This is a genomic window from Alcanivorax xiamenensis, assembly GCF_009846745.1.
Taxonomy (GTDB): Bacteria; Pseudomonadota; Gammaproteobacteria; order Pseudomonadales; family Alcanivoracaceae; genus Alloalcanivorax; species Alloalcanivorax xiamenensis.
In genome coordinates this window covers 115,344-173,014 of the sequence record NZ_AQPF01000004.1, presented here as the reverse complement: position 1 = coordinate 173,014, position 57,671 = coordinate 115,344, and the positions used below count along the sequence as shown (strand labels likewise).

52 protein-coding genes (2 of these 52 cut by a window edge) are annotated in these 57,671 nt (G+C 61.4%); 22 read left to right on the top strand and 30 right to left on the bottom strand.

Annotated elements, in window-relative coordinates:
* The 4 genes in view from A6D6_RS04840 to A6D6_RS04825 are tightly spaced (each overlapping or abutting the next) and all read left to right on the top strand, a layout consistent with a single transcriptional unit that may run on beyond the window.
* A protein-coding gene (locus A6D6_RS04840; protein ID WP_133490267.1) for a MotA/TolQ/ExbB proton channel family protein crosses the window boundary here: on the top strand, window positions 1-653 show its 3' portion. The gene continues 34 nt to the left of window position 1, outside the view; only the last 653 of its 687 coding nucleotides appear in the window; its start codon lies beyond the left edge, outside the window; it ends in the stop codon at window positions 651-653.
* Complete coding sequence (locus A6D6_RS04835; RefSeq protein WP_133490266.1) at window positions 643-1,026, top strand: ExbD/TolR family protein; 384 nt, start codon at window positions 643-645, stop codon at window positions 1,024-1,026. The genes A6D6_RS04840 and A6D6_RS04835 overlap by 11 nt, the downstream gene beginning before the upstream one ends.
* Complete coding sequence (locus A6D6_RS04830) at window positions 1,023-1,523, top strand: ExbD/TolR family protein (protein WP_133490265.1); 501 nt, start codon at window positions 1,023-1,025, stop codon at window positions 1,521-1,523. The genes A6D6_RS04835 and A6D6_RS04830 overlap by 4 nt, the downstream gene beginning before the upstream one ends.
* The gene (locus tag A6D6_RS04825; RefSeq protein ID WP_159660093.1) at window positions 1,520-2,326 is read left to right on the top strand and encodes an energy transducer TonB; all 807 of its coding nucleotides are present in this window, start codon (window positions 1,520-1,522) and stop codon (window positions 2,324-2,326) included. The genes A6D6_RS04830 and A6D6_RS04825 overlap by 4 nt, the downstream gene beginning before the upstream one ends.
* Before the next feature lie 162 nt (window positions 2,327-2,488).
* On the opposite strand, the gene A6D6_RS04820 is transcribed toward A6D6_RS04825, so the two are convergent.
* From A6D6_RS04820 to A6D6_RS04810, 3 genes are all read right to left on the bottom strand, one after another.
* Window positions 2,489-3,100, bottom strand: a complete 612-nt coding sequence (locus A6D6_RS04820; protein ID WP_133490263.1) for a flavin prenyltransferase UbiX — start codon at window positions 3,098-3,100, stop codon at window positions 2,489-2,491.
* A gap of 15 nt (window positions 3,101-3,115) precedes the next feature.
* Window positions 3,116-4,477, bottom strand: coding sequence for a UDP-N-acetylmuramate:L-alanyl-gamma-D-glutamyl-meso-diaminopimelate ligase (mpl, locus tag A6D6_RS04815; protein ID WP_159660092.1), 1,362 nt, complete (start codon window positions 4,475-4,477; stop codon window positions 3,116-3,118).
* A 122-nt stretch (window positions 4,478-4,599) separates the two neighbouring features.
* Window positions 4,600-6,855, bottom strand: a complete 2,256-nt coding sequence (locus A6D6_RS04810; RefSeq protein ID WP_159660091.1) for a TonB-dependent siderophore receptor — start codon at window positions 6,853-6,855, stop codon at window positions 4,600-4,602.
* Between the two features lie 235 nt (window positions 6,856-7,090).
* On the opposite strand from A6D6_RS04810, the gene A6D6_RS04805 reads away from it, so the two are divergent.
* Window positions 7,091-7,549 carry a MaoC family dehydratase gene (locus A6D6_RS04805; RefSeq protein WP_133490260.1) on the top strand — a complete coding sequence of 153 codons (459 nt, stop codon included), beginning with the start codon at window positions 7,091-7,093 and terminating at the stop codon, window positions 7,547-7,549.
* 225 nt (window positions 7,550-7,774) lie between these two features.
* On the opposite strand, the gene A6D6_RS04800 is transcribed toward A6D6_RS04805, so the two are convergent.
* The 9 genes from A6D6_RS04800 to urtA form a co-directional block, all read right to left on the bottom strand.
* Window positions 7,775-8,107 (bottom strand): zinc ribbon domain-containing protein, encoded by a 333-nt coding sequence (locus A6D6_RS04800; RefSeq protein ID WP_133490259.1) that lies wholly within the window; start codon window positions 8,105-8,107, stop codon window positions 7,775-7,777.
* A 12-nt stretch (window positions 8,108-8,119) separates the two neighbouring features.
* Window positions 8,120-9,349, bottom strand: a complete 1,230-nt coding sequence (fmdA, locus tag A6D6_RS04795; protein WP_133490258.1) for a formamidase — start codon at window positions 9,347-9,349, stop codon at window positions 8,120-8,122.
* Window positions 9,350-9,480: 131 nt separating this feature from the next.
* Window positions 9,481-10,551, bottom strand: a complete 1,071-nt coding sequence (locus A6D6_RS04790) for an AAA family ATPase (RefSeq protein WP_159660090.1) — start codon at window positions 10,549-10,551, stop codon at window positions 9,481-9,483.
* Window positions 10,552-10,557: 6 nt separating this feature from the next.
* Window positions 10,558-11,604 (bottom strand): aliphatic amidase, encoded by a 1,047-nt coding sequence (locus tag A6D6_RS04785; protein ID WP_133490256.1) that lies wholly within the window; start codon window positions 11,602-11,604, stop codon window positions 10,558-10,560.
* A gap of 17 nt (window positions 11,605-11,621) precedes the next feature.
* Complete coding sequence (gene urtE, locus A6D6_RS04780; protein WP_133490255.1) at window positions 11,622-12,311, bottom strand: urea ABC transporter ATP-binding subunit UrtE; 690 nt, start codon at window positions 12,309-12,311, stop codon at window positions 11,622-11,624.
* Between the two features lie 2 nt (window positions 12,312-12,313).
* Window positions 12,314-13,060: an urea ABC transporter ATP-binding protein UrtD gene (gene urtD / locus A6D6_RS04775; RefSeq protein ID WP_159660089.1), complete on the bottom strand. Its 747-nt coding sequence runs from the start codon at window positions 13,058-13,060 to the stop codon at window positions 12,314-12,316.
* Window positions 13,057-14,208 (bottom strand): urea ABC transporter permease subunit UrtC, encoded by a 1,152-nt coding sequence (urtC, locus tag A6D6_RS04770; RefSeq protein ID WP_159660088.1) that lies wholly within the window; start codon window positions 14,206-14,208, stop codon window positions 13,057-13,059. Before urtC ends, urtD begins: the two co-directional genes overlap by 4 nt.
* Before the next feature lie 9 nt (window positions 14,209-14,217).
* Window positions 14,218-15,144: an urea ABC transporter permease subunit UrtB gene (urtB, locus tag A6D6_RS04765; RefSeq protein WP_133490252.1), complete on the bottom strand. Its 927-nt coding sequence runs from the start codon at window positions 15,142-15,144 to the stop codon at window positions 14,218-14,220.
* Between the two features lie 66 nt (window positions 15,145-15,210).
* Window positions 15,211-16,452 carry an urea ABC transporter substrate-binding protein gene (urtA, locus tag A6D6_RS04760; protein ID WP_133490251.1) on the bottom strand — a complete coding sequence of 414 codons (1,242 nt, stop codon included), beginning with the start codon at window positions 16,450-16,452 and terminating at the stop codon, window positions 15,211-15,213.
* 312 nt (window positions 16,453-16,764) lie between these two features.
* Between urtA and A6D6_RS04755 the strand changes: the two genes are divergently transcribed.
* Together A6D6_RS04755 and A6D6_RS04750 are read left to right on the top strand one after the other, a co-directional pair.
* A complete protein-coding gene (locus A6D6_RS04755; protein ID WP_159660087.1) occupies window positions 16,765-20,106 on the top strand; it encodes a hybrid sensor histidine kinase/response regulator in 3,342 nt (1,113 codons plus the stop codon).
* On the top strand, window positions 20,103-21,008 hold the full coding sequence (locus tag A6D6_RS04750; RefSeq protein ID WP_159660086.1) for a response regulator transcription factor: 906 nt from the start codon (window positions 20,103-20,105) through the stop codon (window positions 21,006-21,008). The genes A6D6_RS04755 and A6D6_RS04750 overlap by 4 nt, the downstream gene beginning before the upstream one ends.
* 127 nt (window positions 21,009-21,135) lie before the next feature.
* Here A6D6_RS04750 and A6D6_RS04745 read toward each other — a convergent pair whose 3' ends face one another.
* Window positions 21,136-21,654, bottom strand: a complete 519-nt coding sequence (locus A6D6_RS04745; protein ID WP_159660085.1) for a hypothetical protein — start codon at window positions 21,652-21,654, stop codon at window positions 21,136-21,138.
* A 140-nt stretch (window positions 21,655-21,794) separates the two neighbouring features.
* On the opposite strand from A6D6_RS04745, the gene A6D6_RS04740 reads away from it, so the two are divergent.
* The 3 genes from A6D6_RS04740 to A6D6_RS04730 all read left to right on the top strand — a co-directional run bounded on the left by A6D6_RS04740 (window position 21,795) and on the right by A6D6_RS04730 (window position 26,883).
* Window positions 21,795-23,057, top strand: coding sequence for a 6-phosphofructokinase (locus A6D6_RS04740; protein WP_159660084.1), 1,263 nt, complete (start codon window positions 21,795-21,797; stop codon window positions 23,055-23,057).
* Between the two features lie 258 nt (window positions 23,058-23,315).
* The gene (locus A6D6_RS04735; protein ID WP_159660083.1) at window positions 23,316-25,505 is read left to right on the top strand and encodes a TonB-dependent receptor; all 2,190 of its coding nucleotides are present in this window, start codon (window positions 23,316-23,318) and stop codon (window positions 25,503-25,505) included.
* 58 nt (window positions 25,506-25,563) lie between these two features.
* Window positions 25,564-26,883, top strand: a complete 1,320-nt coding sequence (locus tag A6D6_RS04730) for a PepSY-associated TM helix domain-containing protein (protein WP_236563990.1) — start codon at window positions 25,564-25,566, stop codon at window positions 26,881-26,883.
* A gap of 87 nt (window positions 26,884-26,970) precedes the next feature.
* On the opposite strand, the gene nhaD is transcribed toward A6D6_RS04730, so the two are convergent.
* Window positions 26,971-28,452 carry a sodium:proton antiporter NhaD gene (gene nhaD, locus A6D6_RS04725; RefSeq protein ID WP_133491991.1) on the bottom strand — a complete coding sequence of 494 codons (1,482 nt, stop codon included), beginning with the start codon at window positions 28,450-28,452 and terminating at the stop codon, window positions 26,971-26,973.
* A gap of 144 nt (window positions 28,453-28,596) precedes the next feature.
* On the opposite strand from nhaD, the gene A6D6_RS04720 reads away from it, so the two are divergent.
* Genes A6D6_RS04720 through A6D6_RS04710 form a run of 3 tightly spaced genes read left to right on the top strand, consistent with a single transcriptional unit; the run spans window position 28,597 to window position 30,167 of the window.
* The gene (locus A6D6_RS04720; RefSeq protein WP_133491990.1) at window positions 28,597-29,229 is read left to right on the top strand and encodes a DUF2459 domain-containing protein; all 633 of its coding nucleotides are present in this window, start codon (window positions 28,597-28,599) and stop codon (window positions 29,227-29,229) included.
* 44 nt (window positions 29,230-29,273) lie between these two features.
* Complete coding sequence (locus A6D6_RS04715) at window positions 29,274-29,603, top strand: ArsR/SmtB family transcription factor (RefSeq protein WP_159660082.1); 330 nt, start codon at window positions 29,274-29,276, stop codon at window positions 29,601-29,603.
* Window positions 29,604-29,642: 39 nt separating this feature from the next.
* Window positions 29,643-30,167, top strand: a complete 525-nt coding sequence (locus tag A6D6_RS04710) for an SRPBCC family protein (RefSeq protein ID WP_133491988.1) — start codon at window positions 29,643-29,645, stop codon at window positions 30,165-30,167.
* Window positions 30,168-30,306: 139 nt separating this feature from the next.
* On the opposite strand, the gene A6D6_RS04705 is transcribed toward A6D6_RS04710, so the two are convergent.
* The 8 genes from A6D6_RS04705 to A6D6_RS04670 form a co-directional block, all read right to left on the bottom strand.
* Window positions 30,307-31,692, bottom strand: coding sequence for a class-II fumarase/aspartase family protein (locus tag A6D6_RS04705; RefSeq protein ID WP_159660081.1), 1,386 nt, complete (start codon window positions 31,690-31,692; stop codon window positions 30,307-30,309).
* Window positions 31,693-31,714: 22 nt separating this feature from the next.
* Window positions 31,715-32,533 carry an alpha/beta fold hydrolase gene (locus A6D6_RS04700; protein WP_159660080.1) on the bottom strand — a complete coding sequence of 273 codons (819 nt, stop codon included), beginning with the start codon at window positions 32,531-32,533 and terminating at the stop codon, window positions 31,715-31,717.
* A gap of 28 nt (window positions 32,534-32,561) precedes the next feature.
* On the bottom strand, window positions 32,562-33,662 hold the full coding sequence (locus tag A6D6_RS04695; protein ID WP_159660079.1) for an alpha/beta hydrolase family protein: 1,101 nt from the start codon (window positions 33,660-33,662) through the stop codon (window positions 32,562-32,564).
* Entirely contained in the window at window positions 33,659-35,740 is a 2,082-nt protein-coding gene (locus tag A6D6_RS04690) for an ABC transporter ATP-binding protein (RefSeq protein ID WP_159660078.1), read from the bottom strand. Before A6D6_RS04690 ends, A6D6_RS04695 begins: the two co-directional genes overlap by 4 nt.
* Window position 35,741: 1 nt before the next feature.
* On the bottom strand, window positions 35,742-36,671 hold the full coding sequence (locus tag A6D6_RS04685; RefSeq protein ID WP_236563988.1) for an ABC transporter permease: 930 nt from the start codon (window positions 36,669-36,671) through the stop codon (window positions 35,742-35,744).
* A 2-nt stretch (window positions 36,672-36,673) separates the two neighbouring features.
* Window positions 36,674-37,591, bottom strand: coding sequence for an ABC transporter permease (locus A6D6_RS04680; RefSeq protein WP_159660076.1), 918 nt, complete (start codon window positions 37,589-37,591; stop codon window positions 36,674-36,676).
* A 2-nt stretch (window positions 37,592-37,593) separates the two neighbouring features.
* Window positions 37,594-39,126: an ABC transporter substrate-binding protein gene (locus tag A6D6_RS04675; RefSeq protein ID WP_159660075.1), complete on the bottom strand. Its 1,533-nt coding sequence runs from the start codon at window positions 39,124-39,126 to the stop codon at window positions 37,594-37,596.
* 139 nt (window positions 39,127-39,265) lie between these two features.
* Window positions 39,266-40,180, bottom strand: coding sequence for a LysR family transcriptional regulator (locus A6D6_RS04670; RefSeq protein ID WP_159660074.1), 915 nt, complete (start codon window positions 40,178-40,180; stop codon window positions 39,266-39,268).
* Window positions 40,181-40,427: 247 nt separating this feature from the next.
* Between A6D6_RS04670 and A6D6_RS04665 the strand changes: the two genes are divergently transcribed.
* Window positions 40,428-41,702 (top strand): porin, encoded by a 1,275-nt coding sequence (locus tag A6D6_RS04665; protein WP_159660073.1) that lies wholly within the window; start codon window positions 40,428-40,430, stop codon window positions 41,700-41,702.
* A 41-nt stretch (window positions 41,703-41,743) separates the two neighbouring features.
* On the opposite strand, the gene A6D6_RS04660 is transcribed toward A6D6_RS04665, so the two are convergent.
* The 3 genes from A6D6_RS04660 to upp are packed head-to-tail and all read right to left on the bottom strand — an operon-like array spanning window position 41,744 to window position 44,409.
* Entirely contained in the window at window positions 41,744-42,442 is a 699-nt protein-coding gene (locus A6D6_RS04660; protein WP_133491987.1) for a helix-turn-helix transcriptional regulator, read from the bottom strand.
* A 4-nt stretch (window positions 42,443-42,446) separates the two neighbouring features.
* On the bottom strand, window positions 42,447-43,760 hold the full coding sequence (locus A6D6_RS04655) for a uracil-xanthine permease family protein (RefSeq protein ID WP_159660072.1): 1,314 nt from the start codon (window positions 43,758-43,760) through the stop codon (window positions 42,447-42,449).
* Window positions 43,761-43,782: 22 nt separating this feature from the next.
* Window positions 43,783-44,409, bottom strand: a complete 627-nt coding sequence (gene upp, locus A6D6_RS04650) for a uracil phosphoribosyltransferase (RefSeq protein WP_133491985.1) — start codon at window positions 44,407-44,409, stop codon at window positions 43,783-43,785.
* A gap of 239 nt (window positions 44,410-44,648) precedes the next feature.
* Here upp and ppa point away from each other — a divergent pair, with 239 nt between their 5' ends.
* Window positions 44,649-45,179, top strand: a complete 531-nt coding sequence (ppa, locus tag A6D6_RS04645; RefSeq protein ID WP_133491984.1) for an inorganic diphosphatase — start codon at window positions 44,649-44,651, stop codon at window positions 45,177-45,179.
* 57 nt (window positions 45,180-45,236) lie between these two features.
* Here the strand turns inward: ppa and A6D6_RS04640 are convergent, their stop codons facing one another.
* Window positions 45,237-46,268 (bottom strand): AraC family transcriptional regulator, encoded by a 1,032-nt coding sequence (locus A6D6_RS04640; protein ID WP_159660071.1) that lies wholly within the window; start codon window positions 46,266-46,268, stop codon window positions 45,237-45,239.
* A gap of 144 nt (window positions 46,269-46,412) precedes the next feature.
* On the opposite strand from A6D6_RS04640, the gene A6D6_RS04635 reads away from it, so the two are divergent.
* A complete protein-coding gene (locus tag A6D6_RS04635) occupies window positions 46,413-47,216 on the top strand; it encodes a metal-dependent hydrolase (RefSeq protein WP_236563987.1) in 804 nt (267 codons plus the stop codon).
* A 185-nt stretch (window positions 47,217-47,401) separates the two neighbouring features.
* On the opposite strand, the gene A6D6_RS04630 is transcribed toward A6D6_RS04635, so the two are convergent.
* Window positions 47,402-48,550 carry a methyltransferase family protein gene (locus A6D6_RS04630; protein WP_159660069.1) on the bottom strand — a complete coding sequence of 383 codons (1,149 nt, stop codon included), beginning with the start codon at window positions 48,548-48,550 and terminating at the stop codon, window positions 47,402-47,404.
* A gap of 202 nt (window positions 48,551-48,752) precedes the next feature.
* Between A6D6_RS04630 and cmoA the strand changes: the two genes are divergently transcribed.
* On the top strand, window positions 48,753-49,499 hold the full coding sequence (gene cmoA / locus A6D6_RS04625; RefSeq protein ID WP_159660068.1) for a carboxy-S-adenosyl-L-methionine synthase CmoA: 747 nt from the start codon (window positions 48,753-48,755) through the stop codon (window positions 49,497-49,499).
* 212 nt (window positions 49,500-49,711) lie between these two features.
* On the opposite strand, the gene A6D6_RS04620 is transcribed toward cmoA, so the two are convergent.
* Window positions 49,712-50,704: a DUF2333 family protein gene (locus A6D6_RS04620; RefSeq protein ID WP_159660067.1), complete on the bottom strand. Its 993-nt coding sequence runs from the start codon at window positions 50,702-50,704 to the stop codon at window positions 49,712-49,714.
* A 391-nt stretch (window positions 50,705-51,095) separates the two neighbouring features.
* Here A6D6_RS04620 and dsbD point away from each other — a divergent pair, with 391 nt between their 5' ends.
* The 4 genes from dsbD (at window position 51,096) to accC (ending at window position 55,593) form a co-directional block, all read left to right on the top strand.
* Entirely contained in the window at window positions 51,096-53,012 is a 1,917-nt protein-coding gene (gene dsbD, locus A6D6_RS04615; RefSeq protein WP_201303700.1) for a protein-disulfide reductase DsbD, read from the top strand.
* 289 nt (window positions 53,013-53,301) lie between these two features.
* A complete protein-coding gene (gene aroQ, locus A6D6_RS04610; RefSeq protein WP_159660066.1) occupies window positions 53,302-53,754 on the top strand; it encodes a type II 3-dehydroquinate dehydratase in 453 nt (150 codons plus the stop codon).
* Between the two features lie 34 nt (window positions 53,755-53,788).
* Window positions 53,789-54,235: an acetyl-CoA carboxylase biotin carboxyl carrier protein gene (gene accB, locus A6D6_RS04605; RefSeq protein WP_133491976.1), complete on the top strand. Its 447-nt coding sequence runs from the start codon at window positions 53,789-53,791 to the stop codon at window positions 54,233-54,235.
* Between the two features lie 11 nt (window positions 54,236-54,246).
* Window positions 54,247-55,593: an acetyl-CoA carboxylase biotin carboxylase subunit gene (accC, locus tag A6D6_RS04600; protein ID WP_133491975.1), complete on the top strand. Its 1,347-nt coding sequence runs from the start codon at window positions 54,247-54,249 to the stop codon at window positions 55,591-55,593.
* A gap of 191 nt (window positions 55,594-55,784) precedes the next feature.
* Here accC and A6D6_RS04595 read toward each other — a convergent pair whose 3' ends face one another.
* A complete protein-coding gene (locus A6D6_RS04595) occupies window positions 55,785-56,447 on the bottom strand; it encodes a BUD32 family EKC/KEOPS complex subunit (protein ID WP_159660065.1) in 663 nt (220 codons plus the stop codon).
* A 76-nt stretch (window positions 56,448-56,523) separates the two neighbouring features.
* Complete coding sequence (locus A6D6_RS04590) at window positions 56,524-57,093, bottom strand: isoprenylcysteine carboxylmethyltransferase family protein (RefSeq protein WP_133491973.1); 570 nt, start codon at window positions 57,091-57,093, stop codon at window positions 56,524-56,526.
* A 156-nt stretch (window positions 57,094-57,249) separates the two neighbouring features.
* Between A6D6_RS04590 and prmA the strand changes: the two genes are divergently transcribed.
* Window positions 57,250-57,671: the start of a 50S ribosomal protein L11 methyltransferase gene (prmA, locus tag A6D6_RS04585; protein ID WP_133491972.1), read on the top strand. Its footprint extends 463 nt past the window's final position; only the first 422 of its 885 coding nucleotides appear in the window; the start codon lies at window positions 57,250-57,252; the stop codon falls past the right edge of the window.

Genomic DNA, 57,671 nt, shown 5'->3' with positions numbered 1-57,671 from the left:
GGTTCGTTTCCGGTGGTATCACCATGTGGGTGCTTGGTCTGATGTCCGTGATCGGCCTGGCGACGCTGATTTCCAAGATACTGCAGTTCGCTCGTGTGCGCCCCAAGGCAAGCCGTCAGGCGGACGCGCTGCTGGCGAGCCTGGAGCGCGGAGAGGTTCCGGCCCAGCAAAAGCCGGGCCGCACGCCCATCGATCAGGTGGTGCTGACCTCCTGGAATCAGCGTGATATGGACGAGCAGAGCTGGGAAGAAGACAGCCTGCGTCGTGCCCGTGAGTCCCTTGACGAACTGCGCGGCGGACTGCGGATTCTCGAAGTAATCAGCGCCTTGGCGCCGCTGCTGGGGCTGCTCGGTACCGTCTTCGGCATGATCAGCGCCTTCCAGGCTCTGGAACAGGCCGGCTCCCAGGTGGATCCTGCGATTCTCTCCGGCGGTATCTGGGAAGCGCTGCTGACCACCGCCGCCGGTCTGACCGTGGCGATCCCGGCTCTGGCCGCCTTCCACTGGGCGGACCGCAACATTGAGGTGTGCCGGGAAAAACTGCAGGACCGGCTGTCCCAGTTGAAAGTGCAGCGCCGCCGCCTTGACCAGGACAGCGCGCCGACCCAGGACAGCGTTCCCAGCAGCGAGGCCCGCATCGCCCATGTATCTTGAGCCCGAACGTCACCGTTCGCCGGCTATCAGTCTCACACCACTCATCGATGTGGTTTTTATTCTGCTGGTGTTCTTCATGCTGGCCACCCGCTTCGGGGCCTGGAAGGACTTGCCGGTGAGCGTGGTGCCCAGCGAAGCCGTGGAACGGCAGGACGACAAAACCTGGCTGGAGTTGCACGTCAACGCGGAAGGCAAAGTGGACTGGAACGGCGAGGCCTTGTCCCTCGAACAACTGAAGGAACGCCTGGCCGGTCATGATGAAGCCGTCCTGATCACCGGCGACCCGGATGCGCCTTTGCAGGCCGCCCTTGCCGCCGTTGACGTGGCCCGGGCCGCCGGCCTCAAGGAAGTGCAGCTGGAGCTGCTGCCATGAACCTGGAAGACAACAGCCCGCGCCGGCCGCCGCTGGAACCGGTCCTGCCGCTGATCAACGTGGTGTTTCTGCTGCTGATCTTCTTCATGGTGGCTGGCCAGCTGGCACCGCGTCCCACCGTGGATGTGACCGCGCCGAACAGCGCCGAGGCCGCCACCGAGGAAGACCCCGGCCAGTTGATGTTGATCCTGGACAAACAGGGCGTGTTGTTCCATGACGGTGAGCCGGTGGCCGAGACGAGTCTCGCCACGCTGATCGCGGAACACCAGGCAAAACGGGAAAAGGAAGCGGCCGATAAAGCGGCCCAAAGCGACTCCGAAGAAAGCCCGGCGGCATCCGCCGCCGATGAGGATGGACAAGGGACCACGTTACCGCTGGTGCGGCTGCTCGCCGATGCCGGTGTGCCACTCAGCGTATTGCGTGAAAACCTGGGCAAACTGCGGGACCTGGGTGTGGAAGAAGTTCGTTTGGTAACCCAGAGCGAGAACACTCCGTGAGGCGAAGTATACGACTGATCATTAGTTGGGCCCTCGCGATCCTGGTTCACGGCAGCCTGCTGGTGACGGTGAATTCACTTACCCTGGCCGGCGGTCGCGTGGGCATTCAGGGCGGCCAGCAGGCCATGACATTGTCGCTGGCGCCCAACCCGGCGCCGCCGGCACCGGCACCGCAGGTGGCTCAGGCGGCCCCCAAACCGCAGCCGAAGCCCGAACCAAAACCTGAGCCCAAACCCGAACCCAAACCAAAGCCTAAACCAAAGCCCAAGCCGGAGCCTAAACCCGAACCCAAGCCGGAGCCCAAGCCCGAACCCGAGCCGAAGCCCGCCCCCAAACCGGAGCCAAAACCCGAGCCGGAACCCGCCACTGAACCACGGGCCGAACCCGCCGGTTCCTCCGAAGCGGAACCGGACGCTGAGCCCACCGAACAGGTGGCGGGCGGCGCGCCCCAACCCAAGGGCCAGAAAGGCATCGCCGGGGAAATCGGCAAGGGCGTACACAGCAGCGGCGACAATGACAACGCGCTGAACCGTTATCTCGGCAAGGTGCGCGATACCATCGAGTACAACAAGGTTTACCCGGCCCGGGCACGCATGCGCCGACAGCAGGGTGAGGTGGAGGTCAGCTTCCGGGTCAACGCTCAGGGCCGCGCGGAAAATGTGGAGCTGGTTGGCAGTTCCAACAGCCGGATTCTCGATCAGCAGTCTCTGGAACTGGTGCGCCGGCTACGCTTCCCGCCGCCTCCGGCACAGTTGGGCAGTGATCCGGTGGCGGTGCGGATTCCGATCAACTATACGCTGTAAGGGCGGGGGACCACTGCTGTCCAACATTGTGGAACGGGCCGTGTGCATGCACGCTCGATTCGCTGGCAAGCCAGCTTCCCACGGAGGGGCCACGAAGCCGCTGTGGGAAGCTGGCTTGACAGCCAATACTGCGCGACTTCAGGTCCCCAAGGCTCCACCGCCCTATTCCCCTTTCTCCCCCCAGCGCGCCACCAGTGTCTGCGACACCCCCAAGTGATCCAGCAGGCGCGCCACCACGAAATCCACCAGATCCTCCACCCGTTGCGGGCGATGGTAGAAGCCCGGCGCCGCCGGCAGGATGGTCACCCCCAGCCGCGCCAGCTTCAGCATGTTTTCCAAATGCAAAGCGGATAATGGCGCTTCCCGGGGCACCAGGATCAGGTGGCGGCGTTCCTTGATGGCCACGTCAGCGGCCCGTTCGATCAAATTATCGCTGGCGCCATTGGCAATGGCCGACAGCGTGCCGGTGGAACAGGGACACACCACCATGGCCGCCGGCGCGCCACTGCCGGAGGCCACCGGCGCGGTCCACTGCTCCAGGCCACAGACCACCAGACGGCCCTTGTCGGTACCGCTCCAGTCCCGCAACGCGGTCTCGGCGGCGCCGGTACCCGCGGGCAGCTTGAGATCGGTCTCGGTACCAATCACCACCCGCGCCGCCTTCGACAGCAAGACGTATACCTCGCAGTCCGCTTCCAGCAGACATTGCAGCAAGCGCAGCCCGTATGGGGCTCCGGAAGCACCGGTGAACGCCAGAGTGACCCGTTGTCGCATCGCGCTCTCTCCCATTCAGGCCCGTGCCGCGCCGAGGGCTTCCAGCAGCTTGCCGTGGATGCCGCCAAAACCACCGTTGCTCATCACCACCAGATGGCATGGGCCGCGTTCACCAGCGGCCACCGCCGCCACCAGCGCCTCAAGATCCTGCTCCACCCGCGCCGGCACCGGCGACCGCGCCACCACCTCATCCAGGGACCAATCCAGACCCGGCGGCTGATACCAGATCACCTGGTCGGCGGCGGCGGTGCTTTGCGCCAGGGTATCGCGATGGCGGCCCAGGCGCATGGTATTGGAACGCGGTTCGATGATCGCCACGATACGCTGCCTACCAACCTTGCGGCGGAGCCCGTCCAGGGTAGTGGCGATGGCCGTGGGATGATGAGCGAAATCGTCGTAAACGTACACACCCGCTATCTCGCCACGCAGTTCCATTCGGCGCTTCACGCCCTGGAACGCGCTCAACGCTTCCGCTCCCTGGGCCAGGGTCACGCCCACATGCCGTGCCGCCAGCAGCGCCGCCATGCCGTTGTTGACGCTGTGGCGGCCAGTTTGCGACCAGTTCACCCGGCCCACCGTCTCACCCTTTTCCAGCACCTCGAAGGCGGAGCCGTCCTCCGCCAATAGACGATAGCCGGGATCGGCGCCCTCGCCGAAGCGCTCCAGTTCGCTCCAGCACCCTTTTTCCAGAGTCTCCTCCAGAGCGGGCTCTCCTTGCGGCAGAATAATCCTGCCCTGAGACGGAATGGTGCGGATCAGATGGTGGAACTGGGTCTGGATCGCGGCCAGATCAGCGAAGATATCGGCGTGGTCGAACTCCAGATTATTGAGAATGGCGGTGCGCGGCCGGTAATGAACGAACTTGCTGCGCTTGTCGAAAAACGCGGTGTCGTACTCGTCCGCCTCGACCACGAAGAACGGGCTCTCGCCCAGACGGGCGGAAACACCAAAGTTGGCCGGCACGCCGCCAATCAGGTAACCGGGATTCAGTCCCGCGTGTTCGAGAATCCAGGCCAGCATGCTGCTGGTGGTGGTCTTGCCGTGGGTGCCGGCCACCGCCAGTACCCAGCGGCCGGGCAACACCACTTCCGCCAGCATCTGCGCCCCGGAGGTGTACGGCAAACCACGATCCAGCACCGCCTCCACCGCAGGATTGCCACGGCTCAAGGCATTGCCGATCACCACCAGATCCGGGGCCGGCTCCAGTTGCGAAGGGTCATAGCCCTCGGTGAGGTCGATACCGGCGGCGGCTAACTGGTCACTCATCGGTGGGTAGACGTTCTGATCGGCGCCGGTGACCCGGTGTCCCTGGGCCCGGGCCAGCTGCGCCAGCGACCCCATGAAAGTACCGCAAATACCCAGAATGTGAATGTGCATCGAGTTCCTCTCGCCGACTCCCCGACCATCGCGGGGCAAACCCCCGCACCATAGCGATAACCGGCGGTCAGGTGAAGAGCCGGGGTCCTGCTCAACGGGCGATGGCCGGTCGCCGGCGGCTGCTACCAGGCATAGCTCACGCTCGCGATGACATTACGGCGATCACCATACCAGCAGTAGTAAGCGCTGGAGCAGGTGGCGATGTATTCCTTGTCGGCCAGATTCTTGGCCGCCACCTGGAATTTCCAGTCCTGCCACTGATAGCTCACCGTGGCATCCCAAAGCGTGAACGATGGCACACGATGCTCACGGGTATTATCGTTATCGCCATAGGTCTCTCCCACGTAACGCACGCCAGTGCCCACGGCGAGGCCTTTCATCGGCCCTCCCAGGAAACTGTACTTGGCCCAGGCCGAAGCCAACGTCCTGGCCACCTGCTCCGGGCGATTGCCCTCCTGGGCCTTATTGGCGTTCTCCTTGATTTCCGGATCCATGAAGGTGGCGTTGGCGATCACGCTGAGACTCGGCGTGATATTGGCAACCGCTTCCAGTTCCACCCCTTTGTTCTCGACCTCGCCAATTTGCTGCAAGGTCTGCGCGGCGCCCGTGGCCATATTTTCCTTGGTGGCCTGGAACAACGCCATGTTGAAATAACCATCAAAACCGCGCGGCTGATACTTGAGGCCCAATTCGACATTGTCACCGGATTCCGGTTTGGCCTCGTTAGTGCCCTCCCTGGCGATTTCAATCCGCACTGGCAGGAAATACCGGGAATAGTTAGCGTAGGCGGTTACTCCATGATCGAACAGGTACGCCAGGCCGGTACTGGTGGTCCACTCCTCATTCCGTGTACTCTGCCGCGCGGAAAGCGTTTTGTTTTTGTACTCCTGTTTGGCGTGGTCATAACGGACGCCGAACAGGAAGACGAAGCGATCATTGAACTTCATCTGATCCTGCAGATAAGCACCGGCCTGATAGAAATCGATGTCTCTTTCTTGCCGCTCGGCTTCGGTCAGGGGGTCACACAACCCGGTCACGGGATCACAGTTTGTCACTGGTGTCAGTGAGCCGGCGCCTCGGTAGCTGGGATTGTAAGGATTGAGAGTCGCCGGAACGTAGCCTCCCAGAGCCGATTCATAATAGCCCATGACCGGGTCACCATAGGTTTTCCCATTGATGGACAAACTCTGGTAATCCAGTCCCACCAACAGCGTGTGGTCGATATCGTTGAAGCTCCATTTGTGGATCAAGCGGTTATCCACATTGAAACCATCGGCCTCCCCCTCTTCATCGGAAAGCCCGCGCAGCACCTGGCTGTCTGAAGTTGGAAGATAACCCAACGAATACATCTGCCGCAGATCCATCTTCATATGTTGATAGCGGGTATATTGCTGGAATTTGGTACTGTCGCTGAAACGATGCTCCAATTGGTAGCCGATGGAGGATTGTTCACGTTCAAACTTTTCATAGTCAGGGTTGCCGATGGCCACATCATCGCCAATCTCACCGTTCGGATTCGGCCTGATCACTCCGCTGGTGGGCAAGAATTGGAGATAGGGATCGGAATCGTCTTTTTGATAGGACGCCAACAGCGTCAGGTCGGTATTGTCTCCCAGTGCGGCCGTGAAAGATGGCGCGATGAGCGTGCGCTCAGCATCCACGTCGTCCACCCGGGTTTCACTGTCACGCCTTAACGCTACCAGGCGGTAGGCATGCCCGTCTCCAACCGGTCCGGTGACATCCACGGACAGTTGCTTACGGTCGTAGCTACCGTACTCCAAACCCACGTAGCCACTAGAGTAGGAACGCGGACGCTTGCTGACGGTATTGACGGCACCGCCAGGAGGGTTCTGTCCGTACAAGGCGGACGGCGCGCCACGCAGAATTTCCACCCGTTCCAGGCCAAAGGGATCAATCTGCCAGCTGTAGAAGCCATACGAATAGACCCGGGTGCCATCGCGGTACAAACCGTTGTTGGCCTGATCAAACCCGCGAATAACAAACCAGTCCTGCTTGTTATCTTCACCGAAATAGTTCGCCTGAATGCTGGGCGTGTATTGCAAAGCGTCGGCGATGCTGATCGAGGCACGGTCTTCCATTTGCTCACGCGTGACGATAGAGATGGCACGCGGAGTCTCGCTCACCGGGGTATTGATTTTAGTCGCGGTGAGACTGCGTTGCCCCACATAACCAAAGTCCTCTTGCCCCAAGGCGCCGTCAGCCCGCGCCCCAACCTCCACCGTATCCAGTTGTCGGGTGGAGGAGCCGTCCTGAGCCCAGGCATGGCCAGTGAGCATGGCGGCGGCCACCGCCCAAGTCATTGGGTGGCGGGTGCCCCAGCCCCATCGTTGTTGTGTGTTACCGGATCGGCTAGCCATAAAATCTCCTGGCGGATAACTGGCAAGATAATAGGAATGATTCGCATTATACAAAGATTACATATTCCCGCCAGATCCCATTCCAATCCGCCTGACTATGGATCAGCACACCGACAATACTTTAAGCCGGTTAATGGATTACCATGGAACGTGGCCGCCCCTCTCTTCCTCGCGGAAGCGGTGGCCGCTTTCTTTCACTACGAATACGTTTTTCGTTATTGTCTTGGGAGACATCATGCTGACAATTAAAAGTCCCGAAGAACTGCAAACTTGGGAAGGCAAGGAACTCGGCGTTTCCGAGTGGGAAACCATCAGCCAGGAGCGCATCAACCAGTTCGCCGAAGCCACCGGTGACCATCAGTGGATCCACGTGGACGTGGAACGGGCCAACAAGGAATCCCCCATGGGCGGCCCCATAGCTCACGGTTACCTGACGCTGTCCTTGATCCCCATGTTCAAGGATCAGATCTACGCCATCGAAGGCGTCAAGGCCGGCATCAATTACGGCCTCAACGGCTGCCGCTTCCTCGCCCCGGTCCCCGCCGGCGCCCGCGTCCGCGCCCGCTTCGTGATGAAATCCGTCACTCAGAAAGGCGAAGGCCGCTACCTGCTCTGCAACGAAGTCACCATCGAACTGGAAGGCAGCGACAAACCGGCCTGCGTGGCGGAAAGCCTGGGGATGGTGCTTTTTTGAGTTGACAGTTGATAGTGGACAGTTGACAGCGAAAGGCTAAAACCGAGCATTGCGGTTATGCAAAAATGGATTGCCAATTAGCAATCTCGCCGTTGTTACTGATTGTCCTTCCTGAAGGTTTATAAAACCTATGAGGCCGCGCCCAAAGCCTGGGCGCGGCCTCTTTGCTTTTGCTCTGCTTTTTTTCGCTGTCAACTGTCCACTATCAACTGTCAACTGCTCTTCTCAGTGGCTGATCATCCACGGCCGTGCGGAAGGGAACATTTTCTTGCCGTCGGCGGTGTAGAACACTTTCGGCGAGGGTTTGGCGTGATGGCAGCAGCCCTGTTCCTTTTCGCTGTGGTCGTTGCCGCGTCGGGGTTCGTGGGCGGCGCGTTCGTTGCGTTCCATGGCCTGACGACGGGCCGGTGCCATGTCGAGCACTTCCGGCGGCACCATGATCACCCGGGGAGCCAGTTCATCGCATTGTGGACAGGCCCGGGCGATGCCGGATTCCGTCACCGCCACCAGGGCATGAAACAGTCCATGGTTCGCGCATTTGTAATCGTATAACGGCATCACTGCCCTCCCCTATTTATCTTTCGCCAGCGGTACGTCCATGGAACCGGCCACGCTGTGTTGCGGGCCATCGACTCCCGGTTTGAGATCGAAATCGAAGATATCAGTGGGCAGCCATAAGGTGGCGCAGGCGTTGGGCACGTCCACCACGCCGCTGATGTGGCCCTGCACCGGCGCGCATCCCAACAGCGAATAGGCCTGGGCACCGGAATAACCGAATTTCTTCAGGTACTCGATGGCGTTGAGGCAAGCCTGGCGATACGCAATATGCACGTCCAGGTAGTGTTGCTTGCCCTCCTCGTCCACGGAAATACCTTCGAAGATCAGATAGTCATCGTACTTCGGCGCCATCGGGCTGGGTTTGAAGATCGGGTTCTTGATCGCGTATTTTTCCATGCCGCCTTTGATCAGATTCACACGCATGTGAATCCAACCGGCCATTTCAATGGCGCCGCAGAAGGTGATCTCGCCATCCCCCTGGCTGAAGTGAAGATCCCCCACGGACAATCCCGCGTCCTTCACATACACCGGAAAATAAATTTGCGAGCCACGGGAAAGATCCTTGATATCGCAGTTACCGCCATGCTCCCTCGGCGGCACCGTCCGCGCGCCTTCCGCGGCGGCGGCATTGCGGGCGTCACCGTTCAGCTTGCCCATGTGCGCGGTATCCGCGAACGGCAGGTTAACCAGACCGGGCACCCGGTCCGGATCGGTATCATAAAGTTCTTTTTCCCGCTTGTTCCATTCGTCCAGCATGCTCTTGGACGGCAGGCAGCCAATCAATCCCGGGTGGATCAGACCGGCGAATTCCACGCCGGGAATGTGGCGGGATTTGGTGAACATGCCATTGAAGTCCCAGATGGTTTTCTGCGCTTCCGGAAAGTGCTCGGTCAGAAAGCCGCCACCATTCTGTTTGGAAAAGAAGCCGTTGAAACCCCACTGGCTTTCCTGGAAAGTGCCGATGTCGAGAATGTCCACCACCAGCAGATCTCCGGGCTCGGCGCCTTCCACACCCACCGGGCCGGACAGGAAATGCACCTGAGTCAGGTCCACGTCGCGAACGTCCTCGGCGTTGTCGTCGTTGTTGATTTGCCCGCCAGTCCAGTCGTGACATTCCACGATGAAGTCATCACCGGGTTTCACCATGGCGGCCATGGGAATATCCGGATGCCACCGGTTATGTACTTTCTCGTTCTCGTACGGGGACTTGTTCAGATCAATTTTAATGATGGTCTCAGCCATGGTGTGCTTCCCTCCGCTCAACGTCGTCATCCCATGCCTCGGCAGGGATCATGAATCAGAGCCTGCCGGGCTGGCTCTGACACTATCGCGCCGGCCACCGGCCGGCGCCATTGGTGAAAACACCCCGGCGCCTACGTTGTATGACGTAGTCCGTCGCGGGGGTCGGTCTCCATTACCGGCACGACCTCCAAGGTACCACCGGTGGTTCGTACCAGGAATCGATGAATGTCGGGATGGCTGAACATAGCCGCGGCCACCTTCGGCTCCAGCTCATTGCGCAGGCGTCGCCGCAGGTCGCGGGCGCCATAGCGGATGTCCTGCCCCGCACGGAATCGGCTCCGCGCCGCCGGTTGCCAGGACAGAGAAACGTCTCTTCTTTGCAGTCGGTCCGCCAGACGATCCAGCTCCATTTCCAGTAACCCGTCGGCCCGTTGTGGGTCCAGCGGTTGAAAATAGTGAATACGGTCGATGCGATTGATGAACTCGGGATCGAAATACTCACGCACCGCCTGCTCCGGGATGCGCTCCGTCGCCGTCGGGCGCAACGCCAGCCAACGACGCCAGCCTCGGCGATAGCGCGCCAATCGGGTCTGCGCTTCACGGGCACCGAGATTGCTGGTCATGAAGATCAGGCTATTGCGGAAATCCAGCTCCCGGGTGCCGGCGGACAAAGCCAGCCGGCCATGATCCAGCACGTTCATCAAAGCCCGTATTACCCGGACGTCAGCCTTTTCAATTTCGTCAAACAGCACCACTCCCGGTTTGCGGAAAGTGCCGCGCAGCCGCTCCTCATCCAGCAGGGTATGTCCTTCCTTACTACCGACATATCCAGGTGGCGCACCGATGAGAGCGGCGGCATAGTGCTCTTGGGCCAGGGTGTTCATATCCACCCGGCACAGCGCGTCGGCGCGACCGTGCAACGCCTCGGCCAGCAGCCGCACGGTTTCGGTCTTGCCAACACCGGTGGGCCCGACAAACAGGTGCACCGCCAGCGGCCGTTCCGGATCCGAAATATCCGCTTTGATCCGCGTCAGCATCGCTTCCAGATCCGCCAGCACCGGATCCTGACCTACGATGCGGGCACTCAGCCGCGCCATCACCTGATCCGGCTCGAACTGGAATCGGGAGGCGCGGGCCCCCGGTGTCACCGGCGGTGGCCGGGACTCCGCCTGCTCCATCAGGCGTTCGTTGATGAAAGGCACCGGCGTCTACTCCCCCGCCGCCCTTTCCTTTTCCGGCACCGGCGGATTCCCCACCGGACAGTCCGCCACGCCAACCGTATCGCGGGTCATGGCTTCCACCTGTTCCTGCGCTTTCCGCGCGTCCAGCACCCAGGTTCGATAAAAATCGAATGGACAATCGGCCACGCCCTTGTCACCGTCACCGGAGTTGTGCACACCGGTATAGCCGCGATGCAGCAACTTGAACAGATGGTTCTGGGACTGATCGTTGGCGCGGGCATCACGGATCTGGCTGACGGAAAGCTGAGCGTATTGCACGCCCATCTCCTCTTCACCGCATTCCCCCAGGGTACGGCCATCGAAACCTACCAGAGCGGAATGCCCGAAGTAGGAATAGACCCCGTCAAAGCCGGTGGCGTTGGCCACCGCCACGTAGCAGTTGTTGGCCCAGGCCATGGTCTTGGCCATCATGATCTGCTGTTCCTTGGCCGGATACATATAGCCCTGACAACGCACGATCAACTCCGCGCCCTTCATGGCACAATCCCGCCAGATCTCCGGATAGTTACCGTCGTCACAGATAATCAGACTGATCTTCAGCCCTTTCGGCCCTTCGGTAACGTAGGTGCTGTCACCGGGATACCAGCCCTCGATCGGGCACCAGGGGATGCACTTGCGGTATTTCTGCACAATGCGTCCCTGGTTATCGATCAGCACCAGCGTGTTATACGGCGCCTTGTGGGGATGGTCTTCATGGCGCTCACCAGTGAGCGAGAACACCCCCCAGGTGTTCGCCTCGCGGCAGGCGGCGGCGAAAATATCGGTTTCATCGCCCGGCACGGTGGCGGCGGTGGCCATCATTTCGCCGGGGTCGTACATGATCCCCATGGTGCTGTATTCGGGGAACACCACCAGGTCCATGCCCGGCAATCCGAGCTTCATACCCTTGATCATCCCGGCGATGTGACGCGCGTTGTCCAGCACTTCTTCACGGGAGTGCAGACGCGGCATTTTGTAGTTCACCACCGCCACGCCGACGGTGTCGGCACTACTGGAAATATCACCATGACGCATTGCTTGTCTCCTCGGATTCAGACCGCCAGATAGGCGGCGATTTTTTTCTGGTTCGCGCCTTCCCGGTCCTCTTCATGCACGAAGCGTCCTTTCTCGATCACCAGAATGCGATCCGACACGTCCATGACAAAGCTCAACACCTGTTCGGATACCAGAATGGAAAGCCCACGTGTATCGCGGATTTTTCGCAGCGTTCGCGCCAGCTCCTGGATGATGGAGGGCTGGATCCCCTCGGTGGGTTCATCGAGAATCAGCACCTTGGGATCGGTGGCCAGGGCACGCGCTATGGCCAGCTGTTGCTGCTGCCCGCCGGACAGGTTGCCGCCTTTGCGTGACGCCATATCCTTGAGCACCGGGAACAGCTCGTATAAATCCGAGGGAATGCCCTTGCGGCCGGAAGCGGCCAGGCCGGTCTCGATATTTTCCTTCACCGTCAAAGTGGGAAAGATCATCCTTCCTTGCGGCACGAAGCCGAGCCCGGCCTTGACTCTTTGATGGCTTTTCAGCGGCATCAGATCAACGCCCAGCATGGACAACACGCCCTCTCTGGCCGGCACCATGCCGACCATGGATTTCATCAACGTGGTCTTGCCCATGCCATTGCGGCCGACCACGGCGACAATCTCGTTCTCGCCCACGTCCAGTTGCAAGTCATGGATCACCTCACTCTGGCCGTAAGCCACGGAGTAGTTTTGCAATCTCAGCATGATCAGTGTCCCAGGTAGACTTCAACCACTTTCGGGTCGGCTTTGACGTGGGCCAGGGAACCTTCGGACAACACCTGCCCCTGGTGCATCACGGTGACACGATCGGCGATGTCACCGACGAACTGCATGTCGTGCTCGATCACCAACACGGTGTGATTGCGGGTTATCACTTTGAGCAACTCAGCGGTTTTCTTACGCTCCGCTACCGACATGCCCGCCACCGGCTCGTCCAACATCAACAGATCCGGTTTCTGGATCAGCAGCATGCCGATCTCCAGCCACTGTTTTTGTCCATGGCTGAGCAGATCGGCACGGCGGTCCAGTTGATCCGCCAGAAAAATGGTCTCCGCCACCTCGTGGACCGCGTCGATGACCTGCTGATCACGACGGAATGCCAGTGCCCCCATCACTGAACGCCCGCGCGGATAGGACACTTCCAGGTTCTCGAACACGGTGAGGTCGTCATAAATGGACGGATTCTGGAACTTGCGCCCCACCCCGGAGCGAACGATCTGGTGCTCCTTCATCCGCGTCAGATCCTGCCCTTTGAAACGGATGGCGCCATCGGTGGCCCGGGTCTTGCCGCAAATCAGATCGAGCACCGTGGTCTTGCCAGCACCGTTGGGTCCGATGATGACGCGGATCTCGTTATGTTCCAGATACAGGGACAGGTCGTTGACCGCCTTGAAGCCATCGAAGGACACCGTCAGCCCTTCCACGGTGAGGATAAAATCCCGGGACGTGCTCATGGGGTTTCCTCCATCTGACGGGCCGGAGCCGTGGACGGTGTTCTGGCCGCTTTACCCAGGCCACCCAGGATTTTTTTCTCCAGCGGCATCAGATAACGCTGATACAAACCGGCAATACCGTTGGGGAACGCCAGCACCACGGCAATGAACAGCGCGCCCATGGCATACAACCAGAGTTCCGGAAAGGATTCGGAGAACCCGGTTTTCGCCGCGTTCACCAACAGCGCGCCATATACCGCGCCGAGCAATGAATGACGCCCGCCCACGGCGCAGAAGATCACCATTTCAATGGACGGCACGATGCCGACAAAGGACGGCGACATGAAGCCCACCTGCAAGGTGAACAGGGCGCCGCCGATGCCGGACAGCGCCGCCGCCAGACAGAACACGAACACCTTGAACGAGGCCACGTCGTAACCAGAGAAGCGAACCCGGTCTTCCTGGTCCCGCATCGCCACCAGGATGCGGCCGAGTTTGCTGCCCAGCACATGCCGGGTCAGCAACACGCAGGCCAACAGCAAACCGGCGGTCACGAAGTACAGCACTGTCTTGGCTTCATTGCCGCGAATATCCCAGCCCATCAGCGTGCGCAGGTCGGTGATGCCATTGGCGCCGCCGGTGAAGCCCTGCTGGCCGATGATGAGGATGGTGAGAATGGCGGCGATCGCTTGGGTAATGATGGCGAAATAAACGCCACCGACGCGCCGCTTGAACATGGCCACGCCGATGATCAAGGCGAGGATCACCGGCACCATCACCACCGCGATCAGAGTGAAGGAGAAGCTGTGGAACGGCTGCCAGAACCAGGGCAGCTCGGTGACCTGGTTCCAGTCCATGAAGTCGGGAATGCCCGGCGTGGACTGGCTGGCGGTGGCCTCGGGACTGGACGCTTCCAGCTTCAGAAACATGGCCATGCAATAGCCGCCCAGCCCGAAGAAAACACCCTGACCGAGACTGAGAATGCCACCCTTGCCCCAGCACAATACCAGCCCCACGGCGACGAAGGCGTAGGTCAGGTACTTGCCCACCAGGTTGAGACGGAAGGCGTCCAAAAGCACGGGAAACACCAGCAACAGCAGTGCCGCCAACACCAGGAAATAGAGATTCTCCCGGGACATCAATGACGATGCGGATGGAGTGGTTTTCATCACGGCCTCCTAACGGCGAACCTTGAGGGCGAACAAACCCTGAGGACGCAACATGAGAATGCCCACCACCACCAGCAACGTCAGTACCTTGGCCATGGAACCGCTGAGGAAGAATTCCATGGTGGACTGGGCCTGGGAAATGGTGAACGCGGATGCGATGGTGCCGAGCAGACTTTGCGCGCCGCCGAACACCACCACCAGGAAAGTGTCGACGATGTACAACTGCCCGGAAGTGGGACCGGTGGACCCGATCATGGTGAACGCCGCTCCGGCCACGCCGGCGATACCGCAGCCCAGGGCAAAGGTGATCCGGTCCACTTTGCCGGTATCAATCCCTACCGCTTCCGCCATGGGCCGGTTCTGCACCACCGCGCGCACCTGACGGCCCCAGCCGGAACGGAACATCAACAGATAGACCAGCGTGGCGATGACCAGCGTCACCACCATCACGATCAGGCCGTTGATGGGAATTTCCACCAGGTCGGTAACGGCGATGGAGCCCATCATCCAGTCCGGCAGGCTCACCCCCACTTCGCGGGCACCGAAGATCGAGCGATAAGCCTGCTGCAGGATCAGACTCAGCCCCCAGGTGGCCAACAGGGTATCCAGCGGCCGGTGGTACAGATGGCGTATCATCAACCATTCCACCAGCATTCCCAGCAGAGCGCTGGCAATGAACGCGAGGAACATGGCGACAAAGAAATAAATGCCGTACAGACCGGGCATCACATTTTCAAACAGACCGGCGGTCAGGTAGGTGGTGTAGGCCCCCAGAATCATGAACTCACCGTGGGCCATGTTGATGACGCCCATCTGGCCGAAAATAATCGCCAGCCCCAGAGCCATCAGCACGAAAATGGAAAACAACGACAAGCCGGCAAAGCCTTGCATGGCGAAAATCGACATCAGCTCCGGCATGGAATAATCAGCGAACATGGCGTTCTCCCGGGCAACCTTTCGCGTCGAATCGGGCCGGCACCCTCACGGGTGCCGGCGGTCTGGTTACTTGTAACCTTCGGGGAACGGATCCGGCTCCATCAGATCCTCGGTCTCGTACACCACTTTGTACTGGCCGTCTTTTTGCGCCTGGCCAATGCGTGCCTTGGACCACAGGTGGTGATTCTCATGGATGCGGACATAGCCTTCCGGTGCCGTTTTCAGTTCAATGCCCGGGAACACTTCACGGATCTTGTCGACGTCGAAAGAGCCGGCTTCCTCCACCGCCGCCTTCCACAGCCAGGGACCGAGATAAGCCGCCTGGGTCACATCGCCGATCACGATGTCATCACCCCAACGCTCCTTGAACGCTTTCACGAACGCTTCGTTGTTGGGGTTATTCAGGCTCTGGAAGTACTTCATGGAAGCGTAGGCGCCTTCCACGTTCTCGCCGCCGATGCCGAGGATTTCATCCTCGGTGACGGAGATGGTCAGCAGCAGCGGCTTTTCCTTGGTCAGATCGATGCCGGCGGCCTTGAGCTGCTTATAGAATGCCACGTTGGAGCCCCCCACCACGGAAGCAAAGATAACGTCCGGCTTGCGCAGCTTGATCTTGTTGATCACCGAGTTGAACTGAGTGTGGCCCAGCGGGTAGTACTCCTCACCCACCACTTTCAGACCTTTCTTCTCGATGTGCTTGCGAGCGATCTTGTTGGAGGTGCGCGGCCAGATGTAGTCGGAGCCGAGCAGGTAGAAGGTCTTGGCGCCTTTCTCCTTCACCACCCAGTCGATACTGGCGAGGATCTGTTGCGTCGCTTCCTGGCCGGTGTAGATCACGTTCGGTGATTGTTCCAATCCTTCATAGAAGGTCGGGTAATAAAGCATGCCGTTGTACTGCTCGAACACCGGCAGAACCGCCTTGCGGGACGCCGATGTCCAGCAGCCGAACACCGTCGCCACCTTGTCATTGACCAGCAGCTTGCGGGCTTTCTCGGCGAAGGTGGGCCAGTCACTGGCGCCGTCCTCCTGGATGTACTCGATCTTGCGACCCAGCACCCCGCCTTGGGCGTTGATCTGTTCGATAGCCAGTTTTTCCGCCTGCACCGAGCCGGTTTCACTGATCGCCATGGTGCCGGTGATGGAATGCAGGATCCCCACCTTGACGGTATCGTCGGTCACCGCCAGGCCGGTGCTGTTGACCTCATCGGCCCCGCTTACCCCGGGCAACCCCAACGCGGCCCAGGCCAGCAGACCGGCCCACCCCAATCGCCGTTTCAAACCCGGCGCCGTTACCTTTGCTCTCGTCATGGTCTTCCCCTCGTCAGCGGTTCGGACCGACCGGCTCCAGGACCGGCGGTCATTGGCAACGAGTATGGGAAAGGGCCGGCGGGCGGCCCATTCGGTGATTGGGTCAGGCCTATACGTCATTTTCCCCATAGGCGGCCCGCCACCCGGGGGGTACCGTCGGGCCCGGGAAATAAAGACAGCCCGTGACCAAAGATTGGGCACGAATCCTGCTTCTTTCTATTTGCAGAACCTTTAGTCGAAGAGACTTTGACGCTGTGCACGGTGCCCAGGGACCGCGCACCACTTCCATTCGGGTGGGTGAACGACGCTGACATGCAGCAACGAATCTTTCCGGTCCGACGTAACTACAACCAATGGGTCGCCAATCAGACTCTGGAGGACTACGCCCTGCGGTTCACCGCCAAGTCCGCCCGGCGCTGGTCACCGGGGCGGGTGGCGCTGACCGCCCTGGGCGCGATCTCGTTTCTCGCCCTGGAGGCGATCGGCGCCGCCATTACCCTTAACCATGGTTTCACCAACGCGGCCTGGGCCATCGCCGTATTCAGCGTCACTATCTTCCTGCTCGGCGTCCCGGTCAGCTACTACGCCGCCCGCGACGGTGTCGACATTGATCTTCTCACCCGCGGCGCTGGTTTCGGCTACCTGGGTTCGACCATCGCGTCGCTGATCTACGCGTCCTTCACCTTCATCTTCTTCGCTCTGGAATCGGCGATCATGGCGATGGCCCTGGAAGTCCTGTTCGGCCTGCCGCTGACGTTGGGCTACGTAATCAGCTCCGTGGTGGTGATTCCACTGGTGACCCATGGCATCACCTATCTCACCCGGTTCCAGGCCTGGACCCAGCCATTCTGGGTTATCCTGCACTTACTGCCGTTCGTGTTCATTCTCTGGCAGGACCCGCAGTCCCTGGACCGCTGGTTCCAGTTCCCCGGAGGCAGCACCAGTCACGGCGGTTTCGATCTGCTACTGTTCGGCGCCGCCTCCACGGTGTTGTTCTCGCTGGTGGCGCAGATCGGTGAGCAAGTGGATTTTCTTCGTTTCATGCCGGAGAAGACCCCCGCCACCCGGGTTCGCTGGTGGGCGGCCATGCTTGCCGGCGGCCCCGGCTGGATCGTGGTCGGCGCCCTCAAGGCACTGGCCGGCTCCTTTCTGGTGGTATTGGCGATGCACCACGGTCTGCCGCAAAGCCAGGCCCAGGAGCCGATGCACATGTACCTGATGGCGTTTTCTCACGTCACCAGCCACCCGGCCGCCCTGCTGGCGCTGGCCGGTATTTTCGTGGTGTTGTCGCAGCTGAAGATCAACGTCACCAATGCCTACGCCGGCTCCATCGCCTGGTCCAATTTTTTTTCACGCCTGACCCACAGCCACCCCGGCCGGGTGGTGTGGCTGGTGTTCAACGTGATGATCGCGCTGCTGCTGATGGAGATCGGCATTTATCGGGCGTTCGAGTCAATTCTGAGCAGCTACGCCATGGTGGCGGTGGCCTGGATCGGCGCCCTGGTGGCGGACCTGGTGATCAACAAACCGCTCGGTTTGAGTCCCAAACACATCGAGTTCAAACGCGCCTATCTGTATGACCTCAATCCGGTGGGCTGCGGTGCCATGCTGCTGGCCACCCTGGTGGGCCTGGCCTGCAAGGCCGGCGCGCTGGGCGCCACCTGCGAGGCACTGGCCTCGTTCATCACCCTGTTCACCGCCTTCCTGTCCGCGCCGCTGATCGCCGTGGCCACCGGAGGGCGCTACTACATCGCCCGGCCACCGTCATGGCCGGAGTCGGTGGAGGGCAAACCCTGTTGTATCTGCGAACATGCCTTCGACCAGGAAGACATGGCATTCTGCCCCGCCTACAACGGGCCGATCTGTTCGCTGTGCTGTTCGCTGGACGCCCGCTGCCACGACAGTTGCAAGCAGGATGCCCGCTTCCAGCAGCAACTGATGGGCTGGCTCGCGGGCATCCTGCCGGATCGTGCCCTCAACCACCTGCGCACCCGCATAGGGCATTTTCTCGGCCTGCTACTGGTGGTGACGTCACTGCTGGCCGCCTTTCTGACACTGGTTTATTACCAGGCCGCCGCCGGCGAACCGCCGGCACGGGCGGTGCTGGCCGCGACCCTGGCCAAGCTGTTCGTGATTCTGGTGATCATGAGCGGCGTGGTGGCGTGGCTGTTCGTGCTCGCCCACGAAAGCCGCCGGGTAGCAGAGGAAGAAACCCAGAAACAAACCCGCGCCCTGATGGCGGAGATCAGGGCCCACGAAAAAACCGATCGCGAACTGCAGAAAGCCAAGGAGCTGGCGGAGGCCGCCAATCAGGCCAAGAGCCGCTATCTCACCGGTCTCAGCCACGAGCTTCGTTCCCCGTTGAACGCCGCCTACGGTTATGCCCAATTGCTGGAGCACGATCCCGCCATTCCAGACAACCGCCGGGACGCCGTTGCCGCCATCCGTCGCAGTACTGGCCATCTCTCCGACCTGATCGAAGGGTTGCTGGAGATCTCCAAGATCGAGGCCGGCAGACTGGAGCTGTACCGTAACCGGGTGCGGGTACCGGCGCTGATCGACGAGCTGGTGACCATGTTCCGGCTGCAGGCGGAGGACAAGGGCATCGGCTTCGAGTTCAAGCCGCAAGGGCGCATCCCGGAATGGGTGGCCACCGACGAGAAGCGCTTACGCCAGATTCTGATCAATCTGTTATCCAACGCCATCAAATTCACCGACCGGGGCCAGGTCACTCTGCACTTCCGCTATCGTTCCCAGGTGGCGGAGTTCATCGTGCGCGACACTGGTGTCGGTATCGCCGAGGAGGACCAGGCGCGCATCTTCCGGCCGTTCGAGCGGGTACGCAAACCGGGCATGCCGGTGGTTCACGGCACCGGTCTGGGCCTGACCATCACCAAGCTGCTGGCCGATATCATGGGCGGCGACATCCAGGTCAACAGCATCGCGGGACAAGGCAGCGAGTTCCGGCTCTCGGTGATGCTTTCCAGCCTGGCGCACAACCGCGATCAGGACCGCGAACCGACCCGCCCGGTGCACGGTTACCGGGGCCCGCGCCGCACCCTGCTGGTGGTGGACGACGACCCGTCCCACCGTGGTCTGATCAGTGATCTGCTCACCCCATTGGGTTTTCAGGTGCTGGAGGCCCCGGACGGCCGCACCGCCCTGGCGATGCAGGCCCAGAGCCTTCCGGATCTGATTCTGATGGACGTGGCCATGCCCGGCCTGAACGGCTGGCAAACCACCCAGGCCCTGCGCCAGGCCGGCTGCCCGGCGCCGATCGTGATGCTGTCCGCCAACGCCCGCGAAGCCGCCCATGCCAACGCCTTCAGTGACGGCCCCCACGACGATTATCTGGTGAAACCGTTCAAACTGAGCGCGCTGCTGGAAACCCTGGCCCGCCACCTCCGCCTGGATTGGGAGCACCGCCCACCGCCGTCACCAACCGGGGATGTCCCCACGCCGCCGCTGGACAAGGCATTGCGTGACGAGTTGGTGGCGCTGGCGGAAATTGGCCATTTGCGGGGGCTGCAGGAACGCCTGGAACGCGCCCGCCGGGACCGGCATCTGCCGGCGCCGCTGGCCGAGACGTTGACCGCTTCCCTGCGCCGCTTCGACTTCCATCAGGTGATCCAAGTGCTGGAGCGCGCGCCATGAGACAACCCGATCGCAAGGACCTGATCCTGGTGGTGGACGATTCCCCGGACTCCCTGGGCATGATTCATCAAGCCCTGGAACAGGCGGATTTGACCGCCCTGCTCGCGCTGGACGGTCAGCAGGCACTCAATATTGCTGAAAAGATGGTGCCGGATCTGATTCTGCTGGATGCGATGATGCCGCATATGGACGGCTTCGAGACCTGCCGGCGATTGAAAAGCCAGCCAGCGCTGGCATTGATTCCGGTGATCTTCATGACCGGCCTCAGCGACGCCGAGGATGTGGTGCGCGGGTTGGAAGCCGGTGGCGTGGACTACGTCACCAAGCCGGTGCGTCCCTCGGAGTTGATCGCCCGCATTCGTGTGCACCTGACCAATGCCCGCCAGACCCAAAGCGCCCGCAGCGCCCTGGACCGCTTCGCCCAGGCCGCCTTCTCCACCGACCGCGACGGCCGCTGGCAATGGGCAACACCGCAGGCGGAGCAGTTGCTTGACGATGGCGCCGGCGGTCGCGACACCTGGCTGGCGCTGCTGGCGCGGCACATCGTGGACTGGCTCGGCCGGGCGCCGCAACCGTCGGATCTGCACACCGTCAGCGACGGTGGCGCCACCTTTCGCCTGCGTTTTCTCGGCGAGGTCACCGCCGGCGAATTTCTGTTCCGTATTCATCAGCACGACGAGGAGGAAGGCGCGGAGCGTTTGCGCGCCCAGTTGCGGCTGACGCCCCGGGAAGCTCAGGTGCTGCTGTGGATCGCCCAGGGCAAGACCAACCGGGAAATCGGCCAGATTCTGACTCTGAGTCCGCGTACCGTGAACAAGCACCTGGAGCAGGTGTTCCGCAAACTGGGAGTGGAAAACCGCACCTCGGCGGCGGCCATGGCGCTGGGGTGTCTCGGGGTATAGAGGTGACTACAAGGCCACTGTGGGAAGCTTGCTTGCAAGCGAATACTGGGCCCGAACCAAAACATTCGCTTGCAAGCAAGCTTCCCACGGCGGCTCCGTGGCTTTCTCCGCGGGCGGCGCAGCCGCGTCAGCGGTTCAGCACCTCCGGCATGAACGCCGCCAGCGTCATATAGGTGAGAATCAGCAGGGAGAACGCCAGCGCCAGGCCCAGCAGCGGGCTGACATCCAGGGAACGGTGGTAGATAAAGCTCTGCACCGCCAGTTGCCAGCTCACCAGCATGAAATAGAGGCCGTCGATGATCGGGATCGGCTGCGACGCGGCCATGTTGGCGATCAGTAACGGCAGCGCCACCAGGGATAGCAACAGATCCAGCCCCAACAACGCGATCATGGTCTGCACCCAGCGCGCCAGCAACCCCTTGAAAGCCAGCGCGGCGGTGGTCACGGCGGTGACCAGCGACAACGAAATCCACTGCACGGCGATCAGTTGGCCAGCGGGCAGGCTGGTCTGCAGATTGGCGCTGAGCCCCTGCATGATCAGCCAGGCCACCAGCAGAATCACCAGCAGCGGCGGTGTATAGGGCATATCCTCCGGCCCCTTGCGAAACAGACTCAGGCGCCAGAACAGACGAATCAAAGCGTTCATATCTCCTCCCGGAGCGCTATTGTTCCAGAGCCGGCAGCCCGACACCATCCCGGGGGACAGGCCGGTGTGTTTTCCGCTAGAATGCGCGCGATTTCAACGGTAGGCCGCCGCGCCGGCGCGGCCAGCTCAGGGAGTTTGCAATGGGGTCCAGAAACGCCTTTTACGCACAGTCCGGCGGAGTTACCGCCGTGATCAACGCCTCCGCGGCGGGAGTGATCGAAACCGCCCGCGCCCACAAGGGTGTGATCGGCAAGGTCTATGCCGGTCGTAACGGCATCATCGGTGCGCTCACCGAGGATCTGATCGACACCAGCAAGGAAAGCAAAAGCGCCATCGCCGCGCTCAAGCACACCCCCGGTGGCGCCTTCGGCTCCTGCCGCTACAAGCTGAAGGACCTGAAAACCTCCCAGCGCGAATACGAGCGTCTGATCGAGGTGTTCAAGGCCCACGACATCGGCTACTTCTTCTACAACGGCGGCGGTGACTCCGCCGATACCTGTCTGAAGATTTCCCAGTTGTCCAAGACCATGGGGTATCCGATCCAGGCGATTCACGTACCGAAAACCGTGGACAACGACCTGCCGATCACCGACGTCTGCCCGGGCTTCGGCTCCGTCGCCAAATACACCGCGGTGAGCTGCCGCGAAGCAGCTCTGGACGTGGCCAGCATGTGCGCCACTTCCACCAAGGTGTTCGTGATGGAAGTGATGGGCCGCCACGCCGGCTGGATCGCCGCCGCCGCCGGTCTCGCCAAGGAACAGAACGAAGATGCGCCGCATCTGATCCTGTTCCCGGAAATCGCCTTCGACCAGCAGGCATTCCTGAAGAAAGTGGACGAGACGGTAAAGAAGGTAGGTTACTGCGTCATCGTCGTCTCCGAAGGGGCACGCACCGCTGACGGCACCTTCCTGGCGGACGCCGGCACCACCGATGCTTTCGGCCACAAACAACTGGGCGGCGTGGCGCCGGTGCTGGCTCAGCTGGTGAAGAACGAGCTGGGCTACAAATACCACTGGGCGGTCAGTGACTATCTGCAACGGGCGGCGCGTCATATCGCCTCCGCCACCGATGTGGAGCAGGCCTACGCGGTGGGCCGCGCCGCGGTGGAATTCGCCGTGGCCGGCAAAAACGCCGTGATGCCCACCATCGAGCGCAAGAAAACCAAGAAGTACGGCTGGACCATCGGTGAGGCGCCGCTGAAGAAAGTGGCCAACGTGGAAAAGAAAATGCCGCGTAAATTCATCACCAAGGACGGCTTCGGCATTACGCCCTCCGCCCGCGACTATCTGGCGCCACTGATCGAAGGCGAGTCCTACCCGCCCTACAAAAACGGCCTGCCGCAGTTCGCCAAGCTGAAACTGGCCGCGGTGCCGAAAAAGCTGAACGACAAGTTCGAGGTATAAGCCGTCTCAAAGAGATCGTGGTCCACGGACCGCTTTGGCTCGCTTGACCTGAATTCACACAATATTCGCCGCCAAGGCAGCTCCCACAGCGGCTTCGTGGTTCCTCTGTGGGAAGCTGGCTTGCCAGCGAATTACGGGACACCCGTGCTCCAGCAACGGCGATATTGTTGGTGACCGGCTCGCCACCAAAGCAAACCATTCTCATTATTGCTACAATTCCCCTGCCCACCCGGGTAACCAACCATAACGGGGATCACCATGCGACCAATCACTTTGCGGCTTTCCTCTCTCTCATTATCCCTGCTTGCCATCGGCGCCTTCCCCACCGCACAGGCGCAAACCTCCGGGGAAGAAGATGACACCGAGCCGTATCAGCTGGCGCCGGTGGAGGTGCAATCCAGCGCCGACGCCTCCGCCGGTGGCCTGAGCAAAGCCTATGCCGGCGGCCAGGTGGCGGAAGGCGGCTCCGTCGGCATTCTCGGCAACCAGTCGGTTATGGAGACCCCATACAGCTTCACCAGCTACACCGAGCAGTTGATCGAGGACCAGCAGGCCGCCAGTGTCGGCGAGATACTGCTCAATGATCCGGCGGTGCGGGTGGCCCGGGGCTTCGGCAACTACCAGCAGCTGTATATGGTGCGCGGCCTGCCGGTGTATTCCGATGACATGACCTACAACGGCCTGTACGGGTTGCTGCCGCGACAATATCTGGCCTCGGAATTCGTCGAGCGGGTGCAGGTGTTCCGGGGCGCCAACACCTTCCTGAAAGGCGCCGCCCCCGGTGGCAGCGGTCTCGGCGGCGGTGTCAACGTGCTGCCCAAACGCGCGCCCAACGAACCGATCAACCAGCTCACTCTGGGCGCCCAGAGCGGTGGCCAGGCCATGATCGCCGCCGACGTCGCCAACCGCTCCGACGACGGCCGCTTCGGTATTCGCGTGAACGCCGCCCGCCGCGACGGCGACACCGCCGTGGATGGTGAGGAATCGGAGCTGTCCATGGCCCACATCGGCCTGGATTATCGCGGTGACGCCCTGCGCGTCTCCGCCGACCTGGGTTTCCAGAAGCACCGTATCGACGGTGGGCAACCGAATATCACCTTCGCCCCTGGTGTACCGATTCTGGATGCCCCGGACGCCGACGAATCCCTCGGCCAGTCCTGGACTTACTCGGATTCCAATGATCTGTTCGGCACCTTGCGCGCGGAGTATGACTTCACCGATAACATTACCGGCTGGGCGGCGTTTGGGGCTCGGGAAAGTAAAGAAGATTCCATATTCGCCAATCCAACCGTCGACGATGCCAGCGGCAACTACACCGCCAGCCGCTTCGATACGGCTCGGGAAGACAGTGTGATCACAGGTGAAACTGGAGTGCGCTTCACTTTCGATACCGGGCCGATCAAGCATGCCGTCAGCGTTTCGGGCTCCACTTATGAACTGGAAGCGGATAACGCCTACGCCATGTCATCGGCCAGCGTCACCGGCAATCTATACTCTCCTGAAGATGTCCCGCGCCCCCTTGCTAACGCGTACAGTGGCGGTAATCTCGACAGCCCTGGCCGCACCATCAAGACCCGTTTCCAAAGTATCGCCATCTCCGACCAGCTATCCATGCTGAACGACCGCCTGTTGGTGACCCTCGGCGGACGTTATCAAACACTGAAGGACTATAGCTACGACTACGACTCCGGTGATCGCCTCGGTGCCGCCAGCTACGATGACAATGCGTTTACCCCATCAGCGGGCCTGTTGTATAAGCTCACACCATCCGTGTCGCTGTATGCAAGCTACATAGAAGGACTGACCAAAGGTAAGAGAGCACCCGCCCAGACTTCCAATGGAGATCCCGTAATCAACGCAGGCGAAGCTCTGGAACCGTTCGAGACTAAACAGAGTGAAGTGGGCGTTAAGTTTGACCGAGGACAGCTGGGAGGCAGCCTCACGGTTTTCCGTAGCCGTACCCCCATAGCAGGCTTGAATTCCGATGATGTTTACAAGATCGTCGGCCACCAGGAAAACACCGGCGTTGAATTGATGGCCTACGGCAACCTCACCCGTGACCTCACCGTGCTCGGTGGCGTCAGCTTCCTGGACGCGGATGTGGACGGGAACGACGCCATTGGCTCACCGGAAACCCAGGCCAACCTGAACCTGGAATATCGGGTGCCTCAGCTACCGGATCTGGCGTTGGATGGCCGGGTGATCTACACCAGCTCGCAGTACGCGGACGAAGCCAACACCCAGAAAGTGGATGCCTGGACCCGGCTGGATCTGGGCGCCCGTTACCTGATCGCTCTCAATGATTCCATGTTCCTGACCCTGCGCGGACGGGTGGAGAACGTCACCGGCGAGGACTATTGGGCTTCCGCTGGCGGTTTTCCAGGTGCCGGCTATCTGACCATCGGAGCGCCTCGCACCGTCCTGGTGTCAGCAACCTTGAACTATTAAGCTCCCCTGACCCGACACCCAGGTGCCCCGCTGCGGGGCGCCCAGGCAGTTCCCCGTTATGAAAAAGAAAACCCTGACGCTCTGGTCCGCCATCCACAAGTGGACCAGCCTGATTTGCACCGCCTTCATGCTGATGCTGTGCCTCACCGGCCTGCCGTTGATTTTTCATGATGAAATCGACGCCCTGACGGACAGTGATGACTGGCAACCGGCCCATCCCGAGGGACCGATGCTGTCCCTGGACCGGATGCTGGACGCGGCGCTGGCCCAGCGGCCAGACGAAGTGCCCCTGTTCATGAGCTTCGACATCGACCGGCCGGTGGTCAATGTCACCACCGGCCCGACCCCGGACGCCGCCGCCGGCGACATGCACTTCGCTTCCTTCGATCGCACCAGCGGCGAGTTGGTACCGGGGCACGAAGGCGGCGTCATGGACTTCATTCTGCAGTTGCACACCGATATGTTCCTCGGCCTGCCCGGCATGCTGTTCCTCGGCGCCATGGGCTTGCTGCTGGTGCTCGCCATCGTTTCTGGCGTGGTGCTCTACGCTCCGTTCATGCGCAAGCTGGACTTCGGCACGCTGCGGACCAAGCGCTCAAAACGGCTCAAATGGCTGGACTATCACAATCTGCTCGGTATCGTCACCGTGGCCTGGCTCACCGTGGTGGGCCTCACCGGTGTGGTCAACACACTCGCCAATCCGATCCTGGAAACCTGGAAGAATCAGTCCCTGGCCGACCTCACCGCCGGCTACCAGGGCGCCGCCGTACCCACGCCGGAACAAATGGCATCGCTGGACGACGCGGTGGCCCAGGCTCGGCAGGCGGCTGCGGATATGACCTTGCAGTTCGTGGCCTTCCCCGGCGGCGACTGGTCCACGGATTACCATTACGCGGTGTTTCTGCACGGCAACACAGCGCTGACTTCTCACATCGTCACGCCAGCGCTGGTGGACGCCCGCACCGGAGCGTTCGCGGCCATGCGTGAGATGCCCTGGTACAACAAGACCCTGGCGCTGTCCGGACCGCTGCATTTCGGTGACTATGGCGGTTTGCCGCTGAAAATCCTCTGGTCGCTGCTCGACGTGATCACCATCGTCGTGCTAATCAGCGGCCTTTACCCGCTCCCCCGTCGCTGGCGCCGCGCACCGCCAGACACAAGCACCCCCTACGGGAGGCGCCTCATGAGCCGGCTGTCACCCAAGCGGCGCCATAATACGCCGGCGCGCATCTTCGCGGTGCCAGCAATGATCGCCCTCACCAGCCTGATCGGCCTGATCGCGGCGCTGCTGGGAGACGGTGTCCTGGACGTGGTGTCGTGGGTGGGATTGGCGGTGCCGGTGGTGATGATCGGATGGGCGATGGTGAAGCGGCGCTGACCATGCCGGGCAGCCGCTGTGGGAATCCCCCGAAGAGCGGCCCTTGGTCTGGAACAAGGGCCGCGATTCCGGCGAGAAGGACTTCAATTAATTGAAAACGGTGAAGCTTTCCGCATTGATCCACAGGTGGGCAACCACGCTGGCGGCGTAGCCCAGAGCAATCACCGGGCTCCACTTCAGGTGCCCCATGAAAGTATAAAGGCCACGCGCCTGCCCCATCAGCGCCACCCCGGCGGCGGAACCGATGGACAGCAGGCTGCCACCGACGCCGGCGGTGAGAGTGATCAGCAGCCAGTGGCCATGGGACATTTCCGGTTCCATGGTCAGCACCGCGAACATCACCGGAATGTTATCCACCACCGCGGAAATGATACCCAGGGCAATATTGGCCCAGGTCGCGTTCCAGCCGGTGTAAAGTGCTTCGGACAACATGCCCAGGTAGCCCATGAAACCCAGGCCGCCCACGCACATCACCACGCCGTAGAAGAACAGCAGGGTGTCCCACTCGGCCCGCGCCACCCGGTTGAACACATCGAATGGCACGATGCTGCCCAGCTGCGACAGGCGCTTCTCGTCACCCCGGCGCAAGTAATGGCGGCGTTTTTTCTCCAGGGAACGCGGCAGGGTCCGGCGCAAGAAATAACCGAAGAACTGCAGATACCCCAGACCGGTCATCATCCCCAGCACCGGCGGCAGATGCAGCACGGAGTGACAAGCCACCGCGGTGGCCACGGTGAGCAGGAACAGGGCGATGATACGGCGGGCGCCGCGCTTGAGCTCGACCTCTTCCTTCACGCCGCCAGGCTTGTGGCTTTTGATGAACAGGCTCATCACCACCGCCGGGATCAGATAGTTGATCAGCGACGGGATCAACAGCTCGAAGAATTCGGTGAAGTGAATCAGGCCCGCCTGCCACACCATCAGGGTGGTGATATCGCCGAACGGACTGAAGGCGCCACCGGCGTTGGCGGCCACCACAATATTGATACAAGCCACATTGATGAAAGGTTTGTCCCCTTCCGCCACCTTGGTCACCACCGCGCACATCAACAGCGCGGTGGTCAGGTTGTCGGCCACCGGCGAGATCAGAAAGGCCAGGATGCCGGTGATCCAGAACAGCTGCCGGTAGCTGAAGCCCTTGCGCACCATCCAGGCACGCAACGCATCAAACACCCGGCGCTCGTCCATGGCGTTGATATAGGTCATCGCCACCAGCAGGAACAGCATCAGTTCGGTGAACTCGAGCAGGGTGTGGCGGAACGCATGCTCGGCCTCATCGGGCATGCCGGACTGGACGTAAACCCAGCCGATCAACGCCCAGATAATACCGGCGGCCACCAATACCGGCTTGGACTTGCGCATGTGCAGCTTTTCCTCCGCCATCACCAGGGCATAGGCGAGGACGAAGATGGTGAGGGCAACGAACCCGGCCACCGAGCCGGTCAGGTCAAGGCCGCCAGTAGCGGCCAGGGCACCGGGAGCAAACAGCAGAGCCAGGATGGCGAACAGGATCCGGCCTGCTCCGCCGGGAAGAAATCGATATTGGGAGATGTCCAGAGGTCTCAACATGACAAGCCTTTCTGAATCAGAGATACGCGCACGGAAACAAAGCGGGGCGATGCTACCATGGATTGACGCATTCCAGTATTGATATGGGAACGTTCCGTAACGGAACCCGCCACCACGTCCACGGCCCCGGACGGGGATGAACTGATGAAATGGTTGTTGGCGATTGCAGTGTTGATCCTCGCTGTGCCGGCCCACGCCGACCACGAAGAACCTTTGCTGGTGGTACGGCACCGTTGGCATACCGGACTGGTGATACCCGCCGACAAACTCGTCCCTGACCTGCGGTTTCTGCGCGACCATCTGCCAGACAGCCGTTATTACGAGTTCGGCTGGGGCGACACCGATTTCTATCAACACGACAACAGTGCCCCGCGTCTGTTAAAAGCGCTGTTCTGGCCCACCGACAGCGTGCTGCACGTGGTGGCCCTGGAGCGACATCCGTCACAATTGCCGCACAAGGACCTGGCGGCGCTGTGCCCATCATCGGATCACTGGCACCAACTGACCCGGGCACTGGCGGCGGACTTTCGACGGAACGCGGACGGAACAGTGCGGACGGTGGGCCCCGGTTTGTATGGCGCCAGCCTGTTCTTCCATGCCGAGGGCACCTTCTGGCTCGGCCGCACCTGCAATCGCTGGAGCTCGCAACGGCTGCGGCAAGCCGGAGCGCCAATACGCGGGGCCCTCACCGCCGACGGCCTGATGCGCCAGCTCAAGGCACTGCCGGCAATCTGCGATACGCCCCTTAGCGGCCAACATTCCCGGGAAAATAATTAACCTTTTGGTTGACAATAAAAAAGATCACCCTTAAATTCAACCACATGGTTAACAATAAATCCGATACCCTTGATGCCGTTTTCCAGGCCCTGGCCGACCCCACCCGCCGCGCCATGCTGGCACTGCTCGCGGATGGCGAGCGCAAGGTGGGAGAGCTGGCGGCGCCCTTCTCGATGAGCCTGGCCGGTGCCTCGAAGCACATCAAGGCGCTGGAACAGGCGGGATTGCTGACCCGGGAAAGGCAAGGGCGCGTCCACGTCTGCCGATTGAACGCCGGGCCCATGGCGGGGGCCATGGACTGGCTGCGCGACTATCAGGCGTTCTGGAATGAACGGCTGGACGCTCTGGAGCAAGCCCTGCGCCAGAGTGATTGATCTTCAACCCGACCAAGAACGGCCTTTAAGGAGAACACCATGGACGATCACGCCAAGCTGACCCGGCCCGATACCCTGACACTGGAACGGCTGCTGCCCGGTCCTGTGGAACGGATCTGGGCCTATCTGACCGAATCCGGGAAACGCGCCCGCTGGCTGGCCGCCGGCCCCATGGGGCTGTTCACCGGCGGCTCGGTCACCCTGGAGTTTCACCATAATGACCTGTCGGAACCCGGCGACATCGCCCCTGAACGCCACGCCGACGCCGAGGGCGCGGTGCTGAAAGGCACCGTTACCCGCTGTGAGGCCCCGCGCCTTCTGGCATTCACCTGGGGAGAAGGCGGCTCGGAAGTGACCTTTGAGCTGACCCCCGAGGACGATCAGGTGCGTCTGCGAGTGACTCATCAGCGCCTGAGCGACAGCGAAAAAACCAGCGTGGCGACGGGTTGGCATACTCATCTGGCTATTCTGGTGGCGGAACTGAACGAGACCACACCGCCGTCATTCTGGGCATTGCACACTGAGTTGGAAGCCTGTTACCGGAAGCAATTATCGATGAATTGATTCCAGCGCGGACACCGTATTCGCTGGCGAGCCAGCTTCCCACAGCGGCGTCGTAATCCCCCGATGGGAAGCTGCTTCAGCAGCGAATACAGCGCGAATTCATACCCCCAAAGCCAGCAGACTGGCCACCGCCATGGATTCAGCGGTCACGGACCGGCGCCTCCTGCCCTTTGACTCGGGCGCGGATCCGCTTGGATTGGGTGCGCGCCCGGCCGGCCAATTGCCGGGCCAGCTTCTCGCAATCGCCCAGATACTGTTCCGGCCGCAAAGCGGCGCCAAGCCGCTCCGCCTGAATCACGCCGGCAACACCAGGCGCTTCCGCCAGAACCTGGTCCAACGGACGGCCATCACGCAGGGACTCGAGCGATGCCGCGTGCACCAGATCATGGGCCCGCTGGCGCCCCATGCCATGGCGCGCCAGTTCCATCATCAGATTTTCACTGTTGATCAGGCCACCCGTCAGCGCCAGATTTTCCCGCATTTTTTCCGGGACAATGCGAAGCTTGTCCAGCAGTTCCACCAGCGACGCCATCATTTCCAGCGCCAGGGGGCAGGCGGTTTCCAGGGAGGTGTACAACATCTTGCTTGAAGCCGCGTCGCCCTCATGGCTGACCTGAACCGCCTCCAGCGCCAGGCTGACCTGGGCCCGCAACTGAGCAGCGACAGCGATGACGTCAACGGAAATCTTGGGATTGACCTTCTGCGGCATGGTGCTGCTGCCCACCACCAGATCGCCCAGATCCTCGTAAACCTCCCCATATTCCTCGGACATCAGGACAAACAGCTCCTGAGCAATCTTGGAACAGGTCGCCGCCAGCAATGCCAGCAGCAACACATACTCCACCATGTGGTCGTTCACAGAACGGCTCGGCACCTCGAAGCATCCCAGACCCAGTTGTTCGGCGAGGCGCCGACCAAGCGCCTCCCCTTCTTCACCAAACGAGTGCATCGCTCCCACCGCGCCACCGAACACCAGGGTGAAGACTCTGGGCTCGGCGGCGCGCAGGCGCTCCTCGTGCCGGAGCAGCTCATCGATCCAGGTCGCCACCTTGAAACCGAACGTGATCGGCAAGGCGTGTCGGCGCTGGGTACGGCCGGCCATCGCTTGCGCGGCGCCGTTATCGGCCAGCACCGCCAGGGAATCCAGACTGGTGGCCAGGAGCCTGAGCAAGCGGCGATGCGCTTCGCGCATCAGCAATATTTCCCCGGCCTGCATGACATTCTGCGTGGTGGCTCCCCAATGCACATAATCTCCGGCATCGCCATCACAGGCCGCGGACAGGAAACGCACCAGAGAGACGATCGGCGCTTTGGTCCGCGCCATGTCCTTCAGCAGCAGGCTCTGATCAATACAATGCAGATGGCCTTTACGCGCGATTTCCTCCGCGGCCGATGCCGGAATCATGCCCAGATCCGCCTGACCGCGGGCCAGCGCCACTTCGATGTCCAGCCACGCCTGAATTTTTCGTGACATGGCGAACAGCGCCGCGGGGCTCTCGCCTTCTTCCTGATTCGCCTGGGTCATACTCTCAGCCCTTCATCGCGGTTTATTCGGTATCACGCCGTAGCAAAAAATCGATCAGCGCCGCGTTGTAACGGCGGCGATCTTCCATGTAGGGCGCATGGCCAAGTCCTTCCAGAGCCAGATGGCGCACATCGGCAATGCCGTTCAGCAAAGGCTCGGCTTTGCTCAGCGGCGCCACCCTGTCCTGATCGCCGGTTATCACCAGCGATGGCGCCCGGATCCTGTCCAACTCCGCTTGCAGGCTGGCGCGTTGAATCGCTAGGGCGGCCCGGCTCATGCCCTCCGGCCGGGACCGGGCGGCGATCCGCGCCACCTTCTGAAACACCGCCGGGTCGGTGTCGGCCGGTAACATGCCGCGAGCGCGACGCTCGCCGTAGACCGGACCGGGCAGCTCCTGAAGTTCCCGTAACCGGCGCTGGTAGCGTTCATCGGTGGCGGCGGCGGCGCTCAGACCGTGTCCCGGATGGGTACAGGACAGCACCAACCGCCGCACCCGATCGGGTTCCAGCATGGCGACACGCATCGCCACCAGCCCGCCCATGGAGTGCCCCAGCAAATTCACCGGCCCCGGCGAAATCCGTTTGATGAATTCGATAGCGACACCGGCCAGGTCGTCCAGGGTCTCCCCGGCGATGTCGGAATCCCCATAACCGGGGGCATCCCAGGCCCACATTTCCATCCCGTGGGCCAGGTCATGCAACTGATATCGCCAGCTTTCCGCGTTGCCGTTGAGGCCATGGAATAACACCACCGGGATCCCCTGGCCGGCGTGCAGAAAACTGAGAACACCGTGCTCCAGGCGCATACTGGTCCGCCTTTCACCGTACTCCAACTTGCTCATAATCCTTCTCGCTATGGGGCGGCCCTGTTCAGAAAGGCGACATCTCACCGTCACCGGAGCCACGCAGCAGATCCTTGGATGTTTCCGCACCATCCCGTCCCGGGCCATCCCCGCCAGCATCGTCGCGGTCCTGCCCGGTGGCGTCGTCACGCCGCAACGGAAACAGCGGCTCTTCCGCCTTGCCCGCCAACAGATAGCGCGCGCCGGGTCCCGACATCTTGCGGCCGCTATGGCCGATGTCGTACACCGTGCGTAGTTCCCAGTTATAGGGCACTCTCAGTTTTTCCGCCTGACGCTCATTCGCGGCATAAAAGTTTCTCCCCTTGGCCAGGCGATGGGCACCCTGAGCCCGGGCAATATCGAGCTGGCTCAGCAGCCGGTGCGAGGTATCGTTATCGGCGGTGCCAAGCATAATGACGAGGTGATGGGCGTAGGCTGCTTCCAGATCCTCCGGCTCAATACCGGTATTCTTAAGCCCGTAACGCAGCGGCAGACTCCAATCCGGAAAGGTATAGGTGCCGGAGTTGGCGGCCACCGCCGTGCGCACCCTGGCCTGGGGATAAAGCATGATCATTCTCGTCACGAACTGGGCGCCGCTGCCGTGCCCCCAAATGTCGTATTCGCTGGCGTTCAACCCGAATCGTTCGCACAACCCATCGAAGGCGCGATCAACGGCGGCGAAGGACGACTGTTCCGGAGGGTTCCGGTGCCCCTTGCTGGCGTCCACCGAGGACGAGTCTGGCGACACCCAGTTACCGGTCTGATAACCCCAGCCACTGGGGAAATCCTGTTGCGACACTTCCGGTGCCACCACCAGCACGTTGTACTTGCTCGCGTAAGGCCCCCAGAAATCCCGATAATTGTCCGCGTCACGACGGCCGCCGTGCATCACCAGCACCACCGGTGTCTCCGCCGTGACGCGATCCGGCCGCGCATACCAGAGCCGCATGTTGACCGGTTTTTCCGCCGTGCCCGCCGGCACCACGATGGAGCCGTAGCGCTCGAACGTTTCCGGCTGCACGCTCTCCTGTTCGGTATTCTCCGTATAGTCCATCGGTGCCGGCGGCGTCGACTGGCAGGCCGCGAGTGGCAAGATGAATGCGAGGGGCAATGTCAGCCGTTTCTTCATGGCGCGGATTCCTCCTTATTATTTTCGGGGGTCGGGACAGCGTCGAGGGCCTGCCCCTTGGCGAGCTGGGAGAAAACGCCGCCGGCATCGCCCGCTTTCCAGCATTTCACCAGGGTGCCGTCAGTGCTCCGCTCCCGTTCCGGCACACGGCTCCGGCACCGCGCATCGGCGAGCGGGCACCGTGGATGGAATGGGCATCCGCCCGGTCGATTCATCGGGTTTGGGAAATCACCGGTCAGATGTGGTTCGGGGACGTCCAACTCCGGCGCGATGGTCAGGGCTGAGTCCAACAGCGCCCGGGTATAGGGGTGTTTGGGGTGGGCCAGCACCTGGTCGCGATCACCGCATTCGGCGATTTCGCCCAGGTACATCACCGCCACCCGATCGGCCAGGTGGCCAACCACGGAAAGATCGTGGGTCACGAACAGATAGGTCAGGTCCAGTTCATCGCGCAGATCCAACAGCAAATTGAGAATCTGAGCCTGTACCGATACATCCAGCGCCGAGGTGGGCTCATCGCAAATCACAATCTCCGGATCCAGGATCAATGCCCTGGCAATGGCCACGCGCTGGCGCTGGCCGCCGGACAACTGATCCGGAAAACTGTTGAACACCCGCGTCGGCAGGCCCACTAATTCCATCATGCGCCGCACCCGGGCTTGTTGCTCCCCCCTCGCGCCCACCTGGTTCACCTGCAATGGCCGGCCGATGATGTCACCAATCGTCTTGCGGGGGTTCAATGATGAATAGGGATCCTGAAAAATCGGTTGGATCATGCGCGCCCGCTGCCGTGGCGGCAGCTCGCCAACGGGCCTCCCGGCCAGGGTCACGCTGCCGCTGTCCGGTATATCCAAACCCAGGATGGTGCGAGTCAGGGTGCTTTTTCCGCAGCCGGATTCGCCCACCAATGCCAGCACCTCGCCCTTGCGAATCTCCAGGCTGACGTTATCCAGAGCCTTCAGCGACTTGCGTTTGCCGAACATCCCCCGGCGTACCGAGAAGGAGCGGCTGACGCCCTCCACTTTGAGCACACAGTCCTGATCCTGCCTGGTGGCCGCCGCCCGCGCCACGGGGGGCTCAGCCGGCGACAAACGGCCCGGGGTTTCCTCCGGATCGTGACACACATAGGTACGTGCCGACCCCAGGGCCCGAACGGGGGGCGACTCGGTGAAGCACGTTTCCACCGCGCGAGAGCAACGCGCGGCAAAGGCACAGCCGCGAATCTCACCGGTCATGGACGGCACCACCCCGGGAATCGATCCAAGCCGGCGCGCCGACGCTTCACGGTAACCCGGCACGCATTCCAGCAGCCCCCGGGTATACGGATGGCGAGGATCCTCGAGTACCTGCCCGGTGGTGCCGGTTTCGACGATGTCACCAGCGTACATGACAGCGATGCGATCAGCGGCCCGGGACACCACACCCAGATCGTGGGTGATCAGGATCATCGACATGCCCAGCTCGGTTTGCAGCCCATGAAGCAGATGAAGAATCTGCGCCTGGATGGTCACATCCAGCGCCGTGGTCGGCTCATCGGCGATCAGCAGTTCCGGCTCGTTCATCAGCGCCATGGCGATCATCACACGCTGACGCTGACCTCCGGACAGTTCGTGGGGGTACTGCTTGAGACGGCTGCCCGGATCCGGCAGCCCCACTTTTTCCAGCAGCTCAATCGCGCGCCGCCGCGCCTGCGCAACGGACACGTCACCGTGCAGAGTCATCGTCTCGGTAAGCTGGCGACCGATGGAGTAGACCGGATTGAGGCTGGTCATCGGTTCCTGGAAGATCATGCCGATTTTACGTCCGCGTACTTGGCCGGCCAGCTCCTTTTCACTGACGGCGCTCAGATCGGCACCGGCGAAATTAACGCACGCCGCCGAGCGTCTCGCCGCCGGCGGCAGCAGATTCATCAACGCCAACGCCGTCATCGATTTACCGGAACCGGACTCGCCGACAATGCCGAGGGTTTCGCCACGGCGCAGCTCCAGATCCACTCCCCTTACCGCCCGGAGCGTGCTGGTTTCAGTGGGAATCGCCACGGACAGATCGCGAATCTCCAATAAGGATTCCGTGCTCATGTCAGCTTCTCCGGTTGGTCACGGTGACATCGCGAACACCGTCACCGAGCAGGTTGATGGCAATCACCAGCACGAACAGAGCGATGCCGGGCAGAATCACCAGCCAGGGTTGGAAGAACATGGCGGTCTTGCCCTCGGCGATCATCAGGCCCCAGGACGGGGTTGGGGACGGCACGCCCAGTCCGAGAAACGACAGCGTCGCCTCGTTGAGAATCGCCACCGCCACCTCCAGGGTGAAGATCACCAGGATCTGGTTCACCAGGTTAGGCAGGATTTCCTTCACCGCGATTTGCAGCCGACTACACCCCATGGCACTGGCCGCGGCCACGAAATCCAGCTCGCGGATACGCAATGTGGCAGAGCGCGTCACCACCAGATAGAACACCCAGTGGGTCGCACCGATCACGAAGATCACCACCGTGACCGACTGGCCGATCACGAACACCAGCGCCATGATCAGCAGCAGGCTGGGCACCGCCAATTGGCAGGTCACCAGAAAGTTCACCGCCTGATCCACCCAGCCCCCCAGGTAACCGGCGATCACGCCCAGAGTGACACCGATGATCGCGCCGATGGTGGCGGCGCCGATGCCGATCATCATGGATATACGCGCGCCATATATAATGCGGCTCAGGTAATCCCGTCCCAGGTGGTCGGTGCCGAACAAATGGCTCCATTGCCCGCCATCGACCCAGGCGGGGGGCAACAAACGCAGGGGCAGGTTCTGCAGATAGGGGTCGTGGGGCGCCAGCCAGGGCGCCAGTACGGCGAACAACGCCATCATCAACAGAATGCCGAAGCCCACCAGTAATCCGGTATGCCGGCGTGCGCGCCGAATCGCCACCTGCCCCGGCGTCAGCCCGAGGTGCGTCCGCTCGCCTTCCACTTCAAGCGCCAGTTCGTTGCCATCCAAGGATTTCGTTGTTGTCATATTCATCCCATCCTGATCCGGGGATCGAGCCAGGCGTTGATCAGGTCCGCCGCCAGCGTGAGCAACACGAAGGTCAGTACAAACAACAGGATCAAGGACTGCACGGTGGGTATATCGGAATTGAAGATGGACTCCACCGCCAGCCGACCCAGCCCGTTCATGCTGAATACCGATTCGGTGACGATGGAACCGCCCAGTTTGTGCCCCAGTTGCACGGCAAGCACGCTGACGATGGGCAAAAGAGCGTTACGCAGCGCCTGTCGCAGAATCAACCGATAGCCGGTAAACCCTTTGGCGCGGGCGGTGCGGATATAGTCCGAGCCCATCACGTCGAGCAAACCGGTACGGGTCAACCGCATCACCGCGGGCACCGAACTGGCGCCCAACACAAAGGCGGGCAAAACATAGTTTCGCCAGCTCGAGTCGCCAGATACCGGAAAGATTGGAAAGGTCACCGCGAACAGGATGATCAGCATCAGCCCCAACCAGAAGTTGGGAATCGCCTGGGCCGATACCGCCGTCGACAAGGCAAAGCGATCAACCCAGCTGTTTGGTCTGAGCGCGGCGCTGATTCCCAGGGGCAAAGCGATCACCACCGTAATCAACAGCGCCGACAACGCCAACATGATGGTGACCTTGGCATGTTCCTGGATCAGCTCCACCACCGGCTGTTTCCAGAAGTAGCTCTGGCCGAAGTCACCTTGCAGCACACTGCCCAGCCAATCCACGTACTGGGCCGAGACCGGTCGGTCGAAACCATACTGCTCACGAATCGCGTCCACCATCTCCTGGGGCGCGTCCTCACCGGCGATGGTCTGCGCCGGATCGGTGGCGAAGTAGAACAACCCGAAAGTGCCGAACGATACGGTCAACGCCACCAACAACGCCATCAGGGTTCTGCGCAGGACATAGCTGATCATGATCACTGCCTCCAGGCGGCTTGCCATAGCCGCGGAACGCCGTCCTCGGGTACCGGCAACGACAACGCCGGCGTAAGCAGATAATTCTGGCTATAGGAGAACAGAGGCACCCAGTAAGCCTGAGCGGCGATACGATTGAGCGCCTTGCGATACAAGCGGCGGCGCTGATCCGGATCGATGGTGTGTTCCGCCGCCAGCACCGTATCCGCCAGCGCCTGGTCACCCGAATAGTTACGATTGGAGTTGGCGGCGAAATGTACGCCGGTGGACGCGGACGCATCCGGCGTGCCGCCGCTGCCGTAAGACGCGAAGAACGCCTCCATACGTTGATCGTTACGCATCTTGGAGAAGACATTCAGCTTCACGTAACGCAGATCCACGTCCAGCCCCACGGCCTTCAGATCACTGACGATGGCCTCGGCGATAATCTTTTCCCGGTAGGCCCACAACTTGAAGGAAAAGCCCCGTGGATAACCCGCTTCCGCCAACAGCCGCCGGGCTTTCTCCGGATCATAGGAGTAACGTGGCCCGTCCGCCTGGCAACCAAACTGGCGAGGATGACAGGCATAAGGAATCGCCCGGGCACTGCCACGTACCAGATAACGGGCAATCGCCTCGCGATTGATGGCGTGGTTGATCGCCTGCCGTACTTTCAACCGGGTCATCGGCGAATCAGGATTGGAATAGCCGGCCGCGTCCAGGGTCAGATACCCGATGCGGATATCGTTGCCCCGCAGCCGTTCGACACCCGGCAGGGCACTGATGTTGTCGGCCACGTCCGGCGGCACGTCCATCATCAAATCGATACCGCCACTGAGCAGCTCCGCCTGCTGGGTGCCCTCGTCCGGGATCACCCGGAACACCATGTTCTTGATTCGCGCGCCGGCCTTGGGGCTGTCCGTGTAATAGTCCTCGAAGCGCTCCAGTACGATCCTGCGCCCGACATCGAACTGCTTGACGCGATAGGGGCCGATACCATTGAGCGGCTGATCACCGCCACGCGCATCGTCATAGGTTCCGCTCTTGCGCAACGGAATACTGATCGCCATATCACGCAGCGCCATCGGGTACGGCATCTTCAGATTGAAGCGCACCCGCAGCGGGCCAAGCTTCTCGACACTGTCGAGCCAGCCACGGATCACCGCGCCACGGCTGGTATCGGAATCCTTGCTCAGCACCCAGCGGAAGGTGTAGACCACATCCTCCGCGGTCAGACGGCTGCCATCGTGGAAGTGGATATTGTCGCGCAGAGTGATATCCAGACGGGTGTCACTTACCCATTGATAGGACGCCGCGGCCAGGGGCTCGAATTCAAGCGTCTCGGGATCGACAAAGAACAAACCATCGTCGGTGAGTCGGGACAGTATCAGCCCTTCCCTCTGGATCGAGTAAAGGCGATCCACCGTGGTCAGCGCCTTGGAGAAGGCCACCACCAGGGTATCGTCGCTTGGCCCCGCGCCAGCATTCAACGGCAGCAAGCTCACCATCATGCCGACCAGAAAAGCGCGCACCCGGATCGGGTAGCGAATCGTCATTGCTCCTCCCGTTATCGTTATTCGAATACCGGATCAGAAGATCAGGAACTGGCTTCAGTCTAGTCGGAGGCAATACATCTTAAAATTGAATATATGACATATTTAGATGCGTTTTATGCATCTTTTTAAATCACCTGATTCACCCAGTCATGGTGGCGTGGCGCCCCAGCGACGCCACCACCTGGGCACGCAAGCATTGCACCAGAGCGCTGGTGGCCGGCGTTTCCTCGAAGCCCGGGGGAAACAACAGCACGAATTCCAGCCGGTAGGCCGGTCGCAGCGGCCGCAGGGAAAAACGGTTCGGGTCCACGGCTTGTGCCGCCAGCCGGTCGATAATGGTGACGCCCAATCCATCCACGACCATCTGACAGGCCAGAGCCGTTGAGGTGGTTTCAATCTTGCAATTCAACTCCACGCCGGCTTTCTGGAAAATATCCTCCATCTGGAAACGCGGCCGCAGCCCCGGCGCCAGGGCAATGATGTCGTGCTTGACCATTTGCGCTGGCGTCACCGAGCGCAAGGCTTCCAGCGGATGCCCCATGGGCACCATTACCATGGCGTCGGTATCGAAGAATGGCCGCTGAATCACCGACGGATGATTGCAAGGCTTGGTCAGCGCCACGGCGATATCGTAATGGCGACCGGCCACCCATTGCTCGATATCACGGTGACCACGCACATCGACACTGAAACGTTGCTCCGGATACTCCCGCGCGAAACGCGCCAGGGCCGGCGATACCAGACTGCCGGCCAACCGCGCCAGGGCGACAATGCGCAAAGTGCGTTGTCCGCCCTCCTTGATCTCCTGCACGATGCGCGGCAGATCCTCCAGGTTGGCGAGGATTTTCTCCGCTTCCTGGTAAAATTGTTTGCCTTCCGGGGTCAACACCAGCCGGCGCTTTTCCCGTTTGAACAGCTTCAGCTTGAGTTCGTCTTCCAGGGTGGAGATCAAGCGACTGGTGGCCGGCTGACTCAGATTCATCACCGACGCGGCGGACACCAGAGAGCCATGAATGACCACCGCGCGAAAGCATTTCAGTTTCTTGATATTCATCGTTTCCCGCCTTGTTCTCCGCGCTTTGCTGAGCTCGTTCGTCACTTCGGCGGCGACCAAAGATGCGCAAAACGCATATATCTATACGATGTTTTCAATTTACATAAGTATCAATGATGACCGATAAAGTAAATCCGCATCGCGCTGATCCACGGCGCGCCAAGACTGACAACATTCGGGCGGGTCGGCTTTTACAACACCGAAGGCCGGGACCGGCGACGATAAAACAACAACATCCGGAGGCACCATGGGATCCTCGAACTCGCTCCTGGCGATCACCGTATCGAGCCTGATCGCCGCACCAGCGCTGGCCGCTGAATTCGACGTCGGCGGTCAGGTGAATCGCGCGGTAATGTATGTGGAAGACGGCTACGCCGCCGACTACCTGGGCGTGGGCTCGAGCACCGAGTTCTATCACGTGGACAACCGCAACAGCCCGACCCGCTTTCACGTTGGCGGCACCCAGCGCCTGATGGAAGGCTGGACGGCGGGCGCCCTGGTGGAGGTTGGTATCTATTCCAACTCCTCCAATGATGTCGATCCGGACCACAAATCCGTGGACGGCGATCTGGAAGAAAGGATCACCGATGCTTTCATCGACAGCCCGTTCGGCAAGATCACCGTCGGCCATGGTGAAGGGGCCGCCTATAATACCGGCCGCCTGGACTATTCCGGCACCGGCGTGATCAGCTTCCGCAACCCGGCGTTGATCGGGGGCAATCTGAGCTACGCGCTGAAGTCTTCTTCCTACAAACGGAAATTCGACAGCGACGGAAATTTCACCGGTATTGAAAGTTTCGACCTGCAGGAAGGCGACAATAATCGCACCTCGATCAGCGGCAGCATTCGCGATTACAACTTCGAGGGCCGCCACGACCGCATTCGCTATGACAGCCCGCGTCTGGGCCCGGTGACCTTATCCGCCAGCGCCGGTCATGACAGCGGCTCCGATGGCCACGAATCCATCCTGCAAGCGGGTTTGAAATCCGGATTGCGTGTACCCGGCGGCCGTATGCTGATCGGTCTGGGCTACTCCGTGGCCACCCGCAACGCCGACGAACTGGATCAGCGCTTCGACCCCGACTCCAGTGTCGATCCGGACATCACCACCTACGGCGGTTCAATCTCCTATTTCCATAGCGACACCGGATTCAATATCACCCTTGCCGCCATCAATCGCGAAGAGGAGCTCACCACCGAGGAAAAAACCGGCACTTTCTCCGCTACCCGTTCGGAGCTCGGCCAGTTCCGCTATATCAAGCTCGGCTACCGGCCCAGCCGCCATCACGCCTTCGACATTCACTACGGCGAGACCCGTGACCGTAACAAGGACGATGAAAAAGGCAGCGTTATCGGCATGGGGTATGTGTGGAGTCCCACGGAAATGTTCGATCTGTATGCTGGCGCCAAGATCCACAGCTTCGAACGCGGTGAATGGTGCACCGCTTCGGGCAGAACCTGCTACAACCCGGAATACGACGACATCAAGATCGTGACTACCGGCGCCCGGGTGAAGTTCTAAGGCCCCTCACGGAGTCGCGCTTGCCGATTCCCTTCAAACCACTACGACTCTTTCCTGGACCGTCGCTGGCGCTCCGCCTGCAACCAACGCTGCGCCAATAGCCGGCGGGATCCCGGATAGCTTTCCTCCATGACCCGCAGCTCGGCAATGCGATCAGTACGGAAGTGACGAAAATCCTCGCGCAACTCGCACCAGGCCGCCAGGATCCGGGCGCCTTCGAAAAATGCCAACGTCAAAGGCCAGACGGTACGCTCGGTTTCCCGCCCCTCCACATCCCGGTAGACGATTCGCAGCTTCAGTTCCTCACGCAAGGCGCGGCGCAATACGAACAGCGGTTCGCCGCGCCGGGGGGCGCTGGAGGGGCCGGCCCACAGCCCGGTGTCCTCCAGCACTTCACGCAACGTCGGCGGCACCGCCGTGGCGATCTTGTCCAGCGCGCTGTTGGCGGCATCGGCCAGTTCCTCATCGCCTTGCTGTCCGACCCAGCGTGCCCCAAGCAACAACGCCTCCAGTTCCACCGGACTGAACATCAACGGCGGCATGAAAAACCCTTTGCGCAACAGATAGCCCACCCCGGCTTCCCCATCGATCGGCGCGCCCAGGGCGATCAGACTCTGAATGTCGCGATAGATGGTGCGGGTGGATACCCCGAGTTGCTCGCTGAGAGCGCCGGCGGTCACTGGCCAGCGATGTCGGCGCAAAGTGTCGATCAATACGATCAACCGCTCCGCTCTTTGCATGGTCTCAATCCTTGGAGCGGGCCTTGGAACGGCTATGCTCGATGAGATCCTCCACCACCGCCTGCTCCTGGCGCAGATCGGTCACCACCGGATCCCGGCCAGGCAGCAGCAGATTCAACAGCACCGCCAGCAGTCCACAGAGACTGATCCCCTGCAGGGTAAAGCCGCCGCCGCTGACCACCATGCCGCCGATACCGAACACCAGCGTGGTGGCGACGATCACCAGATTCCTCTGGCGCGCCAGATCCACCCCCGCCTTGATCAGGGTGTTCATGCCGACACTGGCGATGGAACCGAACATAAGAATCAGGATGCCGCCCATCACCGGCGCCGGGATGCTTTGCAACAGCCCTCCGAAGCGGGACAGGAAGGACAACGCGATGGCGAATACGGCGGCCCACACCATTACCCGGGGATCGAATACCCGGGTCAGCATCACCGCGCCTGTCACCTCCGAATAAGTGGTGTTCGGCGGCCCACCGACCAGGGCCGCGCCCACGCTGGCGACGCCGTCCCCGAGCAGGGTGCGATGCAAACCCGGCTTGCGCACATAATCCCGGCCGGTGACATTGCTGATCGCCAGCACGTCACCTACGTGTTCGATGGCCGGCGCCAGCGCCACCGGCACCATGAAGATGATCGCCTGCCACTCGAATGTCGGCAGCACGAATTCCGGCGGCGCCAGCCAGGCACGTTCGGTAACCACGGAAAAGTCCACCATGCCCAGCATCACGGCGGAGAGGTAGCCGCACAGTACCCCGACCATGATCGGCAACAACCGGAAGAACCCTTTCGCCAGGGTGACCACCAGCAAGGTAGTGGCCAGCGATACCATCGACACCGTCAGCGCCGGTCCGTAAGCAAACAGCCTCTCCTCGCCAGTGCCGTTCATTCCCATGGCCATGTTCACCGCGGTCGGCGCCAGACTCAGACCGATCACCATGATGATCGGCCCGGTCACCACCGGCGGCATCAATACATGCAGGAATCCCGGCCCGCGCCAGCGCACCAGCGCCGCCAGCACCACATAGACCACGGCGGTGACCATCAGCGCGCCCATGGTGGCGGGCAATCCCCAGGCCTGCACGCCATGAGAGATCGGCGCGATGAAGACGAACGAGGAGGCCAGGAACACCGGGATCGAGAAGCCGGTGATACATTGGAACAACAAGGTGCCGACCCCGGCGGTGAACAGCGCCACGCTCGGGTCCAGCCCGGTGAGCAATGGCATCAGGACCAGCGCACCGAAGGCAACGAACAACATCTGCGCGCCCACCAGGACGGTGCGCGGCGCGAAGAATCCGGGAGTCGCGGACATGGTGTCTCCGTGACGTGATCGGTTAACGGGTACCGAAAATACGGTCGCCGGCATCACCCAGGCCCGGCACGATATAGCCGTCCTGGTTCAGCCCCTCATCCACCGAGGCGGTATAGATGTCCACGTCCGGATGGGCCTTCGCCACTTTTTGAATTCCCTCCGGGGCCGCCACCAGCACCAAGGCGCGGAGCCGTTCACAGCCCGCCGCCTTGAGCATGTCGATGGTGGCCATCAGGGAGCCGCCGGTGGCCAGCATCGGATCGATGATCAGGGCGGTGCGCTCATGAATGTCATGGGCCAGCTTCTCGAAATAGGCCACCGGCTGCAGGGTTTCTTCATTGCGATAAAGGCCTACCACGCTGACCTTGGCGCTGGGGATCAGCTCCAGCACGCCATCGAGCATGCCGATTCCGGCACGCAGGATCGGTACCACGGTGACCTTTTTACCCTTGATTCGCTGCACTTCCACTGGTCCGGACCAACCCTCCACGGTGGCCGGCTCCAACTCCATATCGGCGGTGGCTTCATAGGTCAGCAGGACCGCCAATTCACTGGTGATCTGGCGGAAACCGCGGGTGCTCAATTTGTGCTGCCGCAACAGTCCCAGTTTATGCTTCACCAGCGGATGGGCAACTTCTTTCACACTCATCGAATGGAGGCTCCGTTTTCAGCGCTTTGGATAGGGGATACAGGCGGCTATTGTGTCGGGTTATCCGCCGCTGAACAAACCCCAAAGCCAGGCATGCCGGGCATTTGCGCTTTTCGGCCGGTCATTTTGACCGGGCATGACGTCGGTACTTTTGGCTATTAGCCAGCGCCGCTCCACGGTTGCTATAATCCGCGCCCATTGTCGATTTGACCTTGAAACCTCGCTGAAAGGACCGATTCATGGATTTTACCAAGGTACCCGCCGGGAAAGAGATTCCCGAAGACATCTACGTGGCGATCGAAATCCCGGCCAATGCCGACCCGATCAAGTATGAGATCGACAAGGACAGCAACGCCGTCTTCGTTGACCGCTTCATGGCCACCCCGATGTTCTACCCGGCCAACTACGGCTATATCCCCAACACCCTGTCCGAGGACGGCGATCCCCTGGACGTGCTGGTGGTGACCCCGTACCCGGTGGTACCCGGCTCCGTGATCCGCTGCCGTCCGGTGGGCATCCTGAACATGACCGACGAAGCCGGCAAGGACGCCAAGCTGGTGGCGGTACCGCACACCAAGCTGACCAAACTGTACGACAACGTCAAGGACATCAACGACCTGCCCGAGCTGCTGCTGGCCCAGATCAAGCACTTCTTCGAGAACTACAAGGATCTCGAAGCCGGCAAATGGGTGAAAGTGGACGGCTGGGACGGCGCCGAAGCCGCCAAGAAGGAAATCCTCAAGTCCGTGGATGCCTTCAACAGCAAATAAGAGTCCCAAGTCCGCGACCGGTCCCCTCCGGTCGCGGCCCCCTCCGCTGTCCGCCCCTCAATACCCCCTTTCCCGGAACTGCTTCGGCGTCTCCCCGCTCCAGCGTTTGAAAGCCCGGGAAAAATTCGCCACATCGTTATAGCCCAAGGCGTAGGCCACATCGCTGACCCGCTGATGGCGGTCCTTGAGCAGCGTCCGGGCCCGTTCATAAAGCACTTCGTCCTGGACTTGCCGGTAGCTTGACCCGGCCTGCTGGAGGTGCCGTTTCAGTGTCCGTGGCGACACCGCCATGCGTTCCGCCATGGCCGCCAGATCCGGTAACGGCGCCGCCGTATCGCGCAGCACCGCCCTGACCCGCTCGGCCAGCGGCCCCTCCTGTTCCGACCGCCAGCGGCTGACCTCCGCCTCGCATTGTTCCCGCGCCAGCGCGGCGGTCTGCGGATCCGCCAACAACGGCGCCACCGACAGCAGCGCTTGCGGCAAAACCAGGGCATCCTCATCCTGATTGAAGCGAACCGGCACCGGCACTTCCCCCCTCAGCGCCATGGCATGGGGTGGCGGCGGTTGCCGGAAGTGCAGTTCCGCGCCCTCCGGTACCGCTTCCAGCAACTGTTCCAGCATATGGATGAACCCCACCAGCATGGCCTCCACCACGAAGGCATGGATCCGTCCGGGGTCGGCCGTGGCCACCAGCGGGAAAATCACCCGGCTCTCCTCCCAGCGCCGGTCCATGTGCCAGAACGGCGCCCGCAGGCCCAGATAGCGCCGGGCGGCATCGAGGCCATCACCAATCGTGGCACTGGAGAGCGCCAGCAGACCCACCGGCCCATGCAAGGTAATGCGCATGGCACGGGCATAGCGGAATCCCAGCCCGGCGGCGCCGGCCATGTCCAGCGCCTGTTCCGCGCAACGCTGGGCCTGTTCCAGCGGCACCCGGCACTGCGGCGCCAGCAGTTGCTCACGGCTGGCACCGACACCGCCCAACAAAACAGCGGGGTCCTTGCCCAGCCCCTTCATCACGTCACACAACAGCACCACATAGATGCCGGGGATACCGGCATCGAACCAGGCGCGGCCCGAAGTCACCACAGGTTGGCCCTCCACGACAAGACCCGTCGCCGCTACTGGAGCATATTGACGGACAACCCACATTGGCAGAATCGCCAGGAGAGCCCGATGCGATTGTTTTCCCGTCGACGTAGCGCATCACGCCAACCGATTAAGGTTCGGCGCATGAACTTCGACTTCAAAGGTCTGGAGAACGCCTGTTATTGGTATGGCAATGATCCGGTGGCCACCCATCTTTTGAATGTACTCTCCATCACCTTCCCCGACGGCGAGCGCTTTTTCGTCGACGCGGTGCGCGCTTTCCGCGACCGCGTCGACGACCCGCAACGACAGAAGGACATCTCCGGCTTCATCGGCCAGGAGGCCATGCACTCCCTGGAGCACAAGGCTTTCAACGAATTGGTGGCGGGACAGGGTTACGACGCCCTGGTCGAACGTGCCTTGAACGTCACGCAGAAGCTGCTGGCCGGCGCCCGCAAGCACTTGCCGCCGGAGCGGCAACTGGCCGCCACCGCCGGCCTGGAACACATCACCGCGATCCTCGCCGACACCATTCTCGGCCACAAGGACGTGATCGAGAGCATGGATCCCTCCGTGCGCCCCTTATGGGTCTGGCACGCCATCGAGGAGACCGAACACAAAGCGGTGGCCTTTGATCTGTACCAGGACGTGGACGGCGATTATTGGCAGCGCCAGCGGGCCTTCCTGATCAGCACGGCTTATCTGATCACCTTCACCAGCTACTTCACCTGGCAGTTCCTCAAGCAGGACGGTGTCCACCGGCAACCACTGACGCTGGCCAAGGGCTTGTGGCGGCTGTTCGGTTACCGTGGCGTGATCAGTTCCACCGTCCCGGCCTGGTTCCGCTACCTGAGCCCGCGCTTCCACCCCTGGGACGACGACAACACCGACCTGGTGGCGCAATGGCGGGACACCCTGCCGGAGCCGGCGGTCAGTTCGGTGGCGTGAGAGACAGTGGACAATTGATAGTGGACAGTTGACAGCGAAAACAAAAGGCCAGACCTCTGTGGGGAGCTTGCTTGCAAGCGAATGGGATTCGCTCAGGCGTTTAGCCGTTTAGCAATATTCGCTTGCAAGCAAGCTCCCACAGAAACCGCGTGGATCACATTTTTTGCTTTCCCAAGATACTCACTTCAGAACCAGGTGGCGGGCAGGCTGATCAGTATCAGTGGCATCCACAGCCCCAGTGCCGCCAACGCCGCGCCGTCGGTTTTCGTGGCCAGAAAGACATGGTCCACATCGGCCTCGGGCTGGTCCGGATCGCCGTACAGAAAGGCGGCGGAGAAATAGCAGGCCGGCACCAGCGCCAGCCACGGCACCGGGGTGAACAGCCAGGCCAGAACCAGAGCACCGCCCTCGACCAGACGCCGGAAGCGCACGCTGTTCCAGAATCCGCGCAGCGCCACCATCGTCAGCAGCGCCACCGCCAGTGATATCACCCCCGGCCCTCGATCCAGATGCCATTCCGGAATCCCCGGACCGGACCAGGCCATCTCCACCGCCAGCAGCGCCACCACCATCGCCGATACGATCACGCCCCGGACCGGATGACGCAGCGTCCACAGCGGCAGAATGGAGGCCCGCCTTTTAGTGATCTCACCCGCCGCCCGGGACAGAAAGTGAAAGAACAGGAACCCCGCCAGGGCCCAGTAAAAAGCGGGATGCTGTTGCACCGCCAGTATGTTGGTGCCCTTCTGGCCGATCTCGGCGGCAACGAAAAATAAATACGGGTAGGAGGCGAGCCGGAACAGACGCGTGCAGACACTGCCCCGGTAGATCGGCGCGTGCCTGACGGAAAAGGGCTTGTCGTACTTCTTGTCCATCGGTGGCTTGTAGGGAATCATACGTGGGATCCTGGCGCGGTACTCCAGGTATTCGTCACCGAAGATGTCCACCAGTTGTTGATCTTCCTCCCACAGCCGATGCCGATAGGCAATGACCCAGAACGTCATCATCACCAGGGTGAACACGCCGTTATTGATGATCAGGCACAGCCCCAGATCCATGAAGAAATTGGAAAGGTGGAAGGGGTCGCGAACCCAGCGGTAGGGACCGGACCGGGTCAGCGTGGCGTTCTTCTCCAGATGACCTTTGGCCCAGACGTGCAGCCAGGCCGCCACGGCCATGCACACCGCGCCCGCTGAAAACGGCAACGGCGCCATGCTGTTGAGCCCCGCCAGGCCGATAAGCACGCCCCCCGCCACTAGATAGCTGCGCAGTTTGGTGCGCCGGACCGGGAGGTATTTTTCCCATTTATACTTATGCATCGAGGTTTTGGACAAAAGGACCTCCTGCTTGCCCCTCGTATTGACCGGATGGGCAGCACCCGGCGCGCCCTGTTCCGTCCGCGCCATGGATGCAGGCGCCGCCGACCATCAACACAACTGTCATGATCCTGCGGGACACTCCAGGGAAACGGCGCGCGCCGCCGACACATGAACGCCACGGTAGTGACCGATCCTGGTTGATTTCGGGGACAGCTTTATGACATCCCAAAAAAAGGACCGCCTCTTCGCCGCCGAGGAACAGGCCATCAGCGATTTTGATTTCGGCGAGAATACCGCCGCCGTTTTCGATGACATGCTTGATCGCAGCATCCCTCAATATTGGGAGCAACAGCGCATGATCGGGGAGCTGGCCCGGGAATTCGCCATTCCGGGATCCCGCGTCTACGATCTGGGGTGTTCCACCGGCACCACCCTTGGAACGCTGGATCAAACCGTGGCGGCGGACGTGGAGCTGGTGGGCTGCGATTACTCCCCGGCGATGCTGGAGCGGGCCCGGCACAATCTGGCCGAGCAATGCCTGTCCGGCCGCCTGCGCCTGGAATACGCCGATCTCAATGAAGGCGTGCAGGTGGAAAACGCCTCGGTGGTGGTCCTCAATCTCACCCTGCAGTTCGTGCGCCCACTTAATCGCGAAGGGCTGCTGCGTTCGATCGTGGAAGGGTTACGACCCGGAGGCGCCTTGATCCTGGTGGAAAAAGTGCTGGGCAACGACGCCTGCCTCAACCGTCTTTGGATCAAGCTGTACTACGAGATGAAGAAGCGTAACGGCTACTCGGAAACCGAAATCGCGCAAAAACGCGAAGCCCTGGAAAACGTCCTGATCCCCTACCGTCTGGACGAGAACCTCAAGATCCTCTCCCGCGCCGGCCTGGACAACGTGGATGTGTTTTTCAAGTGGTATAATTTCGCGGGTTTTCTGGGAACAAAAAAAAGCAGTGAATAGTTAATAGTGAACAGTGAATAGCGCGAGACAAGAAAGGTTGATCGGACAGCAAAGAGGCCGCGTCCAAGGGCTGGGCGCGGCCTCTTTGTTTTCAGGAAAAACCATCAAACAGGTTTCTCAGAGAAAGTTGCGGATACACAAACACGCCTTGCGGAACCGCAAACCTTTTTCTTCGCTATTAACTATTCACTATTAACTGTTCCCTGCTTTTCCTACCCCTCTTGCAGCAACTTCCGGAGATCAATCAGGGAAGCGTTGGCGCGGGACAGGTAGTTGGCCATGACCAGGGAATGATTGGCGAAGACACCGAACCCCGAGCCGTTCAGGACCATCGGGCTCCACAGGGTTTCCTGGGTGGCTTCCAGTTCACGGACCATTTGCCGGAAGCTGACCGTGGCGTTCTTCTTGCGCAGCACATCGGCGAAATCCACTTCCAAGGCGCGCATCAGTTGCACCAGCGCCCAGGACGCGCCTCTCGCTTCGTAGAAAACGTCATCGATTTTCAGCCAGGGGGTTTTCACCACCCGTTCCTTGCTGTCCAACTGGGTCACCGGGGTGTCTTCCTCAGTGTCCAGCGTGGTGCGTCCGACGCTGCGGCTGAGATCCTGGCTGAGGGCCCCGAGCCGGTTCTGTACCTCATTGAGCCACGAATTCAGGTTATCGGCACGGGCGTAGAACCGGCCTTCACCGGAACGCAGGCTTTCCAGGTAACGCTCCAGCGCCCGGATGCCACGGCGATACTCGCTTTCCGTGGCGGGCATGGCCCAGCTGCGGGAGTCAAAGTTGAACTGCGGCTCGGCGATGGCAAGATTACGGTCTTCCTGGCTCTGGGACTGGGATCGGCTCATGTCCCGGCGCATCACCCTCACCATATCCCGTAACTGCACCAACACCCCGAACTCCCAGGCCGGCATGTTATCCAGCCACAAGCGATGCGGCAGAATGTCGTTGCTGAGATAGCCTCCGGGCTTGTCCAGCAGGGTGCTGGCCACGTGGATCACCTCCAGGGTCACCACCTCGCCGGGTTGCGCGCTGGCCGGAGCCCGCACCTCCTGGAGATCCGGCTCCCAGCTCCAGTACCAGCCGAGCAGTACGTCCACCAGAAGCAGGATCACGATCAACCACAGGGCGCCTTTCCATATCCGGTTATTGGCCGGGTCCAGCAACCGGTCGCCCATCTTCTGGGAGAACTTCTCATTACTCATCGGTGATCCCCACTTGCATCCTGTCAGGCCGGGAACGGCCTTTTGTATCATCTCGGAGTCCGCGCTCGGGACTCCACGGCATTGTGCGCCAATATAGCAGTCTTTGTCGCCAACGACAGGGCCCCGCCGCCGCTGAAGCGGTCTTTGCGTCCATTTCGGCATGGGGGCACAATGCGCTCTTCGCCGCCACCTGCCATCACCGCATGGAGCGTGTTAAAGCCCCTTTAATCCGCGACGTGCAGAGTGGGAACCGATTCGCGCCGACGGCCTCTATATTTACCCGGGGTATGCAGAAAATGGGTAATACCGGAGCCGTCAGCAGGTCGCGGCCCCGCTCTTTATATTTGGGGGAGACCGGACCAGGGACAAAACCGGTTATCTGGAGACATCAATGATACAACGCCTGCGTTCACTATTATCTCTTGTGCTGTTGGGGCTGCTCGCCAGCCCCGCGTTTGCGCTGTCCCTGGGCGGGGGAAGCAGCGGCGGTCTGGGCAACGACCAGCCGCCCACGGTGGACGAGGCGATCCAGGTGGTGGCGAATGCCGACTGGGATGAGCAAACGGTATTGGTGGGTTTCGAGCTTCTCGACGATGTCTATCTGTACCGCCAGCGCTTCGAGTTCATTCTCCGCGACACCAACGGCAATGTCCTGGATGATTTCTCCGGTTTCCAGATGCCGGCGGGCAAACCCAAGGTGGACCCGATATTCGGTGACGTCGAGGTGTTCTATCAGCGGCTGGAGGTGACCCTGCCGTTGCGCAGCGTGCCGTTGGCCGATACCGAACTGGAAGTGCGCTACCAGGGCTGCATCGAGGATTTGCTGTGCTACCCGCCGGCCAGCAAGACCTTTTCCTTCGAGGAGCCTCGTCCCGGCAAGTCCGCCATGGCGCTGAGCTCCACCGCTCCGGCCGCCGCGCCGACCGATTCGACAAGTGACGGGGGCTTCCTGGAGACGTTGTTTTCGGAGGACGCCAACGCCTTCAATCGCTGGATCTCCGGCCAGAGCCTGGGCCTGGTGATCGGGCTGTTCTTCGCCGGTGGTCTGCTCCTGGCGTTCACCCCCTGTGTGTTCCCGATGATTCCGATTCTCTCCGGTATCATCGCCGGGGAACAGCACCCCAGCGCCCGCCGCGGTTTCCTGCTCAGCAGCGCCTATGTGCTCGGGGTGGCGGTGCCCTACACCCTGGCGGGGCTGCTGGTAGCCCTGTTCGGGGCCGGGCTGAACCTTCAATTCCTGTTGCAGCAACCCGCCGCCATCATCACCAGTGTGGTCATTTTCGTACTGCTGGCACTGGCCATGTTCGGCCTTTATGAGTTGCAGTTGCCGGCGGCGCTGCGTGACCGGCTCAACCAGACCGGCCCGAAACGCAAAGGGCTGGTCGGTGCCGTCCTGCTCGGCATCATCTCCGCCCTGGTGGTGTCCCCCTGCGTCACCCCGATCCTCGCCGGCGCCCTGATCTACGTTGCCGGCAGCGGTGATGCTCTGACCGGTGCCGCCAGCCTGTTCGCTCTGTCCATCGGCATGGGCGTGCCGCTGATTCTGTTTGGCACCGGCGGCGGCCATTTGCTGCCACGGGCGGGCCTGTGGATGGAAGAGATCAAACGGTTCTTCGGCGTGGTCATGCTCGGGGTGGCTATCTGGCTGCTCGATCGCATCGTGCCGGCACCGGTGACCCTGGCGCTGTACGGTCTGTTGCTGGCGATTTACGGCGTGCAGTTGGGCGCCCTGGAACCGGTGAAAGAAGGCCGGTCCCGCCTGAAGCGGGGGGTTGCCCTGGTACTGACTCTGTACGGTGTGATTTTGCTGGTTGGCGCCGCTTCCGGCGCCCGCGACCCGTGGCAGCCGTTAGCGCACTGGCAGCAACCGGCAGCGCCGGTCACCGCTACTTCCGGTACCTCGCAACCCGCCGTGGCCAAGGAAGATCACGGCCCCTGGCGCACACTTACCGGTCAGACCGCACTGCGCCAGGCCCTGGCGGAATCGTCCGGGACCGGACGGCCGGTGCTGGTGGACTTCTTCGCCGAGTGGTGCGTGGCCTGCAAGGTACTGGAGGAAACCACCCTGAGCCATCCGGACGTGCTGGCCACCATGAAGGGCTTCGATCTTTATCGGGTGGATATCACCGACATCAACAGCGAAAACCAGGCGATCATGACCGAATACAACATTTTCGGCCTGCCCAGCCTGGTGTTCTTCACCCCCGCCGGCGAGGAAGTTCCGGAATCCCGGGTGCTCGGCGAGATGGGACCGGAGCGCTTTATTCGCCATCTGGAGCAGACCGTGTTGCCGGTCACGTCGGGCTGATCCGCTTTGGCGGACTGGGCGCCGGGCTCGATTCGCGAGCGAGCTCGCTTCCCACAAGGAGCCACGGAGTCGCTGTGGGAAGCTGCTTGAGCAGCGAATGGTGTATTGCGTGTCAGTGGGCTGTTCCACAACCGTGGGCCACAGCTTGCTGGTACATGTAACGAATAGTGTAAAGTTCTTTTTTCGCCGGGCGATTCCCCCTAGACTGCAAACTTCGGGAAAAGCCCCGGCCTGATGCCGTTTTCCCTCCTGTTCACCGCAGATAACGACATATTCAGGGGTATCCATCTTGGCCACCATTCTGGTTCTGCACGGCCCCAACCTGAATCTGCTCGGCCAGCGCGAGCCGGACAAATACGGCGCCACCAGTCTGGCTGAGATCGACCAGGCCCTGCAGATCCGGGCCCGGAAGGCCGGCCATCATCTGCAGCATATGCAAAGCAATGCCGAATACGAATTGATCGAGCGCATCCACGCCGCCCGCGCGGAAGGCGTCGACTTCATTCTGATCAATCCGGCCGCGTTCACCCATACCAGCGTGGCATTGCGTGACGCTCTGCTGGCGGTGAGTATCCCGTTTATCGAGGTGCACCTTTCCAACATTCACCGGCGCGAAACCTTTCGCCATCACTCTTATTTCTCGGACATCGCCGAGGGAGTGATCTGCGGGCTCGGCGCCGACGGCTACCAATTGGCACTGGACGCGGCCATCCGCCGTCTGGGCACCGATGACGCCATCTGACTATTAACATCAACAGCTCTCAACAGGACTGGACATGGATATTCGAAAAATCAAGAAATTGATCGAGCTGCTGGAAGAATCCGGAATCGAAGAACTGGAAATCCACGAAAACGAAGAATCCGTGCGCATCACCCGGGGCGGCTGGCGCAACGCCGCGCCGGCACCGATCGCTCCGGTAGCGGCTGCTCCGGTGGCCCCGCAAACGGCCCCGGCTCCGGCGGCCGAACCGGAACCGGCGTCCCCGGCCGGTCATCTGGTCCGCTCACCGATGGTGGGCACCTTCTACCGGGCCTCTGCTCCCGGCGCCACGCCGTTCGCTCAGGTGGGCCAGAAGGTCAACGCCGGCGATGTGCTGTGCATCGTCGAAGCGATGAAAATGATGAATCAGATCGAAGCGGACAAATCCGGCACTATTGATGCCATCCTGGTCGAGGACGGCGAACCGGTGGAGTTCGACCAGCCGTTGTTCTCCATCGTTTAACGGAGGTCGAAATGCTGGAAAAAGTCGTCATTGCCAACCGCGGCGAGATCGCCCTGCGCGTGCTGCGCGCCTGCAAGGAAATGGGCATCCGCACCGTGGCGGTGTACTCCAAGGCCGACCGCGACCTGATGCACGTGCGTCTCGCCGATGAAGCGGTGTGTATCGGTCCGGCGCCGTCCACCGAATCCTATCTGAACATCCCCGCCATCATCAGTGCGGCGGAAGTGACCGACGCCGATGCCATTCACCCCGGTTACGGCTTCCTGGCGGAGAACGCCGACTTCGCCGAAAGCGTGGAACGCTCCGGCTTCACCTTCATCGGGCCGCGCGCCGACACCATCCGCCTGATGGGCAACAAGGTGTCCGCCATCGAGGCGATGAAAAAGGCCGGCGTGCCCACCGTCCCCGGCTCCAATGGTCCGGTGGGCGATGACCCGGAAGCCACCCAGGCGATGGCCGAGCAGATTGGTTACCCGGTCATCATCAAGGCCGCCGCCGGTGGTGGCGGGCGCGGCATGCGCGTGGTGGAACATGCGGACCAGTTGCTCAACGCGGTGACGCTGACCCGTTCCGAAGCCAAGAACGCCTTCGGTGATGCCACCGTGTATATGGAGAAATTCCTGCAGAAACCACGCCACGTGGAGATTCAGGTGCTCTCCGACGGCGCCGGTCACGCGATACATCTCGGTGATCGGGACTGCTCCCTGCAGCGCCGTCACCAGAAGGTGGTGGAAGAGGCGCCCGCCCCCAACATTCCGGCTCACCTGAAGGAAGAAGTGGCCCAACGTTGCGTCAACGCCTGTAAGGAGATCAACTACCGCGGCGCCGGGACCTTTGAGTTCCTGTACGAGAACGAGGGTTTCTATTTCATCGAAATGAACACTCGCGTGCAGGTGGAGCACCCGGTCAGCGAGATGATCACCGGCGTCGACATCGTCAAGGAACAGCTGCGCATCGCCGGCGGCGAAGGCCTGGCCTTGAAACAGGAAGACATCACCTTTCTTGGCCACGCCATCGAGGTGCGGGTCAATGCCGAGGATCCCAATACCTTCGTGCCCAGCCCCGGCAAGATCAGCTACTTCCATGCTCCCGGCGGCAATGGGGTACGGGTGGATTCCCACGTCTATGGCGGCTACACGGTACCGCCCTACTACGACTCGCTGATCGGCAAGATCATCACCTGGGGTGAAAACCGCGACGTGGCGTTTGCCCGCATGCGCAACGCTCTGGACGAGATCGTGGTGGAAGGGATCAAGACCAACGTGGCCCTGCACCGGGACAAGATATTCCGCGACGCCGCTTTCCAGGAAGGCGGCGTGGATATCCATTACCTGGAGAAGAAACTGGGTAATCATTAAGGCATCGCGGTCCTTTCTTGTATGGAGTCCTGTATGGAGTCCTGTATGGAGAGAACCGCTACAAAGCCGCTGTGGGAGACCAGTTCGCTGGCGAATTACCGGCCTCTGGCATTGACACATTCGCTTGCAAGCAAGCTTCCCACAGCGGCTTCGGAGCACAAACCGTGGGAGCCACCTTGGGTGCGTGTCCTTCAGCCCAGCAAATGCCGGACCCGCTCCGCCACCTCGCCGATCTCATGGGACGGCAGGTCGGCGGCATCCCGATAGCCCACCAACAATGCCTCCACCAGCTCATCCCGCAGATGCGGGCGATCTTCCTCGCAACGCAGGAAGTGCAGCCAGTTACGGCGCCGGGCCCAACGGGACATGGACCAGGGGCGCACCTTCATATCCAGCACGTCGATCAAACCGATGCGCAGACCGTCGATGACGATGTTGCCCGGATGCACGGAACGGAAAAAGACGCCCAAACGGTGCAGGCGGGCGATGAACACGCCCACCCGGTACATCAGTTGGGTGTCCACCTGCCCGCGAGCCAGCATCTGGCGCAACGTCAGGCCCGGCATCGGCTGATACACCGCCACCGTATGCGGCTCGCCGATGATACGGTGCAGGCTTTCCACTTCCAGAGTGGGAATGCGTAATTGCGCCAGTTGCCGGGCGTGGCGGGCGAAGCGTACCGCCGCCGGGGACAGTAATTCGCGATTGAAGTAGCGTTTGCGCCGGAAGTACTTCAGATAGCGGCCATCACGCAGACGCAGCACCTTGATGCCGTGTCCGTCACGTTCGACCACTTCCGAGTGGCTGATCACGTCCTCCAACTGCTGACGACAGAGGGGATGAATCCTAATCATGGAAAAACGGCTCCTGAACCGTTTTAAAGGCGACCACCGCTATGGGGGCGCGAAAAGGGGAAATCAACGATGACCGTTAACGATAACGAGAGAAACGCGGCAGAATCGCCGGGGTGCGCGCCATATAGTCCAGATAGCGATGACCATACCGCTCCAGCATACGTTGCTCTTCCCTGGGCAACTGTAGCAAGTAAACCATTGTAAAGGTCAAAGCCGCGGCGGGGCCAGCCAGCCAGTTCTGTAACAGCAGCAATTGCGCCAGGGACCAAAGCAGCATGGCGGCGCAGGACGGGTGACGCAGATAACGGTACACCCCGCTATCCACTGGCCGTCGGGGACAACGGGTCAGATCCTCCTTGGCCCGCCAGAACAACCACACCGCGGCGCTGCCGAGCAGCAACCCCAGCCAGGCCACCTCATCCATGAACACAATATCGGCGAACTCAAACCAGGGCACCATCATGTCCAGGAAGGGAATCACCACCATGGTGCAGAACACCATGCCGACCAGGATGATTTGCTCCAGATCCGGCGAGGGGCGCGCCAGCGCGCGCGGACGCCGCAAACGCGGCATCGCGAACCGGTACAGCAAGGCGCTGGCGATCACCATCAGCACCAATATCAACTCGGCGGCATCTTCAGTCATAGGCTGGTCAGTCCGATAGACGAATCCGGATAGTACTCCTTAACGGCCGGTGAAAAAATAGCCGCTGTGCAAGTGCGAATGGCGGTGACGGCACACTCCGCCACGGCGCAAATTTTTCCGGTCGCCGTTATACTGCCGCTTCTCCATGGAGGTGTCATGACCTGGCAACAGCTACATCTGGCGTCCGACTCGCAACAGGCGGACGCTCTACAAGACGCACTGGAAACCCTGGGCGCGGTGGCGGTAACCCTGACCGACGGCGCCGATCAGCCGGTTTTCGAACCGCCGCCCGGCGCCCGGCCGCTGTGGCGGGCCACCGTGGTCACCGCCTTGTTCTCGGACCAGGACGACCTGCAAAACGTTCTCGAACGTCTGGATGCGCTGGGCCTGACGCCCCAGGATCATCGTATCGAGCGGCTTGAGGACCAGGTCTGGGAGCGGGCCTGGATGGACGACTTTGCCCCGATGCGCTTCGGTGAACGGCTGTGGATCGTACCCAGTTGGAGCGACCCGCCGGATCCGGCGGCGGTCAACCTGCGTCTGGATCCGGGCCTGGCCTTCGGCACCGGCACCCATGA

Coding starts and splice junctions, on each gene's coding strand:
- A6D6_RS04710 (WP_133491988.1), top strand. CDS start 29,643: ATGGACGATCACGCCAAGCTGACCCGGCCCGATACCCTGACACTGGAA.
- urtA (WP_133490251.1), bottom strand. CDS start 16,452: ATGACGAGAGCAAAGGTAACGGCGCCGGGTTTGAAACGGCGATTGGGG.
- A6D6_RS04670 (WP_159660074.1), bottom strand. CDS start 40,180: ATGAATATCAAGAAACTGAAATGCTTTCGCGCGGTGGTCATTCATGGC.
- dsbD (WP_201303700.1), top strand. CDS start 51,096: ATGATACAACGCCTGCGTTCACTATTATCTCTTGTGCTGTTGGGGCTG.
- A6D6_RS04675 (WP_159660075.1), bottom strand. CDS start 39,126: ATGACGATTCGCTACCCGATCCGGGTGCGCGCTTTTCTGGTCGGCATG.
- urtD (WP_159660089.1), bottom strand. CDS start 13,060: ATGAGCACGTCCCGGGATTTTATCCTCACCGTGGAAGGGCTGACGGTG.
- A6D6_RS04730 (WP_236563990.1), top strand. CDS start 25,564: ATGAAAAAGAAAACCCTGACGCTCTGGTCCGCCATCCACAAGTGGACC.
- urtC (WP_159660088.1), bottom strand. CDS start 14,208: ATGAAAACCACTCCATCCGCATCGTCATTGATGTCCCGGGAGAATCTC.
- mpl (WP_159660092.1), bottom strand. CDS start 4,477: ATGCACATTCACATTCTGGGTATTTGCGGTACTTTCATGGGGTCGCTG.
- A6D6_RS04805 (WP_133490260.1), top strand. CDS start 7,091: ATGCTGACAATTAAAAGTCCCGAAGAACTGCAAACTTGGGAAGGCAAG.
- A6D6_RS04620 (WP_159660067.1), bottom strand. CDS start 50,704: ATGAGTAATGAGAAGTTCTCCCAGAAGATGGGCGACCGGTTGCTGGAC.
- urtB (WP_133490252.1), bottom strand. CDS start 15,144: ATGTTCGCTGATTATTCCATGCCGGAGCTGATGTCGATTTTCGCCATG.
- A6D6_RS04715 (WP_159660082.1), top strand. CDS start 29,274: ATGGTTAACAATAAATCCGATACCCTTGATGCCGTTTTCCAGGCCCTG.
- A6D6_RS04655 (WP_159660072.1), bottom strand. CDS start 43,760: ATGTCCGCGACTCCCGGATTCTTCGCGCCGCGCACCGTCCTGGTGGGC.
- A6D6_RS04680 (WP_159660076.1), bottom strand. CDS start 37,591: ATGATCAGCTATGTCCTGCGCAGAACCCTGATGGCGTTGTTGGTGGCG.
- A6D6_RS04660 (WP_133491987.1), bottom strand. CDS start 42,442: ATGCAAAGAGCGGAGCGGTTGATCGTATTGATCGACACTTTGCGCCGA.
- A6D6_RS04785 (WP_133490256.1), bottom strand. CDS start 11,604: ATGCGTCATGGTGATATTTCCAGTAGTGCCGACACCGTCGGCGTGGCG.
- ppa (WP_133491984.1), top strand. CDS start 44,649: ATGGATTTTACCAAGGTACCCGCCGGGAAAGAGATTCCCGAAGACATC.
- upp (WP_133491985.1), bottom strand. CDS start 44,409: ATGAGTGTGAAAGAAGTTGCCCATCCGCTGGTGAAGCATAAACTGGGA.
- nhaD (WP_133491991.1), bottom strand. CDS start 28,452: ATGTTGAGACCTCTGGACATCTCCCAATATCGATTTCTTCCCGGCGGA.
- urtE (WP_133490255.1), bottom strand. CDS start 12,311: ATGCTGAGATTGCAAAACTACTCCGTGGCTTACGGCCAGAGTGAGGTG.
- A6D6_RS04735 (WP_159660083.1), top strand. CDS start 23,316: ATGCGACCAATCACTTTGCGGCTTTCCTCTCTCTCATTATCCCTGCTT.
- accB (WP_133491976.1), top strand. CDS start 53,789: ATGGATATTCGAAAAATCAAGAAATTGATCGAGCTGCTGGAAGAATCC.
- A6D6_RS04755 (WP_159660087.1), top strand. CDS start 16,765: ATGCAGCAACGAATCTTTCCGGTCCGACGTAACTACAACCAATGGGTC.
- A6D6_RS04750 (WP_159660086.1), top strand. CDS start 20,103: ATGAGACAACCCGATCGCAAGGACCTGATCCTGGTGGTGGACGATTCC.
- A6D6_RS04810 (WP_159660091.1), bottom strand. CDS start 6,855: ATGGCTAGCCGATCCGGTAACACACAACAACGATGGGGCTGGGGCACC.
- accC (WP_133491975.1), top strand. CDS start 54,247: ATGCTGGAAAAAGTCGTCATTGCCAACCGCGGCGAGATCGCCCTGCGC.
- A6D6_RS04820 (WP_133490263.1), bottom strand. CDS start 3,100: ATGCGACAACGGGTCACTCTGGCGTTCACCGGTGCTTCCGGAGCCCCA.
- A6D6_RS04745 (WP_159660085.1), bottom strand. CDS start 21,654: ATGAACGCTTTGATTCGTCTGTTCTGGCGCCTGAGTCTGTTTCGCAAG.
- fmdA (WP_133490258.1), bottom strand. CDS start 9,349: ATGGCTGAGACCATCATTAAAATTGATCTGAACAAGTCCCCGTACGAG.
- A6D6_RS04705 (WP_159660081.1), bottom strand. CDS start 31,692: ATGACCCAGGCGAATCAGGAAGAAGGCGAGAGCCCCGCGGCGCTGTTC.
- A6D6_RS04830 (WP_133490265.1), top strand. CDS start 1,023: ATGAACCTGGAAGACAACAGCCCGCGCCGGCCGCCGCTGGAACCGGTC.
- A6D6_RS04635 (WP_236563987.1), top strand. CDS start 46,413: ATGAACTTCGACTTCAAAGGTCTGGAGAACGCCTGTTATTGGTATGGC.
- A6D6_RS04700 (WP_159660080.1), bottom strand. CDS start 32,533: ATGAGCAAGTTGGAGTACGGTGAAAGGCGGACCAGTATGCGCCTGGAG.
- A6D6_RS04665 (WP_159660073.1), top strand. CDS start 40,428: ATGGGATCCTCGAACTCGCTCCTGGCGATCACCGTATCGAGCCTGATC.
- A6D6_RS04835 (WP_133490266.1), top strand. CDS start 643: ATGTATCTTGAGCCCGAACGTCACCGTTCGCCGGCTATCAGTCTCACA.
- A6D6_RS04595 (WP_159660065.1), bottom strand. CDS start 56,447: ATGATTAGGATTCATCCCCTCTGTCGTCAGCAGTTGGAGGACGTGATC.
- A6D6_RS04690 (WP_159660078.1), bottom strand. CDS start 35,740: ATGAGCACGGAATCCTTATTGGAGATTCGCGATCTGTCCGTGGCGATT.
- A6D6_RS04590 (WP_133491973.1), bottom strand. CDS start 57,093: ATGACTGAAGATGCCGCCGAGTTGATATTGGTGCTGATGGTGATCGCC.
- A6D6_RS04800 (WP_133490259.1), bottom strand. CDS start 8,107: ATGCCGTTATACGATTACAAATGCGCGAACCATGGACTGTTTCATGCC.
- A6D6_RS04695 (WP_159660079.1), bottom strand. CDS start 33,662: ATGAAGAAACGGCTGACATTGCCCCTCGCATTCATCTTGCCACTCGCG.
- A6D6_RS04685 (WP_236563988.1), bottom strand. CDS start 36,671: ATGACAACAACGAAATCCTTGGATGGCAACGAACTGGCGCTTGAAGTG.
- cmoA (WP_159660068.1), top strand. CDS start 48,753: ATGACATCCCAAAAAAAGGACCGCCTCTTCGCCGCCGAGGAACAGGCC.
- A6D6_RS04720 (WP_133491990.1), top strand. CDS start 28,597: ATGAAATGGTTGTTGGCGATTGCAGTGTTGATCCTCGCTGTGCCGGCC.
- A6D6_RS04740 (WP_159660084.1), top strand. CDS start 21,795: ATGGGGTCCAGAAACGCCTTTTACGCACAGTCCGGCGGAGTTACCGCC.